General features: G+C 67.7%; 51 protein-coding genes (1 of these 51 cut by a window edge). 18 read left to right on the forward strand and 33 right to left on the reverse strand.

Annotated elements, in window-relative coordinates; genetic code table 11:
* Positions 1–409 precede the first annotated feature (409 nt).
* The 4 genes from AC04MI_RS03385 to AC04MI_RS03400 all read left to right on the forward strand — a co-directional run bounded on the left by AC04MI_RS03385 (position 410) and on the right by AC04MI_RS03400 (position 3,543).
* Entirely contained in the window at positions 410–898 is a 489-nt protein-coding gene (locus AC04MI_RS03385; RefSeq protein WP_056065512.1) for a YiaA/YiaB family inner membrane protein, read from the forward strand.
* 133 nt (positions 899–1,031) lie between these two features.
* Positions 1,032–1,505 carry a hypothetical protein gene (locus AC04MI_RS03390; RefSeq protein ID WP_476497086.1) on the forward strand — a complete coding sequence of 158 codons (474 nt, stop codon included), beginning with the start codon at positions 1,032–1,034 and terminating at the stop codon, positions 1,503–1,505.
* A 71-nt stretch (positions 1,506–1,576) separates the two neighbouring features.
* A complete protein-coding gene (locus AC04MI_RS03395) occupies positions 1,577–2,371 on the forward strand; it encodes a DUF2145 domain-containing protein (protein WP_436076994.1) in 795 nt (264 codons plus the stop codon).
* Positions 2,372–2,490: 119 nt separating this feature from the next.
* Positions 2,491–3,543, forward strand: coding sequence for a zinc ribbon domain-containing protein (locus AC04MI_RS03400; protein ID WP_056747930.1), 1,053 nt, complete (start codon positions 2,491–2,493; stop codon positions 3,541–3,543).
* A 33-nt stretch (positions 3,544–3,576) separates the two neighbouring features.
* On the opposite strand, the gene AC04MI_RS03405 is transcribed toward AC04MI_RS03400, so the two are convergent.
* The 5 genes from AC04MI_RS03405 to tgt form a co-directional block, all read right to left on the reverse strand.
* Positions 3,577–4,932 carry a GGDEF domain-containing protein gene (locus tag AC04MI_RS03405; protein ID WP_436075788.1) on the reverse strand — a complete coding sequence of 452 codons (1,356 nt, stop codon included), beginning with the start codon at positions 4,930–4,932 and terminating at the stop codon, positions 3,577–3,579.
* Between the two features lie 94 nt (positions 4,933–5,026).
* Positions 5,027–5,596 (reverse strand): PAS and helix-turn-helix domain-containing protein, encoded by a 570-nt coding sequence (locus AC04MI_RS03410; protein ID WP_056065521.1) that lies wholly within the window; start codon positions 5,594–5,596, stop codon positions 5,027–5,029.
* Between the two features lie 27 nt (positions 5,597–5,623).
* Positions 5,624–6,766 (reverse strand): GGDEF domain-containing protein, encoded by a 1,143-nt coding sequence (locus AC04MI_RS03415; RefSeq protein WP_476497087.1) that lies wholly within the window; start codon positions 6,764–6,766, stop codon positions 5,624–5,626.
* Between the two features lie 140 nt (positions 6,767–6,906).
* Entirely contained in the window at positions 6,907–7,305 is a 399-nt protein-coding gene (locus AC04MI_RS03420) for a hypothetical protein (protein ID WP_056065528.1), read from the reverse strand.
* Positions 7,306–7,497: 192 nt separating this feature from the next.
* Positions 7,498–8,670, reverse strand: a complete 1,173-nt coding sequence (tgt, locus tag AC04MI_RS03425) for a tRNA guanosine(34) transglycosylase Tgt (RefSeq protein WP_476497088.1) — start codon at positions 8,668–8,670, stop codon at positions 7,498–7,500.
* Positions 8,671–8,793: 123 nt separating this feature from the next.
* Here tgt and AC04MI_RS03430 point away from each other — a divergent pair, with 123 nt between their 5' ends.
* Positions 8,794–9,273 (forward strand): universal stress protein, encoded by a 480-nt coding sequence (locus tag AC04MI_RS03430; RefSeq protein WP_116750173.1) that lies wholly within the window; start codon positions 8,794–8,796, stop codon positions 9,271–9,273.
* An 84-nt stretch (positions 9,274–9,357) separates the two neighbouring features.
* On the opposite strand, the gene AC04MI_RS03435 is transcribed toward AC04MI_RS03430, so the two are convergent.
* The 4 genes from AC04MI_RS03435 to AC04MI_RS03450 all read right to left on the reverse strand — a co-directional run bounded on the left by AC04MI_RS03435 (position 9,358) and on the right by AC04MI_RS03450 (position 13,989).
* Positions 9,358–9,747, reverse strand: coding sequence for a hypothetical protein (locus AC04MI_RS03435; RefSeq protein WP_252658805.1), 390 nt, complete (start codon positions 9,745–9,747; stop codon positions 9,358–9,360).
* 376 nt (positions 9,748–10,123) lie between these two features.
* Positions 10,124–11,359, reverse strand: coding sequence for a phospholipase A (locus AC04MI_RS03440; RefSeq protein WP_476497091.1), 1,236 nt, complete (start codon positions 11,357–11,359; stop codon positions 10,124–10,126).
* Entirely contained in the window at positions 11,356–11,709 is a 354-nt protein-coding gene (locus tag AC04MI_RS03445) for a hypothetical protein (RefSeq protein ID WP_238990895.1), read from the reverse strand. Before AC04MI_RS03445 ends, AC04MI_RS03440 begins: the two co-directional genes overlap by 4 nt.
* 180 nt (positions 11,710–11,889) lie before the next feature.
* Complete coding sequence (locus tag AC04MI_RS03450) at positions 11,890–13,989, reverse strand: ATP-dependent helicase (RefSeq protein WP_056747936.1); 2,100 nt, start codon at positions 13,987–13,989, stop codon at positions 11,890–11,892.
* A gap of 316 nt (positions 13,990–14,305) precedes the next feature.
* Between AC04MI_RS03450 and AC04MI_RS03455 the strand changes: the two genes are divergently transcribed.
* Both AC04MI_RS03455 and AC04MI_RS03460 read left to right on the forward strand, forming a co-directional pair.
* Complete coding sequence (locus tag AC04MI_RS03455; RefSeq protein WP_436076942.1) at positions 14,306–15,595, forward strand: ABC transporter substrate-binding protein; 1,290 nt, start codon at positions 14,306–14,308, stop codon at positions 15,593–15,595.
* Between the two features lie 111 nt (positions 15,596–15,706).
* Entirely contained in the window at positions 15,707–16,660 is a 954-nt protein-coding gene (locus AC04MI_RS03460; RefSeq protein WP_056065542.1) for an AEC family transporter, read from the forward strand.
* 28 nt (positions 16,661–16,688) lie between these two features.
* Here AC04MI_RS03460 and AC04MI_RS03465 read toward each other — a convergent pair whose 3' ends face one another.
* Positions 16,689–16,970: a cupin domain-containing protein gene (locus AC04MI_RS03465; protein WP_056065545.1), complete on the reverse strand. Its 282-nt coding sequence runs from the start codon at positions 16,968–16,970 to the stop codon at positions 16,689–16,691.
* A gap of 326 nt (positions 16,971–17,296) precedes the next feature.
* Between AC04MI_RS03465 and AC04MI_RS03470 the strand changes: the two genes are divergently transcribed.
* The gene (locus AC04MI_RS03470) at positions 17,297–19,258 is read left to right on the forward strand and encodes a gamma-glutamyltransferase family protein (protein WP_436076943.1); all 1,962 of its coding nucleotides are present in this window, start codon (positions 17,297–17,299) and stop codon (positions 19,256–19,258) included.
* A 90-nt stretch (positions 19,259–19,348) separates the two neighbouring features.
* Here AC04MI_RS03470 and priA read toward each other — a convergent pair whose 3' ends face one another.
* Entirely contained in the window at positions 19,349–21,481 is a 2,133-nt protein-coding gene (gene priA, locus AC04MI_RS03475; protein ID WP_436076944.1) for a replication restart helicase PriA, read from the reverse strand.
* 826 nt (positions 21,482–22,307) lie between these two features.
* Here priA and AC04MI_RS03480 point away from each other — a divergent pair.
* A complete protein-coding gene (locus AC04MI_RS03480; protein WP_369817519.1) occupies positions 22,308–22,769 on the forward strand; it encodes a NuoB/complex I 20 kDa subunit family protein in 462 nt (153 codons plus the stop codon).
* A gap of 26 nt (positions 22,770–22,795) precedes the next feature.
* Here AC04MI_RS03480 and AC04MI_RS03485 read toward each other — a convergent pair whose 3' ends face one another.
* From AC04MI_RS03485 to AC04MI_RS03500, 4 genes are all read right to left on the reverse strand, one after another.
* Positions 22,796–23,680, reverse strand: a complete 885-nt coding sequence (locus tag AC04MI_RS03485) for a helix-turn-helix transcriptional regulator (RefSeq protein WP_476497095.1) — start codon at positions 23,678–23,680, stop codon at positions 22,796–22,798.
* Positions 23,681–23,732: 52 nt separating this feature from the next.
* Positions 23,733–24,845 (reverse strand): uroporphyrinogen decarboxylase, encoded by a 1,113-nt coding sequence (gene hemE / locus AC04MI_RS03490; RefSeq protein WP_436076946.1) that lies wholly within the window; start codon positions 24,843–24,845, stop codon positions 23,733–23,735.
* A 101-nt stretch (positions 24,846–24,946) separates the two neighbouring features.
* Positions 24,947–26,530 carry an MFS transporter gene (locus AC04MI_RS03495; protein ID WP_099729143.1) on the reverse strand — a complete coding sequence of 528 codons (1,584 nt, stop codon included), beginning with the start codon at positions 26,528–26,530 and terminating at the stop codon, positions 24,947–24,949.
* 136 nt (positions 26,531–26,666) lie between these two features.
* Positions 26,667–27,212 (reverse strand): MarR family winged helix-turn-helix transcriptional regulator, encoded by a 546-nt coding sequence (locus AC04MI_RS03500; RefSeq protein ID WP_436076947.1) that lies wholly within the window; start codon positions 27,210–27,212, stop codon positions 26,667–26,669.
* Positions 27,213–27,329: 117 nt separating this feature from the next.
* Between AC04MI_RS03500 and AC04MI_RS03505 the strand changes: the two genes are divergently transcribed.
* The 4 genes from AC04MI_RS03505 (at position 27,330) to AC04MI_RS03520 (ending at position 31,810) form a co-directional block, all read left to right on the forward strand.
* Positions 27,330–28,283, forward strand: coding sequence for a tripartite tricarboxylate transporter substrate-binding protein (locus AC04MI_RS03505; RefSeq protein ID WP_436076948.1), 954 nt, complete (start codon positions 27,330–27,332; stop codon positions 28,281–28,283).
* A gap of 145 nt (positions 28,284–28,428) precedes the next feature.
* Entirely contained in the window at positions 28,429–29,763 is a 1,335-nt protein-coding gene (locus AC04MI_RS03510; RefSeq protein WP_436076949.1) for a sulfatase-like hydrolase/transferase, read from the forward strand.
* Positions 29,764–29,847: 84 nt separating this feature from the next.
* The gene (locus AC04MI_RS03515; RefSeq protein ID WP_436076950.1) at positions 29,848–30,819 is read left to right on the forward strand and encodes a helix-turn-helix domain-containing protein; all 972 of its coding nucleotides are present in this window, start codon (positions 29,848–29,850) and stop codon (positions 30,817–30,819) included.
* A gap of 262 nt (positions 30,820–31,081) precedes the next feature.
* A complete protein-coding gene (locus AC04MI_RS03520; RefSeq protein ID WP_436076951.1) occupies positions 31,082–31,810 on the forward strand; it encodes an alpha/beta hydrolase in 729 nt (242 codons plus the stop codon).
* A 78-nt stretch (positions 31,811–31,888) separates the two neighbouring features.
* Here the strand turns inward: AC04MI_RS03520 and AC04MI_RS03525 are convergent, their stop codons facing one another.
* Positions 31,889–32,791, reverse strand: a complete 903-nt coding sequence (locus AC04MI_RS03525) for a LysR family transcriptional regulator (RefSeq protein WP_436076952.1) — start codon at positions 32,789–32,791, stop codon at positions 31,889–31,891.
* A gap of 160 nt (positions 32,792–32,951) precedes the next feature.
* Here AC04MI_RS03525 and AC04MI_RS03530 point away from each other — a divergent pair, with 160 nt between their 5' ends.
* The 3 genes from AC04MI_RS03530 to AC04MI_RS03540 are packed head-to-tail and all read left to right on the forward strand — an operon-like array spanning position 32,952 to position 34,669.
* Positions 32,952–33,935: a TerC family protein gene (locus AC04MI_RS03530; protein WP_056065578.1), complete on the forward strand. Its 984-nt coding sequence runs from the start codon at positions 32,952–32,954 to the stop codon at positions 33,933–33,935.
* Between the two features lie 27 nt (positions 33,936–33,962).
* Positions 33,963–34,121, forward strand: a complete 159-nt coding sequence (locus tag AC04MI_RS03535; RefSeq protein ID WP_436076953.1) for a hypothetical protein — start codon at positions 33,963–33,965, stop codon at positions 34,119–34,121.
* The gene (locus tag AC04MI_RS03540) at positions 34,118–34,669 is read left to right on the forward strand and encodes a DUF2062 domain-containing protein (protein ID WP_056747962.1); all 552 of its coding nucleotides are present in this window, start codon (positions 34,118–34,120) and stop codon (positions 34,667–34,669) included. The genes AC04MI_RS03535 and AC04MI_RS03540 overlap by 4 nt, the downstream gene beginning before the upstream one ends.
* Positions 34,670–34,733: 64 nt before the next feature.
* Here AC04MI_RS03540 and AC04MI_RS03545 read toward each other — a convergent pair whose 3' ends face one another.
* The 4 genes from AC04MI_RS03545 to AC04MI_RS03560 all read right to left on the reverse strand — a co-directional run bounded on the left by AC04MI_RS03545 (position 34,734) and on the right by AC04MI_RS03560 (position 38,719).
* On the reverse strand, positions 34,734–35,702 hold the full coding sequence (locus AC04MI_RS03545; RefSeq protein ID WP_436076954.1) for a Bug family tripartite tricarboxylate transporter substrate binding protein: 969 nt from the start codon (positions 35,700–35,702) through the stop codon (positions 34,734–34,736).
* 92 nt (positions 35,703–35,794) lie between these two features.
* The gene (locus AC04MI_RS03550) at positions 35,795–36,052 is read right to left on the reverse strand and encodes a DUF2783 domain-containing protein (RefSeq protein ID WP_015015947.1); all 258 of its coding nucleotides are present in this window, start codon (positions 36,050–36,052) and stop codon (positions 35,795–35,797) included.
* 26 nt (positions 36,053–36,078) lie between these two features.
* Complete coding sequence (locus AC04MI_RS03555) at positions 36,079–37,731, reverse strand: FAD-dependent oxidoreductase (protein ID WP_436076955.1); 1,653 nt, start codon at positions 37,729–37,731, stop codon at positions 36,079–36,081.
* Positions 37,732–37,759: 28 nt separating this feature from the next.
* Complete coding sequence (locus AC04MI_RS03560; protein WP_476497098.1) at positions 37,760–38,719, reverse strand: MBL fold metallo-hydrolase; 960 nt, start codon at positions 38,717–38,719, stop codon at positions 37,760–37,762.
* Between the two features lie 142 nt (positions 38,720–38,861).
* Here AC04MI_RS03560 and AC04MI_RS03565 point away from each other — a divergent pair, with 142 nt between their 5' ends.
* Positions 38,862–39,671 (forward strand): IclR family transcriptional regulator, encoded by an 810-nt coding sequence (locus AC04MI_RS03565; RefSeq protein ID WP_476497099.1) that lies wholly within the window; start codon positions 38,862–38,864, stop codon positions 39,669–39,671.
* Positions 39,672–39,683: 12 nt separating this feature from the next.
* On the opposite strand, the gene AC04MI_RS03570 is transcribed toward AC04MI_RS03565, so the two are convergent.
* From AC04MI_RS03570 to AC04MI_RS03595, 6 genes are all read right to left on the reverse strand, one after another.
* Positions 39,684–41,006, reverse strand: coding sequence for an O-acetylhomoserine aminocarboxypropyltransferase/cysteine synthase family protein (locus AC04MI_RS03570; RefSeq protein WP_476497100.1), 1,323 nt, complete (start codon positions 41,004–41,006; stop codon positions 39,684–39,686).
* 104 nt (positions 41,007–41,110) lie between these two features.
* Positions 41,111–41,626: a CoA-binding protein gene (locus AC04MI_RS03575; protein ID WP_108498850.1), complete on the reverse strand. Its 516-nt coding sequence runs from the start codon at positions 41,624–41,626 to the stop codon at positions 41,111–41,113.
* A gap of 52 nt (positions 41,627–41,678) precedes the next feature.
* The gene (locus AC04MI_RS03580; RefSeq protein WP_436076958.1) at positions 41,679–42,293 is read right to left on the reverse strand and encodes a thioredoxin family protein; all 615 of its coding nucleotides are present in this window, start codon (positions 42,291–42,293) and stop codon (positions 41,679–41,681) included.
* A gap of 60 nt (positions 42,294–42,353) precedes the next feature.
* Positions 42,354–44,606 carry a protein-disulfide reductase DsbD family protein gene (locus tag AC04MI_RS03585; RefSeq protein ID WP_436076959.1) on the reverse strand — a complete coding sequence of 751 codons (2,253 nt, stop codon included), beginning with the start codon at positions 44,604–44,606 and terminating at the stop codon, positions 42,354–42,356.
* 241 nt (positions 44,607–44,847) lie between these two features.
* The gene (locus AC04MI_RS03590) at positions 44,848–48,693 is read right to left on the reverse strand and encodes a DUF748 domain-containing protein (RefSeq protein ID WP_436076960.1); all 3,846 of its coding nucleotides are present in this window, start codon (positions 48,691–48,693) and stop codon (positions 44,848–44,850) included.
* Between the two features lie 307 nt (positions 48,694–49,000).
* Positions 49,001–49,753, reverse strand: a complete 753-nt coding sequence (locus AC04MI_RS03595) for an alanyl-tRNA editing protein (protein WP_288853677.1) — start codon at positions 49,751–49,753, stop codon at positions 49,001–49,003.
* Positions 49,754–49,817: 64 nt separating this feature from the next.
* Here AC04MI_RS03595 and AC04MI_RS03600 point away from each other — a divergent pair, with 64 nt between their 5' ends.
* Positions 49,818–50,669, forward strand: coding sequence for a creatininase family protein (locus tag AC04MI_RS03600; RefSeq protein WP_436076961.1), 852 nt, complete (start codon positions 49,818–49,820; stop codon positions 50,667–50,669).
* An 89-nt stretch (positions 50,670–50,758) separates the two neighbouring features.
* Here the strand turns inward: AC04MI_RS03600 and AC04MI_RS03605 are convergent, their stop codons facing one another.
* From AC04MI_RS03605 to AC04MI_RS03635, 7 genes are all read right to left on the reverse strand, one after another.
* Positions 50,759–51,430 (reverse strand): histidine phosphatase family protein, encoded by a 672-nt coding sequence (locus AC04MI_RS03605; protein WP_099729160.1) that lies wholly within the window; start codon positions 51,428–51,430, stop codon positions 50,759–50,761.
* A 96-nt stretch (positions 51,431–51,526) separates the two neighbouring features.
* The gene (locus tag AC04MI_RS03610; RefSeq protein WP_476497103.1) at positions 51,527–52,510 is read right to left on the reverse strand and encodes a threonine dehydratase; all 984 of its coding nucleotides are present in this window, start codon (positions 52,508–52,510) and stop codon (positions 51,527–51,529) included.
* Complete coding sequence (locus AC04MI_RS03615; protein WP_436076963.1) at positions 52,507–53,148, reverse strand: LysE family translocator; 642 nt, start codon at positions 53,146–53,148, stop codon at positions 52,507–52,509. Before AC04MI_RS03615 ends, AC04MI_RS03610 begins: the two co-directional genes overlap by 4 nt.
* Positions 53,149–53,154: 6 nt before the next feature.
* Positions 53,155–53,874, reverse strand: coding sequence for a VOC family protein (locus AC04MI_RS03620; RefSeq protein ID WP_436076964.1), 720 nt, complete (start codon positions 53,872–53,874; stop codon positions 53,155–53,157).
* Entirely contained in the window at positions 53,871–54,746 is an 876-nt protein-coding gene (locus AC04MI_RS03625; protein WP_436076965.1) for a PhzF family phenazine biosynthesis protein, read from the reverse strand. The genes AC04MI_RS03620 and AC04MI_RS03625 overlap by 4 nt, the downstream gene beginning before the upstream one ends.
* A 169-nt stretch (positions 54,747–54,915) precedes the next feature.
* Positions 54,916–55,779 (reverse strand): PhzF family phenazine biosynthesis protein, encoded by an 864-nt coding sequence (locus tag AC04MI_RS03630; protein WP_436076966.1) that lies wholly within the window; start codon positions 55,777–55,779, stop codon positions 54,916–54,918.
* A gap of 12 nt (positions 55,780–55,791) precedes the next feature.
* On the reverse strand, positions 55,792–56,158 hold the 3' portion of the coding sequence (locus AC04MI_RS03635) for a glutathione S-transferase (RefSeq protein ID WP_436076967.1). 263 nt of this gene lie beyond the right edge of the window; only the last 367 of its 630 coding nucleotides appear in the window; its start codon lies beyond the right edge, outside the window; the stop codon is at positions 55,792–55,794.

The following is a 56,158-nucleotide window of genomic DNA, read 5'->3' on the forward strand; positions in this document are numbered from 1 at the left end:
CCATGGCCCAGCGCAGGCCGCTGCCGGCGGGGTAGCGTTGCAGCAGATATTCGACCACCAGGCGGCCGGTGAAGCCGGTGGCGCCGTGGACGACGAGGTCAAAAGGTTTGGTCATGGTGGGGGCTCCGTCCGTCAGAAGTACAAGGTCCGGGGGCAGGCAGAAGTTGCCTTGCCCGGAGAGGCCGCCATTCTCTGTGGCCGTGCCTGCTGCCTCTGTCGCGCAGGTGCGTGGCGAGGGCCGCGTAGGGCCTGAACAACGGCTTGCACCGAATTTTCTGAGAAAAAGTACCGTAAAACGATACCGGATAGCCTGCGGGTGGCCACTGTTACGGTTCAATGCAGACACGCAAGTTACGTCTGGGCACCATTCGTTCCGTGTTCAACCAACGCCCTTCAGGGCACCACAGCAATGTCTTCTTCTCCCATCGTTGTTCAGCGTGACACCAAGGCCTGGCAGCTGCAGGTGTGGGTCTCGTTCGGCATCGCGGTTTTTCTGTGCGCCGTGGGTCTGGCGTGGCTGCCGGGCGAGCAGCTGGAGCAGGCGTTCATGGTGATGGGCTATGTGTTCTGCCTCTCGGCCGCGTTTGTGCTGGCCAAGTTTGTGCGGGACAACGAAAGCGCCTCGCGCCGTGGCGGTGGTGACACCCCCATGTGGAAGCTGGTGGTGTGGGGTGGCTTTGCGGTGGCCATGGGCCTCACGGGCTGGGGCCTGCTGAGCATGGACATCAACGTGACCTACAAGGCGTTTCTGGGCGTGAGCTGGCTGTACCTGATCACCACCGCCTTCACGCTGGCCAAGATGCTGCGCGACCGCCATGAGGCCGACCTGCTCGACGCCCGCCTGCAAGGCCGCCGCGAAGCCGCCCAGGCCGCTGCCCAGAACAGCAGCGTGAACTGAGCGCACCCGGTGTGCACAGGCGGCAACCCGCCGCCCTTCTGGATGAATTTCTGTCTGGTCTTTCGACCCGGTCTGCCCCGCACCTGGGTGTGTGGGCGGGCCGTACCCTGAGGAGTGAATGATGATGAATGCCATGTTTTCTTCGTGGGGCTCTGCCGCTCGCCTGCCCCGCGCTCTGCTGGCCGCTGGTGTGGTGTGTGCGGCCCTGGTGGCTGCTGCGCCGGCCCGGGCGCAGAGCGAGGCTTCTGCCGCGCTGTCGATGTTGCCCGTGGCCTCGGTGGTGGGCACGGCGTCGGTGGCCTCGGCGGCCGCCGGTGCGGTGGTGACGGTGCCGGCGGCGTTGTCGGTGGGCGGCGCGGTGCTGACGGTGCGGGCGGTGGAGGCCTCGGCCGTGGGCACGGTGTACCTGCTGGAGCGTGCCTCGGACGGTGCCCAGGTGAGTGTGGAGGTGGTCGGCCGCGGTGTGGCGGGATCGGCCTACGCGGTGGGCACCGTGGTCACCTGCAGCGTGATCGGCACGGGCGTGATCCTGTCGGTGGCGGGCGAGGCCATTGCCTTTGTGCCCAATGCCATCGGTCGCGCCTTGCTGCACAACGAACGTCTTTGAGGAGCGGCACGATGGTGAAAACCTTGACCTTTGGCCGCAGTCCCGCGCAGCGCATCCCTGCCGTGGTGGGCATGGTGTTCTTCGCAGGGGCCGCGCTGCTGGCCGCCACGCCGGCCCACGCCGGCCGCTCCTGCGAATCCCGCAAGCCCGTGCCCCCGCAGGTGATCGAGCGCGGCATGAAGCTGGCCGAGCAGACCTCGGTAGCGCTGGATGCCGAGCACGCCAAGTCGGGCGCACAGGTGGTGGCACTGGCCCGTGCGGGGCAGGACCTCTCCAAATACGGTCTGCGCTATTCGCACTTTGGCTGGGCCTACAAGACGACCGAAGGCCCGTGGCGCGTGGCGCACAAGCTCAACGAATGTGGCACGGCGGTGGGCCACCTGTACCGCCAGGGCCTGGGTGAATTCTTTCTGGACGACCTGTGGCGCTACGAGGCCGTGTACGCCGTGCCCACGCCCGAGGTGCAGCAGCGCCTGCTGGCCGTGTTGCAGGACAAGGGCCGCACCAAGGCGCTGCAGCACCCGCCCTACAGCATGGTCAGCTACGCGTGGGGCCGCAAGTACCAGCAGTCCAACCAGTGGGCGCTGGAGACCCTGGCGATGGCCATGGAGCCCGCCACCGTGCGCTCGCGCGACCAGGCGCAGGCCTGGCTGCAGTTCAAGGGCTACGAGCCCACCACGCTCAAGCTGGGCCCGCTCACGCGCATGGGCGGGCGGGTGGGGTCGGCCAATATTGCGTTTGACGACCATCCGAACGAAAAGCGGTTCTCGGACCGCATCGAGACCGTGACCGTTGACTCGGTGCTGGCCTGGATGCAGCGCACCCAGCTGGCGGCCGCACCGGTGGTGCTGACCATCAAAAATTGAATCAAAATGCCAGAAAGCGCAATCAATACATGCGCTAGTAGCTATAAAAAGAAGAGCATTTTCCGGTGCGCTGCAGGGTGCACCCAACCCCGGCGCCCGGCGCCACCGAGGAGAAGAACATGAGCAAGTCCCTGAGACTGTCCGAAAAATGGTTCCGTCGTGGCCTGTGGCTGGTGGCGCTGGTGTTTGCCAGCTTTCTCATCGGGCTGGGCGGCACCATCGTGGGCGACCTACCCAAGGTCGAAACCCCGCTGCGCGTGGACGACTTTCTGGACAAAGCCGCAGCCGACAAGCTGCGTGCCGAGGTCAAAACGGCGCGCCAGGCCGAACAGGACGCGCAGACCGCGCTGGAGCAGGCCCAGCTGCAGCGCAGCAAGGTGCGCAGTGAGGTGCAGGCCGAGCGAGAGAGCTTCAACAACTGGCTGTCCACGCGCAGCGCCACGCAGCGGGCCGACCAGGACCCCGAGGTGATCGCACGCACCCAGGCGCTCGACGCCCTCAAGCTGGTGGAGCGCAAGGCCCAGCAGGCGGTGGAGACGCAGCAGCAGGCCGCCCTTGATGCCCGCCAGGCGGCAGCCGCCCGGCAGGAGCAGCTCAACCAGATGGAGTCCGACGGCTACGTGAAGCTCGGGGCCGAGCGCCGCAAGGTCGAGCTGCGCGTGTTCCTGTACCGCCTGGCCCTCACGCTGCCGCTGTTGGCCGCTGCCGGCTGGCTGTTCGTCAAGAAGCGCAAGAGCACCTACTGGCCGTTCGTGTGGGGCTTCATCTTCTTTGCGCTGTTTGCCTTCTTTGTGGAGCTGGTGCCCTACCTGCCGAGCTACGGCGGCTACGTGCGCTACGTGGTGGGCATTGCCGTGACGGCTGTGGTGGGGCGCTACGCCATCCAGGCGCTCAACCGCTATCTGGAGCGCCAGAAGCTGGCCGAAGCCTTGCCCGACCAGGAGCGCCGCAAGGAGCTGAGTTACGACGTGGCCCTGGCCCGCCTGGCCAAGAGCGTGTGCCCCGGCTGCGAGCGGCCCGTGGACCTGAAAAACGAGAAGATCGATTTTTGTCCGCACTGCGGCATCGGCCTGTTCGACCACTGCGGCCACTGCAGCACCCGCAAGAGCGCGTTTGCACGGTTCTGCCATGCCTGTGGCACCGGGGCGGGCGTGAAACTGGCGCAGGAGTGAGGCGGGCCGCAGAGCGGCGCCGACAACGCTGACCTAGCCCACCATCACCCGATTGCGCCCCTCGGCCTTTGCGCGGTACAGGGCCGTGTCGGCGGCCAGCAGCAAGGTGTCCATGTCGGCATCCGCACCCAGAGTGGCGCTGTGCACCAGGCCGATGCTGACGGTGGCCCGCTGGGGGCCGCCCTGCGTCGCGTCCAGCGCCTGCCGTTCCACGGCGCTGCGCACCCGTTCGGCAATGGCCTGGGCCTCGGTGGGGGACACGCCGGGCAGCACGGCGGCAAACTCTTCGCCCCCCATGCGACCCAGCACGTCGTCGGCGCGCAGCGCGCGCAGCATGGTCTGGGCAATGCTGACCAGAAGCCGGTCGCCCGCGCCGTGTCCGTGCTGGTCGTTGACCTGCTTGAAGTGGTCCACGTCCACCATCATCACCGCCAGCCCGGTGGATTCGCGCTGGTAGCGCTCCAGCAGACGATCGCCCTGTTTGAGCAGCGCGCGGCGTGCCAGCACGCCCGTCAGGTCGTCGTGGCGCACGGCATGGTGCAGGCGGCGCAGGGCCTCGGCGCGTGCCGCGCTGGCGCAGGCCACGGCCAGAGGCCCCAGGGCCAGGAGCGTGACGCCCACGCGCAACGAGAACACATCGCCCGCATGGGCCGGCGTGAAGTTGAGCACACCGGTGGCCACGCCCGCCATGGTCCACAGGCACACCACCAGCGACAGCAGGCTGGAGGTGAAGGCGCTGTAGCTCAGCGCACACCACAGCAGCCCTGGCACCACAAAAGCCAGCATGCCGGGCCCGCCGATGAGCGTGCGGATGCCCTCGGCCAGCACCAGCGAACTGACGGGCGCAACACGCCAGAACAGCGGCGTGTCCGGGGTGTGCGAGGGCGGGTCTGCCGCGCGCGGAGCGGCCAGCACCACGGGCACGATGAGCATGTAGTTCATCAGCTCGGTGCTGAACCACAGGGACAGCAGGTCCGTCCACGGGGAGTCGAAATACACCGGTGCCGCGCCGCAGCCTGCCAGCGCACCCACTGCGCTGGCAACCAGCGCTGCCAGCAGCAGGTACAGCGCCGCCACCGTGCGCTGCAGCCGCAGGATGGGCTCGTCCAGCCCCCGCAGCACCAGCCAGCCGGCGGTGGCGCCCAGCAGGTTGGCGGCGTTGAGCCACAAGGCCATGCCCCAGGCACTGCCGGTAGCCAGGTCGGCCGCTACATAGCCCACTGCGGCCGCCACCCAGGCGGGTGGCCGTGCCAGGTGGGGGTAGCGCACCAGCAGCCCCAGCAGCAGTGCATTGGCAGGCCAGAACGCCGACAAAAAGCCGATGGGACGCGCAAAGATGCCCACCAGGCAGGCGGTGAATATCAACAGCGCCAGGGCGGCCCAGGCCACGGGCGGGGGAACGGTCCGGGCGGGAGCAAAGAGGCGGGGCAGGGTGGGCGGCATGTCGGCAGCGAAGGCGTGCGGGCCCCGATTGTCCCCGGTGTCAGGGCATGCCCAACAGCAGGGCCACCAATTCGCCCGTGCTGGTGGCCCCCAGCTTGCGCATGATCCGCCCCCGGTGGGCCTCCACCGTGCGGTGGCTGATGTGGAGGTGGCGGGCAATCTGCTTGCTGGTGGCACCGGTGACGATGTGCTGCGCCACCTCGCGCTCGCGCACCGTGAGCGGGGTGCTGACCACCCGGCGGTGCGAGATGTCTTCAAACATCCACACCGCGCGCGCAAACGGTTGGGCGCGGTCCAGCGCGCGGCCCACCACATGGCACCAGAACAGCGTGCCGTCCCGGCGGCGCATCACTCGCTCGTCGCTGTAGCTGCCGGTGTCCATCATGGCGGGCAGGCCCAGGTTGCCGGTGTGGGTGAATTCGTCCAGCGACGGATACAGCGGCGCCAGCGGCTGGCCCAGCAGCTCGGCCTGTTCGTAGCCAAACATGCGGGCAAAGGCGTCGTTGCAGATCTCGATGCAGCGCTCGCGCGTCACGCACATGCCGACGGGGGCCAGGTTGAAGGCCAGTTCCAGCGCTTCATTCAAGGGGGCTTGGAGGGCGGTAGGCATGGGGCGGGATTGTGCGGCAGGCCGGGATCAGGCCCGGCGCCCTGCGGCCACCACCACGCGGTTGCGGCCTGCGTGTTTGGCGTCGTACAGCGCCTGGTCGGCGGCGCCCAGCCATTCGGCCCAGTTGCCGCCGCCAGAGGTCACGCAGACCATGCCGATGCTCACGGTCACGGGGATGCCCTCCCCCGCTTCTGTGAGGCGGATGTTCTGCACCGCGCTGCACAGGCGCTGGGCCACGGCCGCCGCATGCTCTGCCGTTGCGTCGGGCAGGTACACCAGAAACTCTTCACCGCCCCAGCGGGCCAGCAGGTCCGACCCCCGCAACTCGCCGCCCAGGGCCTCGGCCGCTGCCCGCAGCACGCGGTCGCCCGCCGCATGGCCAAAGCGGTCGTTGATGTGCTTGAAGTGGTCCAGGTCCAGCTGCGCGATGGCGCTACCCACTGGCAGCTGCGCCGGCAGCATGGACATGAGCCAGCGGCGGTTGCCGATGCCGGTGAGCGTGTCCGTCTGGGCCACCTTTTGCAGCCGCACCTCGGCCCGCTCGTTGGACAGGGACGACACCATGAGCGCTACGCCGAAGTGGCAGAACATCTGCGCGTAGAACGCACGGGCAAACCCCAGCGGGCTGGTGGCGTGCGTGGCGATGAGAAACAGCTGCAGTGCAAACAGGCCGGCACTAATTAGTAAAAGCCCGGCCAGCAACCCGCGCGAGGGCAGGGGCTCGGTGTGGCGGTCGCGCCAGATCTCGTGGGCGGCCGCCGCCAGCGCCAGCGCGGCCGTCAGGTGGAAGGCGCCCGCGCGCAGCAGGTTGTCGAGCGGAAACTGCGTGGCAATGCCCAGCGCCAGCCAGCCGCCCGGCACTGCCACCAGCAGCGGCAGAGGCACCCGCCGGCGCCCGCTCAGGGTCCGCACGCTCGCCCAGAACAGCACATAGCCCAGCGTGCCCAGCAGCAGGCTGGTGTGCGTCCACAGCCACTGGGGCAGCACTTTGTATTCGCCCTGGCCCGCCAGCTCGGCGCCGATGGCCAAAAGCAGGTAGGCCGCCGCCAGCGACCGCAGCCCCTGCGGGCGGCACGAATGCCGACTGACATGAAAGATGCTCAGCGCGCCGGCCACCAGGGCGGTCTTGTAGAGCAGGAGGATGGTGGGGAGGTCAAGCTGTAAACCCATGGCGCTGCGTGGCGGTGGTGTGGTGGCAATGGGGCGGATCAGATCGGGCGGGCCCTGTCACCGGTATGGTGACCAAAAGCGGTGACAGGTGACAGATGCTAGGTGCCAGCGCGGCGCAGGGTGGAATCCGAGGGCGGTCCTCAGCGCTGGCGCCACCGCTTCTTCCACTGCCGCTGGATCACCCGCGCCACGCGCCAGGCCCACGACGCGCGGGCACGCTCCAGCACGGCGTGCTTGAGCTGCATCCAGTGCGCGTGGGTCCAGGCAAACCAGCGCAGTTGCATGAGCGCCGGCTGTGTGAGGGTGAACAGCCGCGCCACCACCGCCGTACCCACCACCTTGGCCAGCACGATGACCAGCATGCCCAGCACCACATGCCCGCGCCCGATGGCCCAGAGCGCCAGCAGCTTGATGGGCAGCAATAGCGCCGTGGGCAGCGCAAACAGGGCCACCGCCGCCCACGGCGGCAGGGAGCGTACCCAGCCCTCCACCCAGCGCAGGCCCGGCCAGCGGCCGATGCGCGCCAGCAGGCGCTGCAATGGCTCCCACCCCCATTCCTCGAATAGGATCAGCAGGGCGAGCAGGCCGCTGCCCAGGCCCGTGAGGGCCCGCAGGGGCCAGTGCAGCAGATGGCGCAGGAGTTTTGGAATGATTTTGGCCCGATGCGCTAGTGGATCATGCCTGGCGTGCTATGCAAAAAATAGCAAACTGGCGGAGGGCGAATCTGCCGCTCACACGCCGCGCGCCCGGTCGGCCTTGAACTGCGCACGGAACTGGGCAAAGGTGCCGGCCTCCAGCGACTCGCGCACCTCGCGCATCAGGTTCAGGTAGTAGTGCAGGTTGTGCACGGTGGTAAGCATGGGGCCCAGCATCTCGCCGCAGCGGTCCAGGTGGTGCAGGTAGGCACGACTGAAGCCTTCGCGCCCGCCGTCGTCCCACGACACACCCGAGCTGCCCGCGCAGGCGTAGCAGGTGCAGCTGGTGTCCATCGGTTTGTGGTCGGCCTTGTGGCGGGCGTTGCGGATCTTCAGGTCGCCAAAGCGTGTGAACATGGTGCCGTTGCGGGCGTTGCGGGTGGGCATCACGCAGTCGAACATGTCCACGCCGTCGGCCACGCCCTGCACCAGGTCCTCGGGCGTGCCCACGCCCATCAGGTAGCGCGGCTTGTGCGCGGGCAGGCGGTGGGGCGTGTGGGCCATGATGTCCAGCATCTCGTCCTTGGGCTCGCCCACGCTCACGCCGCCCACCGCATAGCCGGGGAAGTCCATCTCGACCAGGCGCTCTAGCGACTCCTGGCGCAGGTGCTTGAACATGCCGCCCTGCACGATGCCGAAGAGCGCGTTGGGGTTGTTCAGGCGGTGGAATTCGTCCTGGCTGCGTTTGGCCCAGCGCAGGCTCATTTCCATGCTCTTGCGCGCCTCGGCCTCGGTGGTCTTGTGGCCCTTGGTCTCGTAAGGCGTGCACTCGTCGAGCTGCATCACGATGTCGGAGTTGAGCGTGGTCTGGATCTGCATGCTCACCTCGGGCGACATGAAGAGCTTGTCGCCGTTGACGGGGCTGGCAAAGGTCACGCCTTCTTCGGTGATCTTGCGCATGGCGCCCAGGCTCCAGACCTGGAAACCGCCGGAGTCGGTGAGGATGGGCTTGTCCCATTTTTCAAAGCCGTGCAGGCCGCCAAAGCTCTGCATCACGTCCAGGCCCGGGCGCATCCACAGGTGAAAGGTGTTGCCCAGGATGATTTGCGCGCCCATGTCGTGCAGGCTGCGCGGCATCACGCCCTTGACGGTGCCATAGGTGCCCACGGGCATGAAGATGGGGGTCTGCACCACGCCATGGTTGAGCGTGAGCTGGCCACGGCGCGCGTGGCTGGAGGGGTCGGTTTTGAGGAGTTCGAACTGCAGCATGATGGGCCGCATTGTCCCAGACAGGCTGAAAGCGCCCTGCCTGACATGGCGCAAGGGCATAGGCTGGCGCTGGACGATGGCGTGGCTACACTGGTCTGCACTGACTCACTCAAGGAGAACACCATGCTCAAGATCCTCATCGCAGTGGATGGCTCTGAACTCTCCCTGGACGGCGTGCACCACGCGCTGACCCTGGTGCGCCAGGGCCTGCAGGCCACCATGGTGCTGGCCAATGTGCAGGAGCCCGCCACGCTGTACGAGCTGGTCACCACGCGCGACCCCGACCTGATCGCCGCCGCCAGCCTGGAGGCGGGCGAGCACCTGATGGCACCTGCCCGCGCGCTGCTCGATGCCGCCGGGGTGGTCTACGAAACCGATGTGGGGGTGGGCGATGTGGCGCACACGCTGGTGGACATGATCGAGCGCTCGGGGTGCGACATGGTCATCATCGGCGCCAAGGGCCAGGGCGCCATCACCAGTGCGCTGCTGGGCTCTGTGTCGCACGAGGTGGCGCATGCCAGCCCCGTGCCGGTGACCATCGTCAAACACGCCGAGGTGCTGGAGGGCGCGGACAGCGACGTGGCCGAGGACGCCGAGGTCTGAGTCCCCGAAGCGTTTCGGCCCCCCAAAACGACCAGGGCCGCTGTGCGCGGCCCTGAGGGGGAACGGGATGAAAAGGCGTCGGGCTCAGGCCGCCTTGCGGAACGGCTCGGCCGCCGGGCGCTGCAGCTTGCCATGGGGCAGGGTGGCCAGGCGCGAGAACATGCGGCGCACATAGCCGCGCACCCACAGGCATTTGTTGAGTTCATCCACCGGCAGCGGTCCCGACACCACCACGATGTCGTTGGCCACGTCCTGCGCCCCGGCGGCGCGCAGACGGCGGCGCGTGTTGTTGGCCCAGGACTGGATGCGCGTGGGGCTGCCGTGCTGGTGCACCTCGCCCGTGTGCACATCGAACGCAATGGCCACCGTGTCGGTCTTGAGCTTGAAGCGGCGTTCACCCGTGACGGCGCTGGGCGCCTCGCGCATGTCATACAGGTAATAGCTGCCTGCCTTGAGCTGGTATTGCATGTCCATGGGTGTGTTCCTCTTTGTCGGCATTGTCGAGGGGCACGCGGCAGGCAATGGCAGGTAAAACGGTGGGAAAGGGGCTCTTATTGAGCGCCTCTCACAGGGGGCCACGCCGGTTTCTGTGCGCGTGCCATTGTGGCCGCGCGTCGGCGCCATCCGGAGAAACTTGAGGACGATGTCGTAACGAGTTGTGAGGGCCTTTGCCCCGCCTTGGGCTACTGCTGGCCGGTGCTTCGTCCAAGGCGTATGCAACTGGCGCGGCCCCAGGCGCGGGCAGCCAAGCCAGGGCCGCCCCGCAGCGAGGGCTGCGTCCCCTTGCCCACATCGCGTAGCGATGTGAGAGCGGGGGGAAGGCGCGCAGCGCCTCAGGGGGGTGTCTCTGCTAGAAATCCACCAGACTCAACCCCACGCTGAACACAGTGCGCTTGCGGTTGTAGTCGATCATGCTGTCGCCATAGCCGCTGAACAGCGAGGTGTGCAGGCGCAGGTTGCTCTTGCTGCCGAACAGGCCGGTGCCCAAGGCCTGCAGCCACTCCACGCGCACCGAGCCCCGGTCGCTGCTGGCCAGCGTGTGGCGCACGGTGGCGCCCAGGGTGTTGTCCTTGTTCACGTTCCACAGCAGCGACAGCTCGCCCCGGCCGATGTAGTCGCTGATGCCCGGGTTGTCGTCGCTGCCCGCGCTTTCGGGGATGCGCTTCCAGATACGGGCGTTCACGCTGAAGCGGTTGTCCAGTTCGATGCCGGTCATCAGGTACGCGCGGTTCCAGCTGCGCGACAGGGGTTTGCTCTGGCCGTTGGACTGGTGCACCAGGCCGATGCCGCTGTAGCGCCACTTCCAGCCAAACGGCAGTTGCGCCGTGGTGGGGTACACGTACATCAGCTCGGGCTCGTGGTCGGTGGCGCGGAAGGGGCGCGAGATCTCGGGCGTGAACAGCTGCCAGTACGACTGCTGCGTGTAGCCAAACCACAGCGAATCCTTGAGCGTGGGGTGGCCCTGGGTCAGCATGCCCTGGGCGATCTTGGTACGCACGGACAGCTGGATGCGGTTTTCAGTGCGGCGGTACGGCGCGGAGTCGGTGGCCGAGTTGCCGTCGGCATCCGATGTGGGCTGGCGGTTCACGCTGCTCGATGCCACCACCGACACCGTGATCGGGCGGTAGCCACGGAAGCTGAACGTGCCGCAGTCGGTGCCTGTCTCCAGCTCCCAGAAGCGGGAGAGGTCGCTGTACTGCGGGTCGCGGCAGCCTTCGGTGCGCGCCACGTCGATGATGCGCGTGGCGGGCAGCGTGGCATCCACCGGTGGTGGCACTGCCGACGAAGACGTTGCGCCGCTGGCGTTGGCCGATGCCGCCGGGGCTTGCCACGCCTGCCCACCCGCAGGAGCTGCCTGCGCCTGCTCGGCCGCCCAGGCATCAAAGCAGGCCAGGCGCGCCAGGTTGTCGCTGGACAGGGCGGTGCAGCGGCGCAGGGCGGCGTCGGTCCCTGTTGCGGCGCCAGCGGCTGGGGCAGGGGCTGATTGCGCCAGCGCCGCGCCGGCCGGGGCCAGGGCGGCCACCAGAAACAGGGCCAGAGAGCGGTGCCGATGGGGCGCTGCGGGCACGCGCGTTACGGCGCTCATTGCCAGGCCGCCTGTTTGCGCAGCACAAACGGTGCCGACGGCGTGGTGGGGGTGGGGTGGGCGTTGTTCCATGTTCCGCGTATTTCCTTGCCGCAACTTCCATCGACCACCTGGCCTGTCCAGGTGGCGCTGATGTTGGTGCCGTTGATCGATTCTTCCAGGGTCAGGTCGCCGCCGTCGACGTCACCACTGACCTGGGCCGTGGTGCCGCCGCGCACCACGGTGCCACGCACGCTCTGTGCCAGCTCGGGGTGCGGGCCCAGTTGCAGTGTGGCCGTGGTGGGCTGGTCTCCCGGTGCCGGGGCCTGCAGCTCGGCGCGCCATTGGCCCTGCAGGTGTTGGTGGTCCATGTCTGCCGCCGTCGGGCATGCCGACGTGGATTGTGGGCCTTTTTGGCCGATGGCGCTTGTAGGACAAGCGCTGATAGCTATCAAAAGCGCAGCAATGCTCCAGGCGCTGCGGCCAGGGGGCAGGGCCGAGCATGGATGGGGATACGTGCTAGGGTGTTTTGCCATGGTGCGTGTGCGCTCTCAGGCGGTGGGCGCCGGGTTGGCGGCCGCAGCGGCGTTGGCCGCCGTGGTGGCCTGTGCTTTGGCTGCAAACTCGGCGCGCAGGGCCTTGAGCTTTTCGCGCGGGTCTTCGCGGGCGGTGGTCTTGTCCAGGCCCATTTCGGCGATGAAGCGGCTGGGCTGTGCGGCCACCATTTCGCGGCCCTTCTTGCGGCGCTTGGTCCAGCTCACGGCCAGGGTGCGCTGGGCGCGGGTGATGCCCACGTACATCAGGCGGCGCTCTTCCTGCAGGCGCTGCAGCACGTCGTCCGTCACCTTCTGCTGGCGGCCTTCGTCGTCGTCCAGTTTGAAGGGCAGCATGCCCTCGGTCACGCCCACCAGCACCACATGCGGCCACTCCAGCCCCTTGCTTGCGTGCAGGGTGGAGAGCGTGACCATGTCCTGCTCCTGCTCGCGCTCGCTGATGGTGGAGAGCAGCGCGATGGTCTGCGACACTTCCAGCAGGCTCTTGGTCTCCTTGGCCACCACGGCGCCTGCGGTGTCGTCGATCTGGCCGCCCGCACGCTGGGCCATCCAGTCACAGAATTCCATCACGTTGCTCCAGCGGGCGGCGGCCACCTTCTCGCTGTCTTCGTTGTCGTACAGGTGCTGCTCGTAGCCGATTTCCTTGAGCCATTCGTTCAAAAAGGCGCGGGCCTCTTCGGCGCCATGGGTGCGGCGGGCGCTGTACTCCAGGTAATTGATGTAGCGGCCAAACTCGTGCAGGCCGTCCATGGCGCGCTTGGGCACAGCGGCAGGCAGCATGCCGTTGAACAGCGCGCCGAACATGCTTTGCTTGTGCTGGGTGGCAAAGGCCCCCAGTGATGCCAGCGTGGTGTGGCCGATGCCACGCTTGGGCGTGGTGATGGCGCGCAAAAACGCCGGGTCGTCGTCGTTGTTGATCCAGAGGCGAAACCAGGCGCACAGGTCCTTGATTTCGGCGCGGTCAAAGAAGCTCGTGCCGCCCGAGACCTTGTAGGGAATGTTGGCCTTGCGCAGTGCCTTCTCGAACGGCTTGGCCTGGTGGTTGGCGCGGTACAGGATGGCGAAGCTCTTCCAGTCCGGCGGCGGGTTGCTGGCCGCGCGCAGGCTCTGGATGCGGGCCACGGCGCGCTCGGCTTCGTGCTCCTCGTTGTCGGCATCGACCACACGCACCGGCTCGCCCTCGCCCAGTTCGCTGAACAGGGTTTTGGGGAACAGCTTGGGGTTGGGCCCGATCACGTTGTTGGCCGCACGCAGGATGGCGCTGGTGGAGCGGTAGTTTTGCTCCAGCTTGATGACCTTGAGGTGGGGGTAGTCCACCGGCAACTTCTTGAGGTTGTCCAGCGTGGCGCCGCGCCAGCCGTAGATGGACTGGTCGTCGTCGCCCACAGCGGTGAAATGTCCCTTTTCGCCCACCAGCAGCTTGAGCAGCTCGTACTGCGTGGCGTTGGTGTCCTGGTATTCGTCCACCAGCACGTGGCCCAGCGCGGCCTGCCACTTGGCGCGGACTTCGGGGAAGTCGCGCAGCAGGCGCAGCGGCATGCCGATCAGGTCGTCAAAGTCCACGCTCTGGTAGGCCGCCAGGCGCTCTTCATACCGGGCCATCAGCGTGGCGATGATGCGTTCGTTGTCGTCCGCCGCCTGGGCCAGGGCCTGTTCGGAGGTCAGGCCCATGTTCTTCCACTTGCTGATCACCCACTGCCACTGACGCGCCGTGGCCATGTCGGTGGTGCCACCCGAGGCTTCTTTCAGGATACCCGTCACGTCATCAGCGTCGAGGATGCTGAACTGGGGTTTGAGGCCCAGCACATGGCCGTCTTCGCGCACCATGCGCACGCCCAGCGCGTGGAAGGTGCACACCAGCACATCCTTGGCGCGCCGGCCGATCAGACCCTTGGCGCGCTCGCGCATTTCGGCGGCGGCCTTGTTGGTGAAGGTGATGGCCGCGATGCGTTTTGGGTCCATGCCCTTTTCGATCATGTGGGCGATCTTCATCGTGATCACCCGTGTCTTGCCCGAGCCCGCGCCTGCCAGCACGAGGCAGGCCCCGTCGGTGTAGTGGACAGCCTGGAGCTGGGCGAGATTGAGACCGGCAGACATGGAGAAGAGGAAACGTGCAGAAAGAGGCGAAGGGGGGAACCGGACAGGCGCGGGGCGGTGGGCGCCATGGGCGTGGGGTGCACGCTGAGGGGACGTGCAGCGCAAGGGCGCAATGATACCGGCGTACCCCCCGGCATGCCCTAGTCGCCCACGCGCGACCGGTGCCTGACGGTCGGCTGACAGGGGCGCACCGCAGCCCATGGGGCAGGCCCTTTGCTCCGGGAAACCCCGCTAGGGGCTTTGTTTTCACAATTTGATACTGGTTGGCGAGTCCTTCCCTTTGTCGGGAGGGGAGTGTTGTGAACCGAGCACCGCCATGAACCCTGCCGCCCCGCCTTTCATCGCTCTGACTGCCGCCGCGCCCCGGGCGGGCCGCCGTCGGTTGCCACTGCCTGCATGGACCGCCTGGTCCGCCCTGGCGGCTGCCGGTGTGCTGGCGGGTGCGGCGTTGCTGCCACGGGTGGCGCATGCGCAGGTGGGGGGCAACGCCCCCGCGCGCATCGGCGTGGTGGGGCCTTTCACCGGGCCGTCGGCCGACTTTGGCGTGCCCATGCTCAATGGCATCAAGCTGGCGGTGGACGAGATCAATGCCGTGGGTGGCTACCTGGGCCGCCCGCTGGAGCTGGTCATCAAGGACGACAGAGCCGACCCCGATCAAGGCCGCAAGGTGTCGCAGGAACTGCTGGCCGAGAAGGTCGTCGCCACCATTGGCTTTTGCAACACCGGCGTGGCGCTCAAGGCCATCGACCTGTTCCAGGACGCCAAAAGCCCGCTCATCGTGCCCTGCGCCACGGGCACAGCCGTGACGGCCAAATATCCCGCGCCCGACAGCTACATCTTCCGCGTGCAGGCGCGCGACGCGATCCAGGCGCCCTTCCTGGTGGACGACATCGTCAAACGCGGCTGGGACAAGGTCGCCATCTTTGCCGACAAGACCGGCTATGGCGAAGGCGGCTACAACGATGTGGTGGCCGCACTGGCCGCCAAGAACCTCAAGCCCGTGCATGTGGCGCGCTTTGACCTGGGGGTGAAGGACCTGACGGCCGAGCTGACTGCGGCGCGCAACGCGGGTGCCAACGTGGTCTACAGCTACACCGTGGGGCCGGAGAACGCCACCATTGCCAACGGCAAGAAGGCGCTGGGCTGGAAGGTGCCGCAGGTGGGGCCGTGGCCGCTGTCCTTCCCCTTCTTCCTCGAAGGCGCCAAAGATGCGGCCGAGGGTGCGCTGATGGTGCAGACCTTCATCGCCGAGCCCAGCAACGAGCGCCGGGCATCGTTCCTGTCGAGCTACACCCGCAAGTACCAAGGCAAGGTGGCCGTGCCCATGGCGGCAGCCAACGCCTACGACGCCACCTATCTGCTGATGTACTCGTTCCTCGGCATCCGCGACGGCAACCTGAACGGCAAGGCCATCAAGGAATCGCTGGAGGGCAAGATGAAGACCTACTACGGCGTGGTCACCACCTACGACAAGCCCTTCAGCGCGCAGGACAAGGACGCGATCACGCGCAACATGCTGGTCATGGGCATGGTCAAGAACGGCGCCATCACCTTTGCCTACCCGGAGGATGCCAAGCGCAACCTCATCATTCAGCGCAAGCAATAACAAAAAGCGGATGGCTGCGCTCGCCACCCGCGAGCCCACCCACCTGACTTTGCGCTGACCACCCCGGGTGCCGCAGACCCTGGCTGCTGGCGCAACAAGGACAATCGGGCTGTGCTGTCCGTCCTGCTCGTCACCTTCCCCTTCTTTGCTCTCGTGCTCTGTGGCTACCTCGCCGCACGGCGCGGCGTGCTGCCGCAACCTGCCATCCCGGGGCTCAACGCCTTCGTGCTGTACTTTGCGCTGCCGTGCATGTTGTACCGCTTTGGCGCCAGCACACCCATCCACCAACTGCTGGACCCGGCCGTGGCAGGCGTGTATGTGCTGTGTGCGCTGGTCATGGTGGGCGCCACGGTGGCGCTTACGCGCAACGCGCGCATCGGCTGGAACGACGCGGCCTTTGGTGCACTCGTCGCAGCCTTCCCGAACACGGGCTTCATGGGTGTGCCGCTGCTGGTGGCCCTGTTGGGTGCCCAGAGCGCGGGCCCGGCCATCGTCACCATCGTGGTGGACATGGTCATCACCAGTTCACTGTGTATTGCGCTCTCGCGCCTGGATGGGGCGGGCACCCACGGCGTGGGCGTGGCGCTGAAAAGTGCTTTCAGGGGCATGGCCACCAACCCCATGCCCTGGTCGATTGCGCTGGGCGCGCTCGCATCGGCGCTGCAGTTCAAGTTGCCGGGTCCGGTGGACAAGACCATCGCCATGCTGGCCGACGCGGCCTCGCCCGTCGCGCTGTTCACCATCGGCGCAGTGCTGGCCCGCTCGCAGATGAACCAGCACGAGCAGGTCCCTGCACGGGACTACGTGCCGGTGGCGCTGGCCAAGCTGCTGGTGCACCCGCTGCTGGTGTGGGGCGCAGGCACGGCAGCCATGGCGCTGGGCGTGCCGCTCACGCCCTTTGCGCTCACGGTGATGGTGCTGCTGGCGGCGTTGCCCAGCGCCAGCAACGTGTCGCTGCTGGCCGAGAAATTCGGCGCCAACAACGGGCGGGTGGCGCGCATCATCCTGGTGTCCACTGCGCTGGCGTTCCTGAGCTTCTCCGCCGCCGTCGCGCTGCTGACCTGAACCGCCAGGCTGCTGCGGTGAGGTGGTGTCAGGCCGCCGGGGGTGTCTTGCGCCCTACCAGATACTGCACTCCCAGCATGCCGTAGAACTCCGAGTGCGGCTCTTCGGCCGCCAGGTGAAAGACATCGCCCGCCTGGTACACACGTTCTGACGCAGCCGTGGCGATGCGGATATCGCCCGACAGGATCAGTGCCTTGGCCTCGAACGGGTGGGTGTGGTCACCTAGCATGCCCCCGGCTTCGCGGGTCACAGTGACGGCGGGCTCAAAGCCTTCGCGGGCCAGTTCGTCTGCAAATTGTTCGGGGGTCATGGGGTCTCCTGCTGCGGTACGGGGCAGTGTAGGTGCAGGCTCAAAGCCAGAGCGGGGACTCGGACTATCAAAAATGATAGCTACCAGCGCATGATGCACTAGCGCTACCGCCGGATTTGCTTCCATTTTCATGCGGGGATCGCACCTGGGCGTAGTCCAGGCAACGTGGCCGTGCCGCTGCCGTGCCGCCGCTTTGGCCTGCCTTTCCTGAGATGGCTGCCTTGAGAAAACGATACGAAAAAACATTCGACACGGCATGCTTTTTGCGCCGACGATGCCACGTGGTCAATCCATGCCCACGAACGGACAACAACAGGAGATTCACTATGAGGAAGAGGAATATCGCGCTGTGGGCACTCACGCCCGTGGCCGTTGCGCTGGTGCTTTCGGGCTGCGGCAGCGGCTCGGACAACGACCTGGCCGTGGACAACAATGCCCAGAGCTGCTCGGTGGTGTCCAGCTCCGGATCGGCCGTGGTGGTGGGCTCTGGCGTGGCGGGCGACCCGGCCGCGCCCGAGGCGGCATCGGGCTACCGCCTGGGCTACAAGGCCAAGCAATCAAGCAAGTACATGGTGGTGGCCAACACCCCGCTGGCCACCAAGGCCGGGTGCGACGTGCTCAAGGCCGGCGGCACTGCCGTGGACGCCGCCGTGGCCGTGCAGGCTGTGCTGGGCCTGGTGGAACCGCAGTCCAGCACGCTGGCGGGCAGCGCCTTCATGATGTATTACGACGCCAACACCAAGAAGGTAGTGGCGTACGACGGCCGGGAGACCGCGCCTGCCGCAGCCAACGGCTACTACCTGGTGCGCCAGGACCAGGGTGATGCCTCGTCCGCTGCGCCCGTGCCCAGCGCCCGGCGCAGTGGCCGCTCCATCGGTGTACCTGGCGTGATGCGCATGCTGGACATGGCCCACAAGGAGCATGGCAAGCTGGGCTGGGAAAAGCTGTTTGACGAAGGCATCCAGCTGGCCACCAACGGCTACCGCATTCCCGGCCGCATGGGCGACGCGATCAAGGGCAACGCCGCCAGCCTGGCGCTGGACGCGAATGCGGTGTCCGCGTTCTTCAACGCCGACGGCACCCCCAAGGCCACCGGCACGGTGACGACCAACCTACCCTACGCCCAGACACTGCGCACGTTGGCGAGCGGCGGTGCCAACGCGATGTACTCCGGCCCACTGGCCGAGGCCATCGTGGCCAAGGCAGCCCAGGCGGTGGGTGACGATGCGGCCAAGACGCCCATCACCCCCAGCCTGATGACGGTGAACGACCTCAAGAACTACCAGGCCAAGAAGCGCGATCCGGTGTGCACCACCTACCGCGCGAGCTACTACGTCTGCACCATGTCGCCACCGTCGTCGGGCGGTATCGCCATCGCTCAGGCGCTGGGCATTCTGGAGAATTTCGACCTTTCCAAATACGGCCCCACCAACCCCACTAACGAAGGCGGCGTACCGAGCGTGATGGGCGTGCACCTAGTGTCCGAGGCAGAGCGCCTGGCCTACGCCGACCGCGACAAGTACGTGGCCGACACCGACTTCATCCCGCTGCCCGGCAAGGGCGTGTCCACCATGCTGGACAAGGCTTACCTGAAGCAGCGCGCGGCACTGATCCAGCCGGACGGCAAGTCGCTGGGAACGGCGTCTGCGGGGGCGCTGGGCGATGTGCCTCTGGGCGCGGACAAGACGGTGGAGCGCGGCACGACGCACTTCTCCATCGTGGATGCCTATGGCAACGTGGTGTCGATGACCTCCACGGTTGAGTCCAGCATGGGCTCGTTCCACATGGTGGGCGGCTTTCTGCTGACCAATCAGCTCACCGACTTCTCGGCGCAACCGGCCGATGGTGCGGGTGTGCCCATTGCCAACCGCGTGGCTCCCGGCAAACGCCCCCGCAGCACCATGGCACCCACCTTGGTGTTCAAGGGCACGGAGCCGGGTGATTTCGTGATGGCTACGGGCTCGCCCGGCGGCGGCACCATCATCCAGTACGTGCTCAAGACCGTGGTCGGCGCGGTGGACTGGAACCTAGACGCTCAACAAGCCACATCGCTGGTGAACTTTGGCGCCACCAACAGCCCCACCACCAACGTGGATGGTGCCAACACGGCGCTGGACCTCACCGGCCTGATCGACGGCCTCAAGGCCAAGGGCCACACGGTGAACAATGCCGCGCAGTCGAGCGGCGTCTCCACCATCATGCGGGTCAACCGCAACGGCCAGACCCGGCTGGAAGGCGGCGTGGACCCTCGCCGTGAAGGCATCGTGCTGGGTGACGGCGCGCTGTAAACGGCGAACCACGCTCTGACGACGTGGGGGCCGCGTTGAAAAGCGCAGCCCCCTTTGTTTTTGGCCGCTGCGACAGACTGCGGGTGCGCCTCAGATCGCCAGCGGGTCCACATCCACCAGCCAGCGGATCAGCCCCTTGTGCTCCGGCTGGCTGCGTGTGGCTTGCAATATCGGCTGCCATGCGGCCAGAAAGCGCTGCAGGGTGGTGCGGCTGCTGCTTTCCATCAGCATCTGGGCGCGCTCCACATTGGCGACGCGCTGGATCGTGAGCGGCACAGGCGGGAACAGGATCACTGTGCCATCGGGCAAACCTGGCAACTGCGCGGCGTGGGCGGCGGCGGTGGCCGCAGTCAGAAAGCCCTGCGCAACCTCTTGCGTGCGCGCATCGGCCCGCACCAGCGCCTGGTACGAGAACGGGGGCATGGCGGCCTCTTCGCGCTCCTTGAGCTGCTGGGCGGCAAAAGCTTCGTAGTCGTGCTTGCGCAGCGCCTCGAACACGGCGTGCTGGGTGTGAAAACTCTGCACCCACATCTCGGGCTGCGTGCCATGCACCGCTTGTGCTGCCATGTAGGCGGCGTCGCGCCCGGCGCGGCCTGCTGCCTGCATCAGCAGTGCAAACAGCCGCTCGGCGGCGCGGAAGTCGCTGCTGAACAGCGCACCGTCGGGCTGCACCGCAGCCACCAGTGTGATGCGCCGAAAGTCGTGCCCCTTGGCAATCATCTGCGTGCCCACCAGCACATCCACCTCGCCAGAATGCACCTGCGCCAGCTGGGCCTCCAGCGCGCCCTTGGCCTTGGTGGTGTCGGCGTCGATGCGGGCGATGCGGGCGGGCGTTCGGTCGGGCCGCAGCACCTCCCGCAGCAGCGTGCCGAGCTGTTCCTCCAGCTGCTCAGTGCCCTTGCCCATGGGGTGGATGTCGGGGCTGCCGCAGGCCGGGCAATGGAACGGCACGCGCACCGTGTGGCCGCAGTGGTGGCAGCGCAGGGTACGGTCAGTCTTGTGGAACACCTGGTGCGCGCTGCAGTGCGGGCAGTCGCTCTTCCAGCCGCAGTCCACGCAGTGCAGCACGGGCGCGTAGCCCCGGCGGTTCAGCAAGATCATGCTCTGCTCGCCACGCGCCACGCGTTCGGTAATGGCCTGCAGCAGCGGCGCGCTGAACACGGTGCGGCGGGGCTGCTGGTTCATGTCCACCCGGCGCACACGGGCCAGGGCACCGGCGCCAATGCGGCTGGGCATGTGCAGCCGCACGTAGCGGCCACCTTCTGGGTCTTCGGCCGTGGCCGGGCGGCTGGCGTACCAGCTCTCCAGCGACGGCGTGGCCGAGCCCAGGATCACCTTCGCGCCCTGCTCGCGTCCGCGCCAGATGGCCAGGTCGCGGGCCGAATAGCGCGCGCCCTCCTGCTGCTTGTAGCTGGGGTCGTGCTCTTCATCCACCACGATGAGCTTCAGGCCGGGCAGGCTGGCGAACACCGCCATGCGCGTGCCCAGCACGATGCGCGCGCTGCCGCTGTGCGCTGCCAGCCAGCTGGCCAGGCGTTGCGGGTTGGTCATGCCGCTGTGCAGCGACGCCACGGCACCGGGGCCGAAGCGCGGAGCGAAGCGGCCTGCAAAGCGCTCTTCCAGCTGGGGCGTGAGGTTGATCTCGGGCACCATGACCAGCGCCTGGGCGGCAGGGTCGGCCTCCAGCATCTCTTGCACGCAACGCAGATACACCTCGGTCTTGCCACTGCCGGTGCTGCCAAACAGCAGGAAAGGCCCTTTTTCTGAGGAAATTCGGGCCCTGGCGCTTTCTTGTTCTGCGCTAAGTGCTATGTTTTCAATAGTGCGTGAGTCATCTCCTGCGCCCTTGGCCGGGCGCCGCAGCCGCCGTGCCAACTGCTCGGGGCCCAGGTCCCGCAATTGGGGGGGTAGGGCGGCCAGCGCCACCTCGCCCAAGGCGCGCTGGTAGTAGCGCGCCGCAAACCCCACCAGTCGGCGCCAGGACGCATCCAGGGGCGCCACGCCATCCAGCACACCTGCAATGGGGCGCAGCGTGGCGCCATCGGGCAGCTCACCGGGGGCTTCGTCGGCGTCCCACACCACGCCCAGCACCTCGCGCGTGCCCAAGGGCACGCGCACCAGCGTACCTGGTGAGAGCGGGCGCTCACTGGTGTAGCTCAGCAGGTCGCCGACCCCGCTGTGCGATGGCGTCTGCAGGGCAACGTGGACGAGGGAGAAGGACATAGACACGAGCTATGGAGGAGAGATAGGCTTAGTGCGCGTTGTGGATGTGATCTGGAGCTTTGGCGGCTAAGTGCTTGATTTGCCGTAGGTGCGTGAGTAATCCCGGATTTCTGTGGATAACTTTGTTGACATCCTGTCCCGACCCCCGCCCAAGCCGCATGAATGCTGGCTGCGAACAGATTGCCCGGAAATACAGCACTCCAAAAAAATCGTTATGAATCAATCATCTGAAGAAATTTGCCCCGGATTTTTGTGCTAGGCCGATTCAGCGTCTCCATGTTGCGCTGCATCACGTTTTGTGTGCATAAGTCGGACAGCAGGACTTCGTCAAGAGGACAGGTTGCCCCCTTTTTGTGCTAGCGGCGTGAGTCCATGTTCATGCGTTTCTTCGATATGGCCTGCAAGTGCTTGATTTGACAGGGGATTTGTAAGAAATTCAGAATTTCTGTGGATAACTTTGTTGATATCCCTTGGGTTTGCTCCGCAAGTCCTTGTCAATTCGTGCTTTGGCTGGATTGCCTGTCAAAAAAGCAGGGGATTTAACGCCATATAAATCAAGCACTTAGCGTCGTGGCGAGGTTTGTTTGCAAGTTGCCGTACGAAGTCGCGCCGGGTACGAGGATGCTCCAACTTTGTGCATAAGTGCGCTGGCGGGGACGCCGGATCTGCTGCGAAATGCCCGGGGATTGTCGCAGGGCCCGGAGTGTCTGGCGTTCTTGGTGTCACGGCGGTCCATGTCGCTTTGCTTCAAGACGGCGCGGCGACTTGTGGCGACGATGCCGCCATGGCTACTTACTCTTCTTCCCCCATGGCAGATGCGCCCACCATGGAGCGCGACGGTTTTGTGCTGGCCCGGCTGGACGAGGTGGTGCAGGCGGCACGCACCGACAGCCTGTGGTTCATGACCTTCGGGCTGGCGTGCTGCGCGGTCGAGATGATGCATGCCGCCATGGCGCGCTACGACTTGGACCGGTTTGGCATCATCCCGCGCTCCAGCCCCCGCCATAGCGACCTGATGATCGTCGCCGGCACCCTGACCAACAAGATGGCGCCCGCCATCCGCAAGGTCTACGACCAGATGCCGGAGCCGCGCTACGTGATCTCCATGGGCTCATGCGCCAACGGCGGCGGCTATTACCACTACAGCTATTCGGTGGTGCGGGGTTGTGACCGCATCGTGCCCGTGGATGTGTATGTGCCCGGCTGCCCGCCCACGGCCGAGGCGCTGCTCTACGGCATCCTGCAGCTGCAGGCCAAGATCAAGCGGCCCCAGGTGATCCAGCGGTAATCGGCAGTCCCCAGCGGGCGGCGGCTTCAACTGCGCCGCAGCAGCCAGTCCGCATCGTCGCCCGGCTGCTGGGTGTGGGCCTTCAGCGCTGCGGGGGGCTTTTCGAACAGGGCGCGCGCCTCGCGGCTGAAATGCGCCTGGTCGGCGTAGCCATGGCGCAGCGCGGCATCGAGGGCACCGGCGTTGCCGTCGCGCATGGCCAGCACGGCATGTTCGGCGCGCAGCATGCGTTCGATCTCGCCAGGCCGCAGGCCCGCCAGCTGCCGGGTGCGTCGCTGCAGGTGCCGGGGCGTCCAGTCCAGCGCAGAGGCCAGGGCCTGGCGTGCGCCGCGCTGCCAAGCCTGTTGCAACACCTGCAACCAGGCAGCATGCCGGTCGGCCACGGCCGCCCAGCGTGGGGTGAGGAAGTCCACGCACAGCGCCTGGCGCACCCCATGGTCGGGTGCCGCGTGGACGGCCGCGAGGAAAGGGTGCCAGGCTGCGGGCAGCCAGGTCGTTGCGTCCGTGACCCGGTCGGTCAGCGGCGCAAGGTCCTGCCCGGTAAGCAGCCCGAGCGCGCCGGGCTGGAACGCCAAGCAGAACGAATCACCATCACGGGAGGAGACCGAGTGGTAAGGATGTCGGTGGGCGCCCGACAGCGTGATGGCCGGTAGGGCCGCTGCGGCGGTCGCACCCGCACATTCCACGAGCTGGGCCGTGCCCCGCGTGAGCCAGATGATGCCGGGGTAGGGGCTGGGCGGCACGCGCGTGTCCGTCGGGGTGTAGTGCGGCTGGCGGCCCAGGTCGCGCCAGAAAATGGCGCGCACGCAGTCTGCGAGCGCGCCGGGTGGGGATTGCAGGGCCGAGGCGGGCAGTGCCTGCGGGCCAGTGGGGGACTCCGCTGGCGGCGGTAAGGGGTGTTCCGTTGCCATCACCTGGTCCCTGCGCGGCGTGCCGGGCGGTCTGGATGCCTCGCCCGGGTTGTCAGCCCTGGCGCTGCGCGCGCGAGTGGCTGTGCACAGCCTCCACCAATGCCGCCACATGCTCGGGCGGGGTGAACTGGCTGATGCCGTGGCCCAGGTTGAAGATGTGCGTGGGGCCGGTGGTGTTGCGGTCGGTGTGGGGCTTGCCAAAGCTGTCGAGCACGGCATGCACCTGGGTGACGATCTGCGCAGGCGGCGCAAACAGCACGTTGGGGTCGATGTTGCCCTGCAGCGCCTTGCCGGGGCCGCCCACCTGGCCGCCGACGATGGCGCGTGCCTTGCCCAGGTTGGCCGTCCAGTCCAGGCCCAGCACCTCGCAGTCGATGTCCTTCATGTCCTCCAGCCAGATGCCGCCGCCTTTGGTGAAGACGATGCGCGGCACATCGGTGCCATCCACGCCGGTGCGCTTGAGCTGTGCCAGCACGCGCTTGGTGTAAGCCAGGCTGAACTCCTGGAAGGCACCGTCGGCCAGCACGCCGCCCCAGCTGTCAAAAATCATCACAGCCTGTGCGCCCGCGTCGATCTGGGCGTTGAGGTATGCGGCCACGCTGTCGGCATTGATGGCCAGGATGCGGTGCATCAGGTCGGGGCGGGCGTACATCAGGCTCTTGACCAGGCGGTAGTCGTCCGATCCCTTGCCCTCGACCATGTAGCAGGCCAGTGTCCAGGGGCTGCCCGAGAAGCCGATCAAAGGAACACGCCCATTGAGCGCCTTGCGGATGCTGGTGACGGCGTCGAACACGTAGCGCAGCTTGTCCATGTCGGGCACGGCCAGCTCGGCCACGGCCGCTTCGTCGCGCACCACCTTGGCAAAGCGCGGGCCTTCGCCCTCGGCAAACGACAGGCCCAGGCCCATGGCGTCGGGCACGGTCAGGATGTCACTGAACAGGATGGCGGCGTCGAGTGGGAAACGCTCCAGCGGCTGCAAGGTCACTTCGGTGGCGTAGTCCACGTTCGTGGCCAGGCCCATGAAGCTGCCCGCCTGGGCGCGCGTGGCCTTGTACTCGGGCAGATAGCGCCCCGCCTGGCGCATGAGCCACAGGGGCGTGTAGTCGGTGGCCTGGCGGCGGCAGGCACGCAGGAAGGTGTCGTTGGCAAGGGTGGCGAAGGTCATGGTGCGATTGTCGCAGGCAGACCGCCGGCCTCGGCACCCGATCCGGCTGCGGAAATTGACGCGCATCAAGCCGAAACCACGACGGGTCGGCTCAAGGGCATCTATCGCTCTGCAATGTAGTGCGACATCCGCACGACTTCGCCCGGCGCCAAAAACGCACGCACTTCGGTCTCCAGGGCCTGGTCGGCCATGGTGGCGCGGGCGCGCTGGTGCAAGTAGTCGGCCCAGGACTCGACGATGAAGCGCTCCACATAGCGCGATGGCTCGCCCAGGTCCTTGTAGATGCGCCAGAAGGTGGCGCCGTCGCGTCGGCGCGGGGCCTTCATGCGGCTGATGGTGTCGAGGAAGGCAGCATCGGTGCCGGGGGCGATGCGGTAGCCCACTTCCACGGCCACGGGCCCCGCTTCGGGCAGGGGCTCGGCCTCGATGAAGAGTTCGTCCCAGGGCGTGGCCTGGGTCACCTCGTGCAGCGCGCCCATGCGCAGCGGCATGGGGCGGGCCAGCAGCAGGCCCGCGCCCATCAGCGCGGCGGCCACACACAGGGTGGGCATGAGTCCGATCAGGTCCGAGGACGCGCCCCAGAAAGCCGAGCCCATCGCAAACGCGCCCAGCGCCGCCACCATGTGCATGGCCACTGCGCGCGAGCGCACCCACTGCGGGGCGCTGGCCTGGGTGGCGGTGTTGAAGGTGGACATGGCCGACATCCAGGCAGCGCCCGCGAACAGCATGGCGATGTAGACCACCCAGGCAATGTGGGTCAGCGCCGCCACCAGCATGGCCACCGCAAACACCACACCACCGGCGCCGACGATGGCCTCCAGTCCAAAACGCGCGCGCAGCCGCCCCAGCACCAGGCCGACCGCCACGGCGCCCGTGCCCAGGCAGCCCATGAGCAGACCAAAACCCTGTGCACCTGTGCCGAGCTGGCGCTGCGCAATCACCGGCAGCAGCGCCCACAGGGCCGAGCCCGCTGCGCTGAAGGCCATCACGCGCACCAGTTGCGCGAGGATCATGCGCGAGTGCCAGGCAAAGCGCAGGCCGCTCAGAGTGCCGCCCCACAGGCGTTCGGCGGGCAGCTTGGAGGGCGGGTGTGCCTTGGGCGGCCAGCGGCGGATGGACTCCCACATCACCAGCGTGGTGGTCACCGTGACGGCAAAGACCCAGCCCGCGCCCAGCTGCGCAAACACCAGGCCCGCCATCGTGGGCCCCACAGCGCGCGCGGCGTTGTAGGCAATGCTCACGGCGGTGATGGCCTGGGGCCATTCGTCACGCGGCACGGGGTCGATGACCGACGAGTTCCACGCGGGTGTGAGCACTGCCGTGCAGCAGCCGCAGATGAACACCAGAAACAGCACCGACGCCGGGCCACTCCAGCCCCCCAACGTCAGCAGCGTGAGCAAGGCGCACGCCCCGGCCTGTGCCAGCAGTGCGCCCGATATCAACCGGCGCCGGTCGGTCGTGTCTGCCAGCACGCCGGCAGGGAGGGCCAGCAAAAACATGGGCATGAACACCGCCGTCTGCACCAGAGCAGCCAGGAACGACGAACCCGTGAGTTCCACCATAAGCCAGGCCGCCGCCATGCTCTGCATGCCGCTGCCCACAAAAAAGATACCGCCGCAAATCCACAGGCCCCGGAACGCGGGTTGGCGCAAGGGGCTCCACAAAGAGGTCGAGTGCTGGGACATGGAGGGTGGGCGTTGGGTGTGCGTGGGCCGTTGTGGGACGTGGGGAGCGCGGGTGCGCCGTGGGCGGGTAGCTCAGGGCGGGTTTGAGGATATCGCCGGTTCCCCGTTTTGGGGCAACTCTATTCTGCTAACCCCCTCAATCCACATGCCGCCCGCCCCGCAGCCGGTAGGTGCGCGGCACGTCGGTGCGGGTGGCGACCAGCGCCTCGGCACGCTGCTGCATGTCGGCCAGGGCCTGGTCCAGCCCGGCCACCGCCTCGGCACTGAGGCCCGTCAGCAGCTCCTGGTTGAGCGCCTTGACCTGCGGAAACAGTTCGTCGTGCACGGTCTGGCCCGCCGCCGTGAGCGACAGCCGGGCCTGGCGCCGGTCGCCGGGCATGGCGTTGCGGGTGATGAGCTTCTTGGTCAGCAGCGAGGTGATGGCGCGCGAGGTGCGGGCCCGGTCCAGCCCCAGGCGTTGGGCCAGCTCGGCCGGGGGCATGCCGGGGTGCTGCGCCAGCATCATCATCAGCCCCCACTCGCGGCGGGTGATGCCGTAGCCGCCTTCGCACAGCCGCACCACCAGACTGCCCGCCACCGCGATCAGGCGGTTGAGGCGGTACATCAGCAGGTCGTTGGCGGCCTGCGGGTGGGCCAGCCGGTGGCCGGGGGCGGTGGGTGGGTTCGGGGCCGGGGCAGGCATCAGGGTATTTCCGGGCAATGATTGATTAGATCAATTGATTGTGTGGCCAATACAGTCCGGCCATCCACCCCCTGCGCGGCTGCGCAGGCCCTGCCATCGCCCCTGGAGATTTCGACCATGCGCAAACCCCTTGCTTTTGTGCTGACCGCCACACTTGCCCTGTGCGCCACCTTGGCCCAGGCGCAGGACACCCCGCTGCGCATCGTGGTGGGCTACGCCCCCGGCGGCGCGACCGACCGCGTGGCCCGCATCGTGGCCGACAAGCTGGGCAGCAAGCTCGGTACGCCCGTGATCGTGGAGAACAAGACCGGCGCGGGCGGCCGCCTGTCGGCCCAGGCTGTCAAAGCCGCGCCCGCTAACCAGCCCACGCTGCTGCTGGCCAACCCCGCCGTGATGCTGGTGGCACCCCTGGTGTTCCCCGATGCGGGCTACGACCCGGAGCGCGACTTCCGCCCTGTGAGCCATGTCAACAGCTATGAATTTGGCGTGGCCGTGGGCAGTGCCGTGCCGGTCAAGGAACTGCCGCACCTCATGGCGTGGCTGCGCGCCAACCCCGACAAGGCCAACTTCGGCGTGCCTGCCACGGGCAGCCTGCCGCACTTTTTTGGCCTGATGGTGGGCGACGCCGCCAAGGTGCGCGCCGAGGTGGTGGGCTACCGGGGCTCGGCGCCGCTGCTCAACGACCTGCTGGGCGGCCAGGTGCCCGTGGCGTTCGACACGTTTGACAGCCTGCTGCCCCAGCACGAGGCCGGCAAGATCCGCATCCTGGCCGTGTCGAGCGCCAAGCGCAGCCCGCTCGATGCAAAGATTCCCACCTTCAAGGAAAGCGGCATGGACCTGGCCGCTACCGGCTGGAACACCTTCTTTGCCCCGATGAGCATGTCCAAGGCCCAGGCCGAACGTTTGTCGGGGTTGATCGTGGAGGTGATGAAAGACCCGGACACGCAGCGCAAGTTCGAGACCGCCAAGATGGAGCCCGTGGTGGCGACCATGGCGCAAACCGAGGCCATGCTCAAGGCCTACCGCGCGCAATGGGCGCCGGTCGTGCAGCGCTCGGGCTTCAAACCATAGCAAGGAAGCCCCCCTGAGCGGCTGCGCCGCTTCCCCCGGAGGGGGACGGCGGCCTCGCTGCGGGGCGGCCCTTGCTTGCCGCCCCCGCCTCGGCCGCGCCTGTCGCGAAGACTGCGCGCCATGTTGAGTGAAACTGGATTTCGAGATGACCCTACCACCCCGCCCCAACATCATCTTCATCGTCGCCGACGACCTCGGCTATGCCGACCTGGGCTGCTACGGTGGGCGCGACGCGGCGTTTGGCCCCGTGTCGCCGGTGCTTGACCAGCTGGCGGCCAATGGCCTCAAGCTCACGCAGGGCTACTCCAACTCCCCCGTCTGCTCGCCCACGCGCTTTGCGTTGATGACGGCGCGCTACCAGTACCGTCTGCGCGGCGCTGCCGAGGAGCCCATCAACAGCAAGAGCCGGGGCAGCACCACCCTGGGCCTGCCGCCGGAGCACCCCACGCTGCCCTCGCTGCTGCGCGCAGCGGGCTACCGCACGGCGCTGATGGGCAAGTGGCACCTGGGCTATCCGCCCGCGTTCGGGCCGCTGCGCTCGGGCTATGACGAGTTCTTCGGCCCCATGTCGGGCGGGGTGGACTACTTCACCCACTGCAGCTCCAACGGCACGCACGACCTGTACCTGGGCGAGGAGGAAAAGCAGCAGGACGGCTACCTCACCGACCTCATCACCGACCACGCGCTCGACTATGTGCAGCGCATGGCGCCGGGCGCGCAGGCGGGCACGCCGTTCTTCTTGAGCCTGCACTACACCGCGCCCCACTGGCCGTGGGAAACGCGCGACGACGAGGCGCTGGCGCAGGAGGTCAAGGGCAACCTGTTCCACCTGCACGGCGGCAACATCGAGACCTACCGCCGCATGATCCACCACATGGACGAGGGCATCGGCCGCATCATGGCGCTGCTGGAGTCCTTGGGCCTGGCGCGCGACACGCTGGTGGTGTTCACCAGCGACAACGGTGGCGAGCGCTTCTCGGACAACTGGCCGCTGGTTGGCGGCAAGATGGACCTGACCGAAGGCGGCATCCGCGTGCCCTGGATTGCCCACTGGCCTGCGGTGATCGCCCCCGGCGGCGTGAGCGCGCAGACCTGTATGACCATGGACTGGTCGGCCACCATGCTCGACGCCGCAGGGGCCGCCGCGCATGCGGACTACCCACTGGACGGTCGCACGCTGATGCCGCTGCTGCGCGATGCCAATGTGATCGACGAGCCCCCGCTGTTCTGGCGCATGAACCACCGGGGCCAGCGCGCCATGCGCCAGGGCGTGTGGAAGTACCTGCGGGTGGATGGCAACGACTACCTGTTCAACCTGGCCGACGATGAACGTGAGCGCGCCAACCGCGCGCCCGTGGAGCCCGAACGCCTGCAGACCATGCGCGCCGCGTGGGAGGCGTGGAATGTGTCCATGCCCGCCATTCCTGACGATGCCACGGTGAGCCTGGGGTATTCGGTGAAGGACATGCCGCAGCGCTGAGCCTGGCGGGCAGGCCGTCAGGGGAGTGGTTGGGCGGGCTTGCCCTGTTGCCTGCCCGGCACGCTTGCCGGTAGATTGGGCTCCATGCCCGCCGTCGCCTCCGCGCCTTCGTCCCCCGCTGCTCTGCGCCAGTGGACCACTGACGTGGTGGCACAGCCTGCGCGCCTGGACTACTGGGTGGGTGCGATCTGCGAGGCGTTTCTGGAGATGGATTGCAGCTCCCGCGAGGCGCCGCTGTTTGGCGGCGAGCTGCAAAGCCTGCCGGTGGAGACGCTGTCCATCAACCGCGTGCGGGCCTCCACCCAGGATGTGTTTCGCACACCCGCCGGCATTGCGCGCAGCCGCCAGCTGCCCTTCTACCTGATCGGCCAGGCCGAGACCCCCTGGCATGTGCGCCAGGATGGCCATGTGGCCCACCTGCGCCCGGGCGATGTGGTGCTGCTGGATTCGGCCCGGCCTTACGAACTGCACTTTCCCGAAGGTGTGCACTGCGTGTCGCTTCAGCTGCCGCGCGCCTGGGTGGGCCAGTGGCTGCAACAGGCTGAGGCGCCCGGCCCGCGCGTGGCCTGGCGCGACCGGGGCTGGGGCCAGAGCCTGGGGGCGCTGGCCGTGCAACTGGCACGTGACCCGGCCTCGGCGCAGGCCCTGCCGCCTACGTTGCTGTCCGACCACTTGGGCGCGTTGTTGTGCGCTGCACTGGAGCCGCCCCAGCCACTGGCCCCCAACGCGGCGCGCAGCCTGCATGCCCATCTGTGTGCGCTGCTGCGGGCGCGCATTGACCAGCCGGGCCTGTCGGCCCCGGCGCTGGCGCAGGAGGCGGGTGTGTCGCTGCGCACCCTGCACCGGGCGTTTGCGGCACAGGGCCACACCTTTGCGGGCACATTGCGCGAACTGCGCCTGGCGCGTGCAGGCGAGCTGCTGCGCCGCCCCCAGCTGGCCCATGTGGCCGTGGGCGAGATCGGGCGGCGCTGCGGCTTTGCCGACCCTTCGCACTTCGCACGCGCCTTCCAGCGCGCCATGGGCATGTCGCCCGCGCAGTGGCGGCGCGGCGGCTGATTCCGTTTCCAAATCATCCGTGTCGTTGTTGCTTCGCCTTGCCGTGCTACAGCACTGTCTGCGGCTTCGCGCCTAGACACGAGTGATTTGGAAACGGAATGAGGCCAAGCGTTGAGACGGCCGCGCTGGCCTGTGGGTGAGCGCTCTGGCACATCCAGCACAGCAGGCTGGCACGCGCGGGCCATTCCGTGCCACCGGGTGTTTCTAAGGTAGCGGCAGGGCGGATTGCCCGGTCCTGCAACACAACCCCAAGGAGACACACATGCCGGATACCTATGTCCTGGTCCATGGCGCATGGCACACCGGTGCCGAGATGGAAGCCACCGCCACCCACTTGCGCGCGCGCGGCCACACGGTGCACTGCCCCACGCTCGCGGGCAACAACCCCGGCGACGACCGCGCGGCCACGGGTCTCGCCGACGCGGTGGATTCGCTGGCGGCCTTCATCGACAGCCAGGGCCTGACCGACGTGCGCCTGGTGGGCCACAGCTACGGCGGCATGGTCATCAGCCACATGCCCGCGCGTCTGCCTGGGCGCATCCGCCGTCTGGTGTACTGGAACGCCTTTGTGCCGCAGCCTGGCGAATGCCTGAATGACCTGGTGCCGCCGCATTACCGTGCGCTGTTCGACCAAGTCGCGGCCAGCAGTGGCAATGCCGTAATGCTGCCGTACCCCATCTGGCGCGAGGCCTTCATCAACGATGCCGACGAGGCCCTGGCGCAAAGCACCTATGCGCTGCTCAATCCCCACCCCTATCGCACCTTCACCGACCCGGCGCAGCTGCCCGTGCCGCTGGCCGCGCTGGAGGTGGGCAAGAGCTACCTCAACGCGCAGCAGGACACCGCGCTGCCCCACAGCCTGCCGTGGCACCCGCGCCTGTCGGAGCGGCTGGGCTTGTTTCGCCTGGTGGAGTGCCCGGGCAGCCACGAACTGTGCTTTTCCGACCCGGCATCGGCGGCGCAGCACATCGAGCGGGGCGGGCGCGACTGACGGGGCCTGCGAGGGCATTGCGCCAGATTTTTGCGTCTTTTGGGCCCCAAGCGCTAGATCGGTATGTGCTGGTAGCTATTAATTCAATAGCATTCCGCCCTGGCCTGCCTCCAGCAGCCGCGTGAGCAGCGGGTGCATCACCTTGCGGGCGCTGTAGATCAGGTGGAACTGCTCCTGCACGTCGGGTGCAGTACCCACCTGCACCAGCCCGTGGGTCTGTGCCAGGTGCTCGCCCAGCGAGACCGGCGCGGGCATCACGCCCATGCCGGTGGCGGCAAAGGTGCTCAAAAGGGCGCTGTCTTCAAACTCCCCGGCAATGCGCGGGCGGATGCGCTCGCGCTCCAGCCAGTGGTCGATGCGTGCGCGCATCGCGGCGTGGTCGGTGGGCAGCAGCACGGGCACCACAGTCAGGCTGTGCGGGAAGTTGTTGGCCGCCGCCTCGGACCACAGCGGAGGCGCATACCAGGCAATGGCGCTCGTGCCCAGCAGCTGGCTGGTGGTGCGCAGGGCCGGGTTGGGCGGCGCGGCGCGGTCGGCCAGCACGGCATCGAGCTTGTGCAGCGCCAGCTCGCCCAGCAGGGGCTGGAACTCGCCCTCATGGCACAGCAGGCGCAGGTGCGGCTCGTCCAGCACGGGCGTCAGCAGCCGGTGCACGGCCAGCTTGGCAATGCCGTCGGAGATGCCCAGGTTCAGCCGCAGTGTCTGGCCGCTGGCGGCCTCGCGCACGCGCACGGGCAGCAATTCGCCCAGCGCAAAAATGTGGTCGGCCTCATGCAGCGCGGCCACGCCTGCGTCGGTCAGCACCAGGTTGCGGCCCTCGGTGCGCAGCAGGCTCACGCCCAGCGACTTTTCCAGCTCGCGCACCTGGGCGCTGATGGTCTGCACGGCCATGTCCAGCCGCTCGGCGGCGCGGGCGATGCCGCCCTCCTTGGCCACCACCCAGAAGTAGAAAAGATGGCGGTAGTTGAAGCTCTGGCTCATGATCTCTTTGCGGTCGGGCCGTAAAAAAGGTGTTTAGTTCGTAAAAACCGAACCAATACTACTGTGATCACAGGTTTTAAAGAAGTACCCCAGCCCCTACAGTCCGGGGCTTGGGCGTCCGGCGTGCCTGGGCGTGTGAGGGCATCTTTGGAGAAACTCGATGGAAACAATCGGAACGTGGTGGATGTGGGCGGGATTTGCCGTCTTCGTGGTCATCGCCATAGGCGTGGACCTGCTGGTCATGGAGCGCCAGGGCGCGCACAAGGTCACCATGGGCGAGGCCGCGCGCTGGAGCCTGTTGTGGTTCTCGCTCGCCTTTGTGTTTGTGGCCATCCTGTGGTGGTACCTGGACAGCAGCCAGGGTCGCGAGATCGCCAACACGGTGTCCATGCAGTTCATCACCGGCTACCTGGTGGAGAAGAGCCTGTCGGTGGACAACATCTTCGTCTTCCTGATGCTGTTCAGCTACTTTGCCGTGCCGCCGCAGTACCAAAAGCGCGCGCTCATCATCGGCATCATCGGCGCCATCGTGCTGCGCACGCTGCTCATCCTGGCAGGCGCCTGGCTGCTGGCCACCTTCCACTGGCTGCTGTATGTGTTCGGTGCGTTCCTGGTCGTCACGGGCGTGAAGATGTGGTTTGCCGCCGGGCAGGAGCCTGACATCGCCACCAACCCGGTGCTCAGGTTCCTGAAAAAGCGCATCCGCATCACCGACCAGTTCGACGGCGAAAAGCTCTCGACCCTGATCAACGGCGTCAAGCACTACACCCCGCTGTTCGTGGTGCTGATCCTGATCGGCACGACCGACATCATCTTTGCGGTGGACAGCATCCCGGCGATCTTCGCCATCACCAGCGACCCGTTCATCGTGCTCACGGCCAACATCTTTGCCATCCTGGGTCTGCGTGCGCTGTACTTCCTGCTGGCAGACCTGGCCGACCGTTTCCACCTGCTGGCCTACGGCCTGGCACTGGTCCTGGTTTTCATCGGCGGCAAGATGTTGCTCATCGACTTTGTGAAGATTCCGATTGGCTATGCCTTGCTGGTCACGGCCACGCTGATCGCCGGGTCGATCTTCCTGTCGCTGCGCAATTCGGGCGAGGCCGCCAAGGGCGCCCCACCCGCACTGCCCCCCAAGGCCTGATCGCTGCCAAACCGGGAGACTTGAGCCATGGATCTGATCGAATCGGTGATGCTGTGCTTGTTGTTGGGCCTGGTGGGAGCCACTGCGATGGCCTACCGCGCCGAGAACGAGCCGCGCGACGTGAACCTGCTGGTAGGCCTCACCACCTTGTGGGGCGCAGGCACCGCGGTAGCGTTCGTCGCATGATGCAGCCGCTGTGTCGCCTGCGCCGCTGGCTGCGCGCCCTGGAACCCCGGGCCCGGCAACTGCTGGACCGCAGCTGGCTCGCGCAGTTCCAGCCCTGGCTGGAGCAGCGCGCGCTGTTCCGCTTTCAGCGCCAGCCGCTGGCGCGCGGGGTGGCGGCTGGCATGTTCTGCGGCCTGATCCCAGGGCCGCTGCAGATCCCGGGCACGCTGCTGGTGTGCGCCTGGCTGCGCGGCAACGTGGTGGCCGGGGGCGTGGCCACCTTCTATACCAACCCGCTCACCACCGTGCCGCTGTATGTCATGGCCTTCTACCTCGGGGCGCTGGTGATGCCCGGCGCGCAGACCCTGCCCGCCTGGAGCAGCGTGGCGCCGGGTGGGGAGTTCACGGTGCAGGCCCTAGGCATCTGGATGCAGGCGCTGGGCACGCCGCTGCTGATCGGCCTGCCCACGCTGGGCCTGCTGCTGGCGGTGCTGGGCTATGTGACGGTGCAGCTGCTGTGGCTCGCACCCGCCTTGCACCGCAAGCGCAGGCTGGCGCGCAGCCGCTGAGCCCCGTATTCGGCCCGCAACGTGGGCTCCCCCGCAGGGGGATGGGGCGCAGCCGCTTGGGGGGTTAGTCGAGTTTCACGCCCACCTTGGTGATGACTCGCCCCCACTTCTCCCGCTCGGCGCGCGCAAAGCCGCCCATCTGGGCGGCGGTGCCGGGCATGGGCTCCACACCCAGGGCCTGCAGGCGCGCCTTGGTGCGCGTGTCGGCCAGGGCGGTCTGCAGTGCCTTGCTGAAGTTCGCCACCACATCGGCCGGCGCGCCGGTGGGCACCACCAGGCCTTGCCAGGCAAAACCTTCAAACCCTTGCAGGCCCTGCTCGGAAATCGTGGGCACATCGGGCATGGTGGTCACGCGCTGCGGGCTGGCCACGCCAATGGCGCGCACCTTGTTGCCCGCGAGGAACGGGTACACCGTGGCGCTGTCGATCCACATCGCAGGCACCTGGCCGCCGATCACGTCCTGGATGGCCGGGGCTGCGCCGCGATAAGGCACATGCGTGAGCTTGAGACCGCTCTGCTCGCGGAACAGCTCGCCCACGAGGTGGTGCGGGCTGCCCGGCCCGGCCGACGCCCAGTTCACGCCATCGGCCTGGCCCTTGGCCCAGGCCATGAACTCCTTGAGGTTCTTGGCCGGCACGCTGTTGGATACCACCAAGAACATCGGAAAGCGCACCAGCAGGCCCACGGGCTGGAAGTCCTTTTCGGCGTTGTAGGCGAGCTTGCTGAACAGGAACGGGTTGGCCGCCAGTGTGGCGAAGTCGGCCGAGAACATCAGGTTGCCAAAGTCCTTGTTGCGCGCACTGTACTCGGCCGCGATGTTGGTGCCCGCGCCGGGTTTGTTGTTGATGACGATGGGGCGGCCCAGCGTGGCCGACATGGATTCGGCAATCGTGCGCGCCACGATGTCTGAGCCGCCACCTGCCGCGTAGCCCACCACCCATTCGAGCGGTTTGGTGTCCTGGGCGTGGGCCAGGGGGAGGGTGGTGGCAAGGGCCAGGCCCGCGAGGGTGGCGAGGAAATGTTTGCGCTGCATGGTGGTGTTGTCTCCGTAGTGGTCAAAGTTCAAGGCGGGTCGGACCCCGCACCGTCTGCGCGGTGCTGAAGTGCCAGGTGAAAAGGTGCGGGCTAGGCCGCCACCGCGTGGGTGGGCACCACGGGCGTGATGGCCGGGGTGGTGCGCCGGTCGGCCGTGGGCACGGCACTGCCGCGCGCCAGCTGCAGCGCGTGCTGCAGCGTGGCTTGGTCGCCGATGTGGTTGGCCAGCAGCAGCACCAGGCGTGCGTTCATGGCGTGGCTCTCGGGCGTGGACAGGCCCTGGTGCGCGGCAATCAGCGCTTCATAGAAGTCGTCGCAGGCCTGCAGGTTCGGTTGGGTGTTCAGCATGGGCATGTTCCTTGTCGTCTTCCTGGTCAGACGGCTGCGGCCGTGGCACGGGCCAGTGCGCTGCGCGCAGCCGCTTCGGTGGGCGTGCGCCAGCGCGCGCACACATGCTGGTCGGGCCGCACCAGGTACACGGTGCGCGGCAGCGCATCCAGCCGCTGGGCGGCCAGCGCCTGGTGGTCGATCACATCAATGCCGATCTGCAGCACCTTCACCTGGGGCAGGCCACGCGCCCAGGTGGGCGCAGGGCCAAACACCAGCAGCGTGAAATCCGGCCCCAGTTCGCGCAGCAGCCAGGTGGGCTGGCCCTGTTTCGTCAACGGTGCATCCAGCAGCACGGCACCGGGCACCTGGGTGCCTGCGAAGTGATCGGTATCCGGCGTGTTCAGGGGCGACTGGTGCAGCGTGGCGGGCACCGACAGGCGGCCGCTGTTGACGATGCGCCTTGCAAAGGCGTGTTCACGCGCCAGGTGCAGTGCCGCGTCGCGGAACAGGCGGCTCACCTCGCTCTTGGGCGTGATGAAGTCGGTGGCGCGGGTGGAGTTGCACAGGTTCTCATCGGCCGCGTATTCACGCTCGGGGCCATAGGTGCTCACCAGCGCGGGGCTGGCGCGGCCCTGGAGCACCCAATCGAGCTTCCAGGCCAGGTTCTCGGCATCCTGCACGCCGCTGTTGGCGCCACGTGCGCCAAAGGGCGAGATGCCGTGGGCGCTGTCGCCCGCGAAGATGACGCGGCCGTGCACGAACTGGTCCATGCGCAGGCAGGCAAAGGTGTAGACGCTGGCCCAGTCCAGCTCAAACTGTGCATCCGCACCCAGCAGCGCCTTCACGCGCGGGATGATGTTCTCGGGCTTCTTTTCTTCTTCGGGGTCGGCGTCCCAGCCCAGCTGGAAGTCGATGCGCCAGACGTTGTCGGGCTGGCGGTGCAGCAGCACGCTTTGGTTGGGATGAAAGGGCGGGTCGAACCAGAACCAGCGCTCGGTAGGGAAGTTCGCCTCATCCGCCAGCTTCACGTCTGCGATCAGGAAGCGGTCCTGAAAAATGCGCCCCTTGCTCTCCAGCCCCAGCATCTGCCGCGTGGGCGAGCGCGCACCGTCGCAGGCCACCAGCCATTGCGCATCCATCTGGTAGGCGCCCTCGGGCGTGTCGATGCTCAGCAGCGCGCCGTCCGCGCGGCTTTGCACCGCAGTGACCTTGTTGTGCCAGCGGATGTCGATGCCCGGCAGCTGAAGCGCACGCTCCACCAGGTAGGCCTCGGCGTAGTACTGCTGCAGGTTGATGAAGGCGGGGCGCTCGTGGCCTTCTTCTGGCAGCAGATTGAATTCATACAGCTGCTCGTCTTTGAGGAACACCTTGCCCAGGTTCCACGACACGCCCTTGTCCACCATGCGCTGGCCCACGCCCAGGCGGTCCCAGATCTCCAGCGTGCGCTTGGCAAAGCAGATGGCGCGCGAGCCGATGGAGAGCTTGTGGTCGTTGTCCAGCACCACCACACGCTGCCCGCGCTGGGCCAGGTCGATGGCGAGCGACAGGCCCACAGGGCCCGCGCCGATGACCACGATGGGGTGCTGTGCGGGCGTGACGCGGTCTTGGTCGGGCGAGCGCACGTAGCCGAAGTCGATGGCCTGCACTTCGGCGCCACTGGCGTGGAAGGCTTCGGTGGGAATGTCTCTGGGGTTCATATCTTTTGTCTCCTCCAGCCTCGGCGGATCAGCCTTCCAGGGCTTTCCACATCTGGACATCACGCTCGGCGGTCCAGATGCGTGGGTCGGGGTATTGCGTGGCCTCGTCGTACGCACGGGTCACGTCAAACGGCATGCAGTGGTTGAAGATGACCCAGTGCCCGTACTTGGGCTGCAGTTGGGCAAACGTGGCCTCGTAGACCTTGCGCAGGTCCTCGCCCTTGGCCGCACTGGCCTTCACGCTCTCGTACAGGTCGCTGATGAAGGCGCGTGTGCCCGCCAGGCCCGCCTGCACCTGCTCGGGCGTCTGCAGCGCGGCGCCACGGCCGGGCACCAGCTTCTCGGGCTTCAGCGCCGCGATGTTGTCCAGGGTCTGCGGCCAGTCCTGGAAATACGCGTCGCCCGCATACGGCGTGGCGTCGAACTCCACCAGGTCGCCGCTGAACAGGATCTTTTCCTGCGGCAGCCAGGCCACCGTGTCGCCCTTGGTGTGGCCCCGGCCCAGTTGCAGGATCTGCACCTCCAGCTTGCCCAGCCACAGGGTCATCTTCCTGTTGAAGGTCATGGTCGGCCAGGTCAGGCCGTCCGGCACGCTCTCCACGTTCTGGAACAGGCGCGGAAAGCGGCCGATCTCGCTGTCCTTGTCGAACTGGCCGCGCTCCACGATCAGGTCGCGCGTGTCCTCGCTGGCAATGATGTGCTCGGCGCCGTAGGCGCTTGCGCCCAGCACGCGCACCGCGTGGTAGTGGGAGAGCAGGACGTACTTGATGGGCTTGTCCGTCACCTCGCGGATGCGGCGGATCACGTCCTGCGCCATCACGGGCGTGGCCTGGGTGTCGATGACCATCACTGCGTCGTCGCCAATGATGATGCCGGTGTTGGGGTCGCCCTCGGCCGTGTAGGCATAGGCGTGGTCGGAGAGCTTCTCGAAGCTCACCTTCTTCACTTCGAGGTCGGCGGCGGAGGCAAAGGTTTTGACGGTGCTCATGGTAGTGATTTGTTAATGGTGAATGCGTTTATCTAAACGGAATGCGTTGATGTTAGGCAAGAAATTCGTTCATGTCTAACGCATTTGTTTAGGTGTAAACCAGAAGGGCGGATGTGTGCTGCGCTGCGTGGACAATCGCCCCATGCCCACCACGACCCCCGACCTGCCCCCCGCCGACGACGAAGACACGCCCCGCAGCCCGCGCGGCATCCAGAGCGTGGAGGTGGGCGGCCAGCTGCTGAAGGTGCTGGCGCGCACCGGCCGGCGCATGGCGCTCAAGGACCTGGCCCGCGCGGCGGACATGACGGCCGCCAAGGCCCACCCCTACCTGGTGAGCTTTGGCAAGCTGGGCCTGATCGAGCAGGACGCCGTGAGCGGCCATTACGGCCTGGGCCCCTTGGCCATGCAGCTCGGCCTCATCAGCCTGCAGCAGGTGGACCCGGTGCGCCTGGCCATTGCCGAGCTGCCCGCGCTGGCCCAGCGCATCGGCTACACCGTGTCGGCCTCGGTCTGGGGCGACAGTGGCCCCACCATCATTCGTGTGGAGGAAGGCCCCACCGCCGTGTATGTGGCCATGCGCCACGGCACCACGGCCTCGGTGCGGCACACGGCCACGGGCAAGGTGTTTGCGGCCTTTGGGTCGCGCGAACGCGCTGCGGCTGCGCTGGCGGCCGAAGGGTTTGCGGGCGCACTGGACGAGCCTGCCTTTGCGGCCGAGCTGGAGGCTGTGCGCCAGCACCAGATCAGCGAGGTGACGGACCAGCTCCTGCCCGGCATCAGCGCGCTGGCCACGCCGGTGTTTGATGGGTTCGGGCAGCTGGTGCTGTGCATCGCCGTGATCGGTCCCAGCGCCACGCTGCAGACCGGGCCCGCCAGCCCGGCGGCGCAACATCTGCGCGAGGCGGCGCGGAGTTTGTCGCAGCGCCTGGGGGCGCCGGTCGGCCCCGCGTAGCCCGTGGGGCGATCAGCCCGCTGCGCGCCCCAGCGCCTGGTCAATGTCCCACAGGATGTCGTCCAGGTCTTCAATCCCCACCGACAGCCGCACCATGTCCGCGCTCACGCCCGCGCGGGTCAGCTCTTCTTCACTGAGCTGGCGGTGGGTAGTCGATGCAGGGTGTATCACCAGTGTCTTCGCGTCGCCGATGTTGGCGAGGTGACTCAGGAACTCGCAGGCGTCGATGAACTTCTCGCCCGCCGCCGCGCCGCCCTTCACGCCAAACGTGAGAATGCCCGAGGCGCCCGGCGCGCCATCCACCGCGCGGAACTGCTTTCGCGCCAGGTCGTAGTACGGCGAATCCGCCAGGCCCGGGTAGTTGACCCACGCCACTTGCGGATGGCTCTGCAGAAACTTCGCCACGGCCAGCGCATTGCGGCAGTGCTCGCGCATGCGCAGGTGCAGGGTTTCGGCGCCCTGCAGCAGCTGCCATGCGTTCATGGGCGAGAGCACGCCGCCGAAGGTGCGGTTGACCTCCATGCGCGCCTTCATGGTGTAGCCAAAGTCGCCAAAGGTCTCGTAGAACTTCACGCCGTGGTACGCACGGCTGGGCTCCACCATCTCGGGGAATTTGCCGTTGTCCCATGGGAACTTGCCGCCTTCCACCACCACACCACCCATGGTCGTGCCGTGGCCGCCGATGTACTTGGTGGCGCTGTGCACCACGATGTCGGCGCCCAGCTGCAAGGGGTTGCACAGGTAGGGGCTGGCCACCGTGTTGTCGATGATGAGCGGCACGCCATGCGCATGCGCCACCCCGGCCACGGCGGCGATGTCGAGCACGTTGACCAGCGGGTTGCCGATGGTCTCGCCGTACACGGCGCGGGTGTTCGGGCGCATGGCGCGTGCAAAGTTCTCGGGGTCGGCCGGGTCCACGAATGTGGTCTCGATGCCCAGGCGAGAGAAGCCCACTCCCAGCTGCCCCACCGTGCCGCCGTAGAGCGTGCTGGCCGCCACGATATGGTCGCCGGTTTTGAGGATGGCCAGCAGCGCCGCCATCTGCGCGGCCATGCCGCTGGCGCAGGCCAGGGCCGCGCGGCCGTTTTCGAGGCTGGCGACGCGCTCCTCCAACACCGCCACCGTGGGATTGCTGATGCGGCTGTAGACGTTGCCAAAGGTCTGCAGGTTGAACAGGCTGCTCGCGTGCTCGGCGTTGTCAAACACAAAGCTGGTCGTCTGGTGGATGGGTGTGGCGCGTGCGCCGGTCACCGGGTCGGGTTGGGCCCCGGCGTGGATGGCGCGGGTGCCAAAGCCGAAGTGGCGGTCGGCACCGTTGGATGTGGGCTCGGTCATGGCGGTGGCGCAGCCTGCAGTGCTGCGCAGGGGGTTGGGTGAAGGGATTTGAAAGAAATCGGCCGCAAGCGATAGTGCAATATGCGCTGGCAGCTATCAATTTGCTAGTAAGGCAGCTGCCGCAAGCGCTTGGCGCTGATCACGCGCGTGTTCACGCCCATCCAGCCCAGGCCGCCAAACAGCCGCGCGTGTTCAATCTTCACGCAGCGGTTTTGAATGACTTGCAGGCCCGCCGCCTCGGCGCGCAGGCCTGCGGACTCGTTGAACACGCCCAGCTGCAGCCACAGGCACTGTGCGCCGATGGCGACGGCCTCATCGGCCAGTGGCGGGATGTCCTCGCTCTTGCGAAAGCAGTCCACCATGTCGATCTTCTGGCCTTGCGCTGCCAGCGCTGCGGCCGCATCGGTCACGCTGGCGTAGGCCGCCTCGCCCAAAATCTGCCCGCCCTCACGCGCCACCAGCGGGTTGACCGGCACGATGCGGTAGCCATGCGCCTGCATGTACTTGGCGGCAAAGTAGCTGGGGCGGTGCCACTGCGGCGAAAGGCCCACCACCGCAATGGTGCGGCAGGCGGTGAGCAGGTGGCGCAGGGTGCTGATGGTGTCGGGGGTGTGGAGCATGCAAGCAGTGTACGCATGCCCCGGGACCGTGGACCAGCGTCACCGCATCCGGTCAGGCCGGCGACTTGTACTTGATGCTGCACCCATACGGCGCCGTCGTCGCCGCCGAGATCGGCTTGCCCGCCAGCGCTTCGCCCAGCCCCACCTTCACGTAGTTGGTGGCCTTCTCGATGTCGGCCGGGCGGGCCGAGGGAATGCTGTCGATGCCGCCCGCGTAGATGAGCTGGCCCTGCGGGTTGACGATGTACAAGTGCGGCGTGGTGCGCGCCCCGTAGCTCTTGCCAACGGTGCCTTCCTCGTCCATCAGCACAGCGGTGGGGGTGGCCTTGCGCTCCTGCTTCCAGGCCATCAGCTTGGCGGGCTCCAGGTAGTCGCTGCTGGCTTTTTCGGTGGAGTTGATGGACAGCCACACCACGCCTTTGCCGGTGGCGTCTTTTTGCGTGGCGGGCATGTTGCCGCTGTCGTAGTGCTTGCGCACAAAGGGGCAGCCGGGGTTGGTCCATTCCAGCACCACGTGTTTGCCCTTGAAGTCCGACAGGCGCACGGTCTTGCCGTTGGTGTCCTTGAGCGTGAAGTCAGGCGCGGGCTGGCCCACGGTGGCGGCGGCCTGGGCGCCCAGGGCAACCAGGGCGGCGGTGGCGATCAACGTACGGCGAAGCAGCTTCATGGCGGGGTCTCCTGAAGGGTTGGCAGGTGGTCGAAAGCGGAAAGGTGGGCTGGAAGCGATCTACAGCTGGGCGATGGTGGCGCGCACCTCGTCCACGCTGAGCACCTCGGTCAGCACCACCGGCGGTTTGCCGGGGCGGTAGAACACGTACACCGGCACGCCGCTGCGGCCCAGCGACGCCAGGGCGGCGGTGATGGCGGGGTCGCGGCGCGTCCAGTCGGCACGCAGCAGGGCCACGTTCTTGGTTTGCAGGTCGGCGACCACGTTGGCATCCGCCAACGTGGTCTTCTTGTTGTATTGGCAGGTCACGCACCAGGCGGCGGTGAAGTCCACAAACACGGGGCGGCCACCGGCCACGATCTGCTCGGCCGCGCCGGGTGCCCAGGGCTGCCAGCCGGTGGTGGAGACCTGCGGTGACGACGTGGCCGCCTGCGCGGCAGGCATGTTGGTGACGTGCGGCGCAAAGGCCCAGACCAGCAAGGCCATGGCCGCGATGGACACCGTGGCCATCCACACCCGCGCCCGCCCGGCCAGCGACAGGGCCCACACCACCAGCGACAGGCCCACCAGCAGGATCAGCAGCGCACCGGCGCCGTCGATGCCGCTTTGCTGGCCCAGCACCCACACCAGCCAGACCACGGTGGCCAGCATGGGGAAGGCCATGAGCTTGCGGAAGGTGTCCATCCACGCGCCGGGGCGGGGCAGGGCGCGCGCCACGGCGGGCACAAAGCTGGCTGCCAGGTACGGCAGCGCCAGCCCCAGCCCCAGCGCCGCAAACACGGCCAGCGCCTGGGGCGCGGGCAGCGTGGCGGTCAGGCCCAGGGATGCGCCCATGAACGGCGCCGTGCACGGCGAGGCCACGGCCACGGCCAGCACACCGGTGAGGAAGCTGTCGGCCACCGGGTGGCGGGCCTGCAGGCTGGCCATCGAGGACGGCAGGAAATGCCCGAACTCGAACACGCCCGCGAGGTTCAGCGAGATCAGCGTGAACAGCGCCGCCAGCGATGCCACCACAGCGGGCGATTGCAGCTGAAATCCCCAGCCCACCGCCTCGCCCGCCGCGCGCAGGCCCAGCATGAGGGCGCCCAGGGCGATGAACGACAGCACCACGCCCGCTGTGTAGGCGATGCCGCTGATGCGGTGGGCGCGCCGGTCTTGCGCATGCTGTGTGAAGCCCACCACCTTGATCGCCAGCACCGGAAACACGCAGGGCATGAGGTTGAGGATGAGGCCCCCGAGCAAGGCGCCCAGCAGCGCGGCCGTGAGGGTGAGGGACGAGGCGCCGGAGGCTGCGGCAGGCGTTGCCGAGCCGCCAGCCTGCGCCGCATTGGCTTTGAGCGCGGCCTCCAGCGCGGGCGACACGCTGGCCACCGATGCGCCCTGCGGCCAGGTGCCCAGCACCTTCAGTTCGGCGCGGTAGCCGGTGCGGGTGTCGGGGCCGGTGCCGTGGCCCGGGGCCGCCTGCTCGGCCAGCACCACGGGCATCAGGCTGGGGCTGGCGCTGCGCTGGGCCGACAGGGGAATTTGCGCGGTCCACACGCTGCCGTTCCAGCTCTGCTTCCAGCTCGCCGCGTTGTCGATGACCTCGGCGGTTTCGGGGAACAGGTCCAGTGTCTTGCCACGCAGCGCCACGGGCAAGCCCTGCACGCTGACGTTCAGCAGGTTGCCGTCCGCAATCTGCGCCTGGCTGTCGGGCACGATGCCGTTGGTGCCTGCCACCACGGCGCGGGGATGGGCCTTGGCGGCCGCCTCAAAGGCAGCACTGCTCAGTGCCGTGGTGCTCTGGATGGGAAGCTGCAGCGTGAATTCACCTTCTTCGGGAATGCACTCCTTGCGGCACACCAGCCACGAGGCGCGCAGCTTGATGGTGGCATCCTTGGCCAGCGGGCCGGGGGCATAGGTGCTGGCCACGGTGACGGGCACGGGCAGCAGCACCGTGCCTTCATAGCCATAGTTGGCCAGCGTGCCGATGGGGATCTTCTTGGGCAGGGGCCAGGCAATCTCGCCCGCATCCAGGCCGGCGGGCAGCGTCCAGGCCAGGTCGGTGGGCAGGCCGGAGTCGCCAGGGTTCTTCCAGTAGGTGTGCCACTCGGGCTGGTGGGTGATCGAGAGGCCCAGCCACAGCGGCTGGCCGGGCGCCACGCCCTGGGGCGCATGGGCCAGCAGCTCGGCCCGCACATAGGGCGTGGTGACCACGCTGGTGCCCTGTCCGCTGGTTTTGGTGCCCAATTGGGCGCTAGCGCTAGTCCATAAAGCGCTGGCAGCTATAAAAAAGAGAGTGGCTGCGAGGCGGTGGAACAGGCGTGAAGGCATGGTGCAGTGTGGGAGCGGGCGGGGCGGGATTGGTTCCGGCGCTGCCGCCGTTTCGATTCTCGATCCACCATTGTGCTTGGAGCCGTCCATGTCCGTGGAAACGGGCGCGGCCAGTACCAGGGCCCCCGCGCAAGGGCCGCCCCGCCGCGAAAGCGGCGTATCCAGCCTTTTGCGCTGGGGGCGTCCCCCTCCCGCGTAGCGAGAGAGGGGAAGGCGCCGTAGGCGACTCAGGGGGTGTTGCTCACTGTGTCGCCAGGCTCAATTCCGCACGCGGTGTCCACTTTTCTGCTTGTTTGCCCGCTTTGGGTGCCGCGACAAACAGCCGCTCCACCGGCAGCTTTTGCGACACCAGGTACGCGCGGATCGCCTGGCCGCGCTGCGTGGCCAGGTCGGCGGCCATGGCCTCGGTGGCGGGCTGGTTGGCCAGCAGCAGGGCTTCCATCTCGGGCACGGTGAGGTCCTTGGCCAGGCCGACCAGGTTGCGCGGCTTGGGCATGTCGGCGCGGCGGTACACCTCCTTGAGCAGGGCGGGGTATTCGGCGGCCGATACGGGGGCGGTATCGCCGGGGCTGGCGCGGCGCTTTTCGGCCAGCACCCGTTGTTGCAGGCTTTCGCGCTGCAGGCCTTCGCGCTCGTCCTGCAGGCTGGCCATGCCGGTCACGGTGATCTTGAGCGCGGGGCGGTCGGTCAGGGCCTTGACCACCTTGCCCAGGTTCTGCTCGGCCTCGGGCGTGAGCGTGGCGCTGCCCGGGGCAAAGGGCACGTTGCTCATCTCGTCGCCACCGCCAAACGCGCTGGCCAGCAGGCTGAAGGGCGAGGTCAGCGCCTTGCCGATGAGGTTGACGATGATCTTGAAGATCACGGGGCCGATGCGGAACTGCGGGTCGTTGAGCGAGCCGCTGATGGGCAGGTCCAGGTCGATCACGCCCTGGCGATCGGCCAGCAGGGCCACGGCCAGCTTCACGGGCAGGCTGTTGGGGGCGCCCTCCACGGGCTCGCCAAAGGTCAGCTGGTTGAGCACCAGCCGGTTGCTGGCGGTGAGCTGGCCGTTGGGCAGCACCTTGTAGTTCACATCCACGCTGAGCTTGCCGCGCTCGATGCCGTGGCCCGCGTATTTGACGGAATAGGGCGTGAGCGGGGGGAGCTCCAGGTCGCGCACCTTGCCCACGATGTCGAGGGCCAGCGGTTTGGCCAGCGGGTTGAGCTTGCCGGTGACTTCGAGCGATGCCGAGCCCTCGGCGCGGCCGCGCAGCTCCAGGTCGGCCAGCACGGGCTCGCCGCCCGAGGCTTCGGACGAGAACGCGCTGAGCTTGCCAGTCAGCTCCGTCAGGTCGGCCGAGTAGTTGGGCTTGATGAAAAAGTCCGAGAACAGCACCTTGCCGTTGACCAGGCTCACGGGGCCAAAGACCACCACTGGGGCCAGCGGGTCGGCCTGGGCCACCGCCGCAGGGGCAGGGGCGGTGGGCGTTGCCGATGCGGTTGAGGCGGGGGCTGATGCCGTGGGGGCGGCCGTGCTGGCTGCGGCGCTGGCCGCATTGGCCGCTCGTGCCTCGGCCGGGGTCTTGGCAATGTCGCTCAGGTTGATGCGGCCGGCCTCGTTGATGGTGACCCGGGCAAAAAAGTCCACCAGGCTGGTCTCCTTGACCTCCACGCGCGGCGCGGTGCCGGGGGCGGTGGCCACGGCCAGGCCGCGCAGGTTCAGGCTTTTCCAGGCCAGCAGTTCCTCACCCACCTGGGCCTCGGTCTTGGGGGTGAAGGCGGCGGTGCTGTTGGCCTGCAGGTCTTCCAGCACGGCATCACCGCTCAGACGCAGGCTGACTCCTTTGTCGGTCTGCGCCAGGGCCACCTGGCCCCGGTAGCCCACGTCGGCGCGCAGCAGTTCTACCGACAGCTGGCTGGCCAGGTAGCCGTCCAGTGCGTGCAGCGGCAGGCGGGTGGCGTCGAGCTTGCCCTGGGTGGTCAGCGGCTGCAGGGCCAGCGTGCCCTGGTAGTCGAGCTTGCCCGGCGCGGCCTTGCTGCCCTTGCCCGGTGCGGCGGCGCGGGCGGTGAGCATGAAGGCTTCGGGCTTGCTGCCGTCGCTGGCCAGGTTGCGGGCGGTGATGCCCAGGGCCGTCACGTCCAGCGCCACGGGGCGCGGCTGGGCGTTGTCGGCCAGCGAGACGGTGCCGCCCTGCAGCGAGAAATCGGCCACGCGCAGCTTCCAGGGCGTGGCGTTGCTGGCGGGGGCTGGGTCAGCGGCTGCAGTGGCGCTGCCTTGCGCGGCGGGGGCGGCCTTCTGCGATTTCAGCCAGCGTTCAAACATCCAGCTGCCATCTGCACCGCGCTCCACCGCCAGTTGCGGCTGGCTGATGGCCAGGCGCTCCAGCGTGGCGGTGCGTGCGTCCAGGGGCACTTCGGCGCCTGCAATCTCCAGCTTACCCAGGCTGGCCAAGGTGGTCTTGCCCTGCTTGACGGCGAGCTGCTCCAGCGCCAGGGGGCCTGCCTTGAGGGTGACGCCGGTGGCGCCCGCCTGCGCGGCCTGTGGCGCGGGCGCTTGCCACGCCACAGCCACATCGCCACTGAGCTGGCCGGTCACCGTGGGCTCCAGCGCCTGGGCCAGGTAGGGCGCGGCCAGTTGCAGGGCCAGGGCGTTCAGGGTGGCGTTGACCTGGGCCTTCTGGTCCGTGGCTTCGCCGGTGAAGCTGAGTGTGCTGCCCTGCAGGTTGAGCCCGCCTTTGAAGCTGAAGGGCTTGGCGTTGTCCTTGGCAAAGGGCAGGGCGACGTCGGCCGCATCCAGCGTGATGTCGGTGGCCTGCAGGGCGGCAGCGGGGCGCGTGGTGGCGTCGGCCCAGCGCAGGGTGCCCCCGCGCACGGCTGCGGTGGCGACTTCCACCGCCCAGGCGGGGGCGGCTGCCTTGGCCTTGGCTTTGCCTGTGGAGGCGGGGGACGCTGGGGCGGATGCCGCGCTGGCCGGTGGCGAAGCGGCAGTGTCCGCTGAGGCGGATGTCGCAGGTGTGGCGGGCTTGCCCTTGGCGGGCGTGGAAGGCTGCGCTGGCGGGGTGGGCGTTGCCAGTTGCGCCAGGTTGATCTGACCGCTGGCGTCGCGGGTGGCAGTCACCACGGGCGCCGTCAGCTCCACATGCTGCAGGCGCACCACCTGGTCCAGCGGGCGCACATCGGCCATGTCGATCTTCAGGCGCTCGTAGCTCAGCAGGTCGGCGCCCTGGCGGTCGGCCATGCGCACACCGCTGGCCTGCACGGTGCCGGTCAGCTTCACGGCCATGCGCGGGTGCTGTTCAAAGGCCACCTTCACGTCCGCATCCAGCGTGGCACCCAACACCTTGACGGGCAGGTTGGCCGGCAGGTAGCCCAGGTAGGGTGCGAGGTTCAGGCCATCCAGCCGGATCTGCGCGTCGGCTTTGCCGGTCTGTGCAAACGGCGTGCCCTCGGCGGAGGAGTCAAACCGGCTGCCGTCCAGTGTGAACGCCAGGTGGGGCTCCACCTTCACCTCGCGCTGCGAGGGCAGGGTGCTGATGAACGGCACTTTCAGCGCCAGCGCACGCACCTCGTGGGTCTCGCTGACGGTGTTGTCGATGAAGTCGATGCTGCCGCCGGTGAGCGCCAGGTTGTAAAGCGCCAGGCGCGCGGGGCCGGTGTCTGGCTCGGGCTCGCTCTTGGGCGCGGTGACCTTGGCAATGATGTCGTCCACGTCGTAGCGGCCATCGCCCAGGTGGGTGATGCGCAGCACGGGGTTTTCGATGGTGAAGGCGTCCACCACGGGCGCCAGGCGCAGCAGGGATTGCAGCTCGCCATCGGCATAGATGCGGCCAATGGTCAGCTGTGGGGGCGCACCATTGGCGCCTGCCACGGTCACGTCACGCAGGGCGAATTCCAGGCTCCAGGGCTCAAAGTCGATGCCGCCCACCGTCACGGTGCGCCCCAGTTGCTCGGACGCGATGCGCTCCAGCGGGCCCTTGACCAGTGGCGGAATGGCGAGCCAGGTGATCAGCCACAGGGCGATCAAACCCGCCAGCGCGCGGACGGCGGGGCGGAACCAGCGGTGCTGGCGCAAAGAGGCAAAAGAGACGGAGCGCAGGGAGATCGGCATGGCGGCAGGCAAGGGTGGGCGCCGCAGCCCCGGAACGTTGAGCCGGTCACCGCCGCCCGAGGGCCGGGCGGGTGCTGCGCGCGGGCGCTATTGTCCCCGTTGTCAGCCTGCCTGCGTAAGCCAATGCAACGGGCGGCTGTGGTGGCTCAAGATTGTTGACAGTGAGTGCGGTCGTCCGTGGCTGCGCTCACTGGGCAAAGCCCAGCACACCCTGCGAGTGGTGGCTCAGGACCGTGTCTTTTGGTGCGCACTCACTTGCGCTGCGCACAAGTGAGTGCACCCCAAAGAAAAGCGCTCTTCGCTGCGCTCACTGGGCGAAGCCCAGCACCACCCGGCGGGTGGTGGCGCTTTTCTTTTCAATCTTGGTCACCACGATGGCGCCGATCTCCGACGTGTTGGCCACATGCGTGCCGCCACAGGGCTGCAGGTCGATCGGTGGCGCGTCGGCTTCGCCGCCGATGCGGATGGTGCGGATGCGCCCGGTGCCGCGTGGGGGCTGCACGCTCATGCTTTTGACCAGCGCGGGGTTCGCGTCCAGTTCTTCATCGCTGATCGAGGCCACGGTGAGTGGGTGCGCGGCAGCCACCAGGGTGGCGATGGCGGCGGTCAGCTGCTCCTTGTCCAGCGGGTCGGTCATCGCAAAGTCCAGCCGCGCGTAGTCGGGCGTGATGGAGCAGCCGTTGACCAGCTGCGGCACCACATGGCACAGCAGGTGGCTGGTAGTGTGCAGGCGCATCATGCGGTGGCGGCGCTCCCAGTCGATACGGGCGGTGACAGCCGTGCCAGGCGTGAGCTGCGCCACGCGGTCTTCCTGCCCGGGGGCGGGGATGTGCACGATGTCGCTGGTGGGGTTGCCGTCGGCGTCCTTGCCTTTGCGGGTGTCGGCAATGGTGATCTGTGTGCCGTCTGCCAGCACCAGCACGCCGCTGTCACCGGCCTGGCCGCCGCCCAGGGGGTAGAACACGGTCTGGTCCAGCACGATGCCGGCATCGGTGACAGCGGTGATGTGGGCGCTGCATTCGCGCAGGTAGGCGTCTTGGCGGAAGAGGTCTTGGGTCATGGTGGCATGTTAGCGGTGCCGCTGGCCGTTTCCCAGAGGCCGGCAGCGCCGCTACCATGCACGCATGACTTCTGCCGCCTTGACTCCCTTGCCATCCCGCTTCTGGGCCGACTTGTCCACCCGTGATTTCGCGGCGCTAATGGCCAGAGGGCAGGCTGAACAGGTGGTGGCCGTGCTGCCCGTGGCGGCTGTCGAGCAGCATGGGCCGCACCTGCCCCTGTCGGTCGATGCGACGCTGCTGCAGGGCGTGATCGATGCCGCGCTGCCGCAGCTGCCCGCCGAGTTGCCCGTGCTGTTCCTGCCGCCACAGAACGTGGGCCTGAGCCCGGAGCACATCCGCTTTCCGGGCACGCTCACGCTGTCGCCCGCCACGGTGATTGCGCTGTGGACCGAGATCGGCGAGTGCGTGGCCCGCGCGGGCATCAGGAAGCTGCTGCTGTTCAACGGCCACGGCGGACAGGTGAGCGTGATGGACATCGTGGCGCGTGAGCTGCGCACGCGCTGCGACCTCATTGTCTACAGCGCCAGCTGGTTCAGCCTGCCGCTGCCCGATGCGGTGGCGCGCCAGTTCAGCGCCCAGGAGCACCGCTTTGGCATCCATGCAGGCGACATCGAGACATCGATGATGCTGCACCTGGCGCCCGCCACCGTGCAGATGGCACAGGCGCAAAACTTTCGCTCCACCTCGCAGGACCGGTCGGAGCGCTATGCCATCCTGGGCAACGGCAAAAGCGCCAAGCTGGGCTGGCAGATGCAGGACTACCACCCGGCGGGGGCCGTGGGCAACGCGGCCGCAGCCACGGCCGACAAGGGACAAGCGGTGGTGGACGCTGCAGCGCAGCAACTGGTGGCGCTGCTGCAGGAGCTGCAGGCGCTGCCGCTGTCTACCCTGGCGGATGGTCCCCACTTGCGCTGAACCGGTTTGCTATATTTTTCATAGCTTCCGGCGCATGATCCACTTAGCGCAAGCGGCCTGGCAGGCTCAGAAAACCGAAATATCGGCGCTCAGGCGTGCGTCACCCACTGCGCGTGCTCCAGCTCGTTCAGGTGCGGCAGCGTGTTGAAGGTCTGCAACATCAACCGCTTGGGCGAGATGGAGAACTCCGTCACCGCGCTGTTGCGGATGCGCATGTTCAGCGCAATGGTCACCTCGGGCGCCGTGCCCAGCACCTCGCCCACGGCGGTCGAGATGGGGCCGCCGCTGCTCACCAGCAGCACGTTCTGGCCCGCATGGTGGTGGCGCACATGGTCCAGCGCGCTGCGCACACCGGCCGAAAACTCGTTCCAGCTGGGCATGCCCTGGGGGCTGATGACACCTGCCATCCACTGCGCCAGCGCGTCGCACAGGATGCGAAAGTGCGCGCGGTAGCGCTCTGGCGTGTCGGCCGGGCCCAGGGGCTGGGGGTGGATGGCAGCGATGAGTGCGTGGCTGTCGTATTCATTGAGGCCTGGCAACTGCAGCACCTCGGGGGTGGTCTGCAGGCCCTCGGCGATGCCTTCCAGCGTTTGCGTGTGGCGGCGCAGCGTGCCGGTGATGACGGCATCAAACCCCAAGCCGCGTGCGCGCCAGTGTTCGCCCAGGCGCACTGCCTGCTGGCGGCCCAGAGCGCTGAGCTGGTCGTAATCTTCCGCGCCAAACGAGGCCTGGCCATGGCGCACGAGGTAGAGGGTTCCCATCCGGCGGATTGTGATCAGAACCCGCCGCAGGCGTTTGTCGCAAAAGCGACCGATGCTATTAAATGTGTAGCTTTTTCGGTTGAATCTGCAAGGGCTTCAGCCCGCCAGAACGCTGCCGAACATGGGCGCATCCACGTTGCCGCCCGTCAACGCCAGGCCCACGTGCAAACCCTGCAGCTGGTCGCGTTCCTGCAGCGCCGCCGCCAGCGCCGCCGCGCCTGCGCCTTCGGCCACGTTGTGGGTGTCGGTGAACAGGGCACGCATGGCGGCGGCCACCTCGGCGTCGCTCACCTGCACGATGTGGTCGATGTGTGGCGCCATCACGGCCAGGGCCTCGGCGTCGGCCACGCGGCAGGCCATGCCGTCGGCGAGCTGGGTGGTCACCGGTGCCTCCACCACGCGGCCTGCGGCCAGCGAATCGGCATAGGTGGTGGCGTGGCTGCTGACCACGCCGACCACGCGCACCGGGTGCTGCAGCGCCAGCTTGGCGGCGATGGCCGAGCACGCGCCCGAGCCCTGGCCGATGGGCACGTACACCACATCGAGCTGCGGCACGGCGCGCAAAAATTCCCACCAGTAGGTGCTCACGCCCCGCAGCAGGCCGGGGTGGAAGCTGGGCACCATGTGGGCCCCGCGCTGGGCCGCGAGCTGGATGGCGTGTTCGCGCGCTTCCTGAAAGTCGTCGCCATGTTCGATGAGCGTGACGCCCAGCGCGCGCATGGCGGCGTTCTTCTCCACCGAGTTGCCGCGCGGCACGACGATGGTGCAGGCCACGCCGTGGCGGCGCGCGGCCCAGCCCATGCTCTGGCCGTGGTTGCCGCGGGTGGCGCTGATGACCTCAGAGGGCAGCGTGCCGCGCTGGGCGAGCTGGTCAAAGTAGGTCAGGCCGCCCCGGATCTTGAAGGCGCCCACGGGCGTGTGGTTCTCGTGCTTGAGCCAGCAGTCGGTGCCCAGGCGCTGGCTGAGCAGGCCCCAGCGGTACTGGGGAGTGGCGGCGAAGTCGCGGTACACCACCTCGGCAGCGGCTTCGATGTCGGCCAGGGTGGGCAGCAGGGCGGTGGGGTCGAGGCGGGTGTTCATGCGGCGGCTTTCTTTTCGGTGAGGAGGCGCAGGGCGAGCAGACCGAGCACGGTGCCCATGAAGTAGCGCTGCGCGCGCATCCATGCGGCGTTGCGGTTGAGGAACAGCGCCACTCGCGCGGCGCCGAACACCAGCAGGGCGTTCACGGCGGCACTGGTGCTGATCTGCACCGCACCCAGCGTCAGGCTTTGTTGCAGCAGCTGGCCGCGCTCGGGGTGCAGGAACTGCGGGAAGAACGACAGGTAGAACATGGCCACCTTGGGGTTCAAGAGGTTGGTCATGAAGCCCATGAGGAACAGTGTGCGCGGGCTGTCGTGCGGCAGGTTGCGCGCTTCAAACGGCGCGGCGCCACCGGGTTTGACAGCCTGCCAGGCCATCCACAGCAGGTAGGCAGCGCCGGCGTAGCGGATGGCGTCAAACGCCAGCGGCACGGCCGCCAGCAGCGCGGTGAGGCCCAGCGCCGCCGCAAGCAGGTGCACGACAAAACCCAGCACCACGCCGGTCAGCGAGATGAGCCCGGCGCGTGGCCCCTGGGTAAGGCTGCGCGAGACGCAGTACACCATGTTGGGGCCCGGCGTGAGCACCAGCACGAGCGCGGCGAGCGCGAAGAGCAGCAATTCCTGCAACGAAAACAGCATGGCGGTTTACTCCTGAGAGGTGACTGAGGTGAGGGTGACGGGGCCCCGTGGCGTGCGGAGCAGGGCGGAGAGGCGCGGCGCGGTGCCCTGCGTGACGAGGACGGAGGCGGCGACACCCACGGCGGTGCACGCAGCCTGCAATGTGGCGGCTTGCGGGTGCTGCAGTGCAAGTTGTTCCAACTGCACGCCGCTGGCGGGCAGGCTGTCGCAGGGGTGTACCGCGCCCCACTGGATGAGCGTGGGCAGGCAGCCGTCCATCAGGCGCAGGCCGTCGTCCCGCACGGTGATTTGCCATTGCAGCACGCCATGGGGCGTGGGGCGGCTGGCGGTGATGACGGCGCCGCGATCGATGTCCAGCGCCGACAACGCGGTGCATGCGGCCGCCACGTCGGGCACGCTGGCCACCCAGTGAATGAGCTGGGGGCCGTGTTGCGCCACCTGGCCCTGCAAATTGGCGTCATCCATGTCAAACCAGCGCCTTGCGCTAGTGGATATTGCCTTGGATGCTCCTGGGTTGATAGCAATGATCTCCAGGTAAGCGCGCGGATGCGTGGGGCTTGCGACGTTGAAGATGCGATTGTGCGTGCCCATCAGCGGGTGTTCGCCGCCCGCCGTGGGGGTGATGCCCAGCGTGCGTTCGCACCAGGCCACACCGCTGGCCAGGTCGGCCGCCAGCACGACCAGGTGGTCCACGCAGGCGGGTTGCTGGGTGGAGGTGGCGGTCACAGCAGCACCTCACCGGCCACGCAGGTGACCGAGCTGCCGCCGACCCAGATGGTGTCGCCGTCCTGTTGCACGTACACCCGCCCGGCGCGCCCCAGGCAGGTGCCTTGGGCGGCCACATATTGGGCGGGGGCCAGCCCGGCGCCGATGAGCCATTGCGCCAGCGCTGCGTTGAGGCTGCCGGTCACGGGGTCTTCGGCCAGGCCGTTGTTGCCGGGGAAGAAGGCGCGCACTTCAAAGGCGATGCCTTCGGCGTCGGTGCTGCCAATGACGCCCACCTTGCCACGCGGGCCGACCACGCCCACGTCCAGCTGGCCAAGGATGCTGGCGTCAGGCTTCAGCGCCAGCACCTGCTCGCTGCTGCGCAGCATCACACCCCGCCAGTTGGGGCCGTTGTCGCACCAGGCGTGGTGCAGGATGTCGCTGCGCGCCACGCCCAGGCCCCGGGCAATCAGCGCCACGTCGTCTTCGGCCAGCGGGCCGCTTTGGATGAGGGGCGGCGCGGCGAAGGCCAGGCGCTCGCCGTCCTGGCGCAGCGTGACCAGGCCCACGCCACACTCCTGCACCACCTGGCCTGCCACCTGGGGCTGCCCACCGGCCTTCAGCCACGCATGGCAGCTGCCCAGTGTGGGGTGGCCTGCAAAAGGCAGTTCGCGCCCGGGGCAGAAGATGCGCACGCGGTAGTCGGCACCGGCGGCGCGCCCTTCCGGGGTGGGGGGCAGCAGGAAGGTGGCTTCGGACAGGTTGGTCCAGTTGGTGAAGTCCTGCATGGCTTCAGTGCTGAGGCCGGAGCCGTCCAGCACCACGGCCAGGGGGTTGCCACGGTAGGGCGTGGCGGTGAATACATCGACTTGCTGGAACGGGCGTTGGTGCATGGTGGTCAGGTCCTTTGTCTATCAAACGGGCAGTGAAGCGGGATGGGTCGGGCACGCCGGGGGCTCACCGGGGTTTGGCCCGATGTGCAAGCAGGTGGTTGTGGCTCGGCGCTCTGGCGAGGCCGAGGGGGAAATCAGCCGCTGGGGCGCGGTGCAGTGCGGTGCGGGGTCATAGCAGCACTGTGCCTTCGATGCAAGTGACGGCTCGGCCGCCCACCCACAGCTGGTGGTCATCGTCCTGGCGGATGTGCACGCGGCCCGCGCGGCCCAGGCATTCGCCCTGGGCCACCAGGTAACTGCGGGGGGCGAGGCCATCGGCAATCAGCCATTCAGCCAGGCTCGCGTTGAGGGTGCCCGTCACCGGGTCTTCGGGGTTGCCCATGGGGGCGGCAAAGGCGCGCACCACCACGCCGGGCTGGGCGGTGTTGCTGGCGGAAGGGCCCACATGGATCACGCCCACGTCCTGGCCCAGGTCTTTCAGGCGGGCGTGGTCCGGGTGCAGGCCCAGCACCGTGTCGGCGCTGTCGAGCAGCAGGCCGAGCCACACGGGGCCGTTGTCCAGCATCTGCGCACCCAGAATCTGCTGCGGGCGCAGGCCCAGGGCGCTCGCAATCAGCGGCACCAGCGCGGGGCTGGGGGCGCTGCGCTTGAGCGGAGGGGCGGCAAATGCCAGGGTGTCTCCGCTCAGGGCGATGCGGACCAGGCCCAGCGCGCATTCCTGGATCACCATGCCGTCCTCCTGCGGGCGGTGGCCTGCCTGCAGCCAGGCGTGGCAGGTGCCCAGCGTGGGGTGGCCCGCAAAAGGCAGCTCGCCATTGGGGCTGAAGATGCGCAGGCGGTAGTCGGCGCCGGCCGCGCGCCCGGCGTCGGTGGGCGGCATCAGAAAGGTGGTTTCCGACAGGTTGGTCCAGGCCGCAAAGCGGCGCATGTCGCTGTCGCTCAGGCCGTCGGCATCCAGCACCACGGCCACAGGGTTGCCGTAGCCGGGGCGGTCGCTGAAGACGTCGATCTGCTTGAAGGGGCGCTGGTGCATGGTGAGGCGCGGTCAGGAAAGGGGTTGGTCCAGTATCCCGCGGGCGCCGGGGCGGGTGCTGACCGTGTTGTACCACCGCTCCAGGTGGGGACGTGCGGCGCGTTCTTGCGGCAAGCCCCACCAGCGGTGGATCTCACAACCCACCGGGATGTCGGCCATCGTGAACCGCTCACCCGCCATGAAGGGCTGGCGGGCCAGGTGGGCGTCCAGCAGGGCCAGCAGGGGCTCCGTGACCGCCACCGACGCGGCGATCAGCGCATCGTTACGCTGGGCCGCAGGCGTGCGGATCCACTGGATGAAGGCGTCGCGCCCGGCCGGGTTCAGCGTGGTCTGCTGCCAGTCCATCCACTGCTCGGCCACAAAACGCGAGGGAAGGTCT

Source organism: Acidovorax sp. LjRoot204 (assembly GCF_056175785.1).

Coding starts and splice junctions, on each gene's coding strand:
- AC04MI_RS03385 (WP_056065512.1), top strand. CDS start 410: ATGTCTTCTTCTCCCATCGTTGTTCAGCGTGACACCAAGGCCTGGCAG.
- AC04MI_RS03390 (WP_476497086.1), top strand. CDS start 1,032: ATGTTTTCTTCGTGGGGCTCTGCCGCTCGCCTGCCCCGCGCTCTGCTG.
- AC04MI_RS03395 (WP_436076994.1), top strand. CDS start 1,577: ATGGTGTTCTTCGCAGGGGCCGCGCTGCTGGCCGCCACGCCGGCCCAC.
- AC04MI_RS03400 (WP_056747930.1), top strand. CDS start 2,491: ATGAGCAAGTCCCTGAGACTGTCCGAAAAATGGTTCCGTCGTGGCCTG.
- AC04MI_RS03410 (WP_056065521.1), bottom strand. CDS start 5,596: ATGCCTACCGCCCTCCAAGCCCCCTTGAATGAAGCGCTGGAACTGGCC.
- AC04MI_RS03415 (WP_476497087.1), bottom strand. CDS start 6,766: ATGGGTTTACAGCTTGACCTCCCCACCATCCTCCTGCTCTACAAGACC.
- tgt (WP_476497088.1), bottom strand. CDS start 8,670: ATGCTGCAGTTCGAACTCCTCAAAACCGACCCCTCCAGCCACGCGCGC.
- AC04MI_RS03430 (WP_116750173.1), top strand. CDS start 8,794: ATGCTCAAGATCCTCATCGCAGTGGATGGCTCTGAACTCTCCCTGGAC.
- AC04MI_RS03435 (WP_252658805.1), bottom strand. CDS start 9,747: ATGGACATGCAATACCAGCTCAAGGCAGGCAGCTATTACCTGTATGAC.
- AC04MI_RS03440 (WP_476497091.1), bottom strand. CDS start 11,359: ATGAGCGCCGTAACGCGCGTGCCCGCAGCGCCCCATCGGCACCGCTCT.
- AC04MI_RS03445 (WP_238990895.1), bottom strand. CDS start 11,709: ATGGACCACCAACACCTGCAGGGCCAATGGCGCGCCGAGCTGCAGGCC.
- AC04MI_RS03450 (WP_056747936.1), bottom strand. CDS start 13,989: ATGTCTGCCGGTCTCAATCTCGCCCAGCTCCAGGCTGTCCACTACACC.
- AC04MI_RS03455 (WP_436076942.1), top strand. CDS start 14,306: ATGAACCCTGCCGCCCCGCCTTTCATCGCTCTGACTGCCGCCGCGCCC.
- AC04MI_RS03465 (WP_056065545.1), bottom strand. CDS start 16,970: ATGACCCCCGAACAATTTGCAGACGAACTGGCCCGCGAAGGCTTTGAG.
- AC04MI_RS03470 (WP_436076943.1), top strand. CDS start 17,297: ATGAGGAAGAGGAATATCGCGCTGTGGGCACTCACGCCCGTGGCCGTT.
- priA (WP_436076944.1), bottom strand. CDS start 21,481: ATGTCCTTCTCCCTCGTCCACGTTGCCCTGCAGACGCCATCGCACAGC.
- AC04MI_RS03480 (WP_369817519.1), top strand. CDS start 22,308: ATGGAGCGCGACGGTTTTGTGCTGGCCCGGCTGGACGAGGTGGTGCAG.
- AC04MI_RS03485 (WP_476497095.1), bottom strand. CDS start 23,680: ATGGCAACGGAACACCCCTTACCGCCGCCAGCGGAGTCCCCCACTGGC.
- hemE (WP_436076946.1), bottom strand. CDS start 24,845: ATGACCTTCGCCACCCTTGCCAACGACACCTTCCTGCGTGCCTGCCGC.
- AC04MI_RS03495 (WP_099729143.1), bottom strand. CDS start 26,530: ATGTCCCAGCACTCGACCTCTTTGTGGAGCCCCTTGCGCCAACCCGCG.
- AC04MI_RS03500 (WP_436076947.1), bottom strand. CDS start 27,212: ATGCCTGCCCCGGCCCCGAACCCACCCACCGCCCCCGGCCACCGGCTG.
- AC04MI_RS03505 (WP_436076948.1), top strand. CDS start 27,330: ATGCGCAAACCCCTTGCTTTTGTGCTGACCGCCACACTTGCCCTGTGC.
- AC04MI_RS03510 (WP_436076949.1), top strand. CDS start 28,429: ATGACCCTACCACCCCGCCCCAACATCATCTTCATCGTCGCCGACGAC.
- AC04MI_RS03515 (WP_436076950.1), top strand. CDS start 29,848: ATGCCCGCCGTCGCCTCCGCGCCTTCGTCCCCCGCTGCTCTGCGCCAG.
- AC04MI_RS03520 (WP_436076951.1), top strand. CDS start 31,082: ATGCCGGATACCTATGTCCTGGTCCATGGCGCATGGCACACCGGTGCC.
- AC04MI_RS03525 (WP_436076952.1), bottom strand. CDS start 32,791: ATGAGCCAGAGCTTCAACTACCGCCATCTTTTCTACTTCTGGGTGGTG.
- AC04MI_RS03530 (WP_056065578.1), top strand. CDS start 32,952: ATGGAAACAATCGGAACGTGGTGGATGTGGGCGGGATTTGCCGTCTTC.
- AC04MI_RS03535 (WP_436076953.1), top strand. CDS start 33,963: ATGGATCTGATCGAATCGGTGATGCTGTGCTTGTTGTTGGGCCTGGTG.
- AC04MI_RS03540 (WP_056747962.1), top strand. CDS start 34,118: ATGATGCAGCCGCTGTGTCGCCTGCGCCGCTGGCTGCGCGCCCTGGAA.
- AC04MI_RS03545 (WP_436076954.1), bottom strand. CDS start 35,702: ATGCAGCGCAAACATTTCCTCGCCACCCTCGCGGGCCTGGCCCTTGCC.
- AC04MI_RS03550 (WP_015015947.1), bottom strand. CDS start 36,052: ATGCTGAACACCCAACCGAACCTGCAGGCCTGCGACGACTTCTATGAA.
- AC04MI_RS03555 (WP_436076955.1), bottom strand. CDS start 37,731: ATGAACCCCAGAGACATTCCCACCGAAGCCTTCCACGCCAGTGGCGCC.
- AC04MI_RS03560 (WP_476497098.1), bottom strand. CDS start 38,719: ATGAGCACCGTCAAAACCTTTGCCTCCGCCGCCGACCTCGAAGTGAAG.
- AC04MI_RS03565 (WP_476497099.1), top strand. CDS start 38,862: ATGCCCACCACGACCCCCGACCTGCCCCCCGCCGACGACGAAGACACG.
- AC04MI_RS03570 (WP_476497100.1), bottom strand. CDS start 41,006: ATGACCGAGCCCACATCCAACGGTGCCGACCGCCACTTCGGCTTTGGC.
- AC04MI_RS03575 (WP_108498850.1), bottom strand. CDS start 41,626: ATGCTCCACACCCCCGACACCATCAGCACCCTGCGCCACCTGCTCACC.
- AC04MI_RS03580 (WP_436076958.1), bottom strand. CDS start 42,293: ATGAAGCTGCTTCGCCGTACGTTGATCGCCACCGCCGCCCTGGTTGCC.
- AC04MI_RS03585 (WP_436076959.1), bottom strand. CDS start 44,606: ATGCCTTCACGCCTGTTCCACCGCCTCGCAGCCACTCTCTTTTTTATA.
- AC04MI_RS03590 (WP_436076960.1), bottom strand. CDS start 48,693: ATGCCGATCTCCCTGCGCTCCGTCTCTTTTGCCTCTTTGCGCCAGCAC.
- AC04MI_RS03595 (WP_288853677.1), bottom strand. CDS start 49,753: ATGACCCAAGACCTCTTCCGCCAAGACGCCTACCTGCGCGAATGCAGC.
- AC04MI_RS03600 (WP_436076961.1), top strand. CDS start 49,818: ATGACTTCTGCCGCCTTGACTCCCTTGCCATCCCGCTTCTGGGCCGAC.
- AC04MI_RS03605 (WP_099729160.1), bottom strand. CDS start 51,430: ATGGGAACCCTCTACCTCGTGCGCCATGGCCAGGCCTCGTTTGGCGCG.
- AC04MI_RS03610 (WP_476497103.1), bottom strand. CDS start 52,510: ATGAACACCCGCCTCGACCCCACCGCCCTGCTGCCCACCCTGGCCGAC.
- AC04MI_RS03615 (WP_436076963.1), bottom strand. CDS start 53,148: ATGCTGTTTTCGTTGCAGGAATTGCTGCTCTTCGCGCTCGCCGCGCTC.
- AC04MI_RS03625 (WP_436076965.1), bottom strand. CDS start 54,746: ATGCACCAACGCCCGTTCCAGCAAGTCGATGTATTCACCGCCACGCCC.
- AC04MI_RS03630 (WP_436076966.1), bottom strand. CDS start 55,779: ATGCACCAGCGCCCCTTCAAGCAGATCGACGTCTTCAGCGACCGCCCC.